Source organism: uncultured Fluviicola sp. (genome assembly GCF_902168135.1).
Taxonomy (GTDB): Bacteria; Bacteroidota; Bacteroidia; order Flavobacteriales_D; family Crocinitomicaceae; genus Fluviicola.
In genome coordinates this window covers 57,672-115,342 of the sequence record NZ_CABHOL010000034.1, presented here as the reverse complement: position 1 = coordinate 115,342, position 57,671 = coordinate 57,672, and the positions used below count along the sequence as shown (strand labels likewise).

Annotated in this window: 52 protein-coding genes (2 of these 52 cut by a window edge); 26 read left to right on the top strand and 26 right to left on the bottom strand. The window is 43.3% G+C overall.

Annotated elements, in window-relative coordinates:
- From QZT69_RS12985 to QZT69_RS12970, 4 genes are all read right to left on the bottom strand, one after another.
- Positions 1–787 carry the beginning of a Gldg family protein gene (locus tag QZT69_RS12985; RefSeq protein WP_294674836.1) on the bottom strand. It extends 1,022 nt beyond the left edge of the window, so only the first 787 of its 1,809 coding nucleotides appear in the window; the start codon lies at positions 785–787; the stop codon falls past the left edge of the window.
- 4 nt (positions 788–791) lie between these two features.
- The gene (locus QZT69_RS12980) at positions 792–1,547 is read right to left on the bottom strand and encodes an ABC transporter permease subunit (protein WP_294674834.1); all 756 of its coding nucleotides are present in this window, start codon (positions 1,545–1,547) and stop codon (positions 792–794) included.
- 105 nt (positions 1,548–1,652) lie between these two features.
- Positions 1,653–1,976 carry a putative quinol monooxygenase gene (locus QZT69_RS12975; RefSeq protein WP_294674832.1) on the bottom strand — a complete coding sequence of 108 codons (324 nt, stop codon included), beginning with the start codon at positions 1,974–1,976 and terminating at the stop codon, positions 1,653–1,655.
- A 110-nt stretch (positions 1,977–2,086) separates the two neighbouring features.
- A complete protein-coding gene (locus QZT69_RS12970; RefSeq protein WP_294674830.1) occupies positions 2,087–2,935 on the bottom strand; it encodes an SAM-dependent chlorinase/fluorinase in 849 nt (282 codons plus the stop codon).
- 101 nt (positions 2,936–3,036) lie between these two features.
- Here QZT69_RS12970 and QZT69_RS12965 point away from each other — a divergent pair, with 101 nt between their 5' ends.
- Positions 3,037–4,047 (top strand): PhoH family protein, encoded by a 1,011-nt coding sequence (locus QZT69_RS12965; RefSeq protein ID WP_294674829.1) that lies wholly within the window; start codon positions 3,037–3,039, stop codon positions 4,045–4,047.
- A gap of 23 nt (positions 4,048–4,070) precedes the next feature.
- Entirely contained in the window at positions 4,071–5,027 is a 957-nt protein-coding gene (locus tag QZT69_RS12960; RefSeq protein WP_294674877.1) for a phosphoribosylaminoimidazolesuccinocarboxamide synthase, read from the top strand.
- Positions 5,028–5,056: 29 nt separating this feature from the next.
- Here the strand turns inward: QZT69_RS12960 and QZT69_RS12955 are convergent, their stop codons facing one another.
- Complete coding sequence (locus QZT69_RS12955; protein WP_294674826.1) at positions 5,057–5,839, bottom strand: SDR family oxidoreductase; 783 nt, start codon at positions 5,837–5,839, stop codon at positions 5,057–5,059.
- Between the two features lie 89 nt (positions 5,840–5,928).
- On the opposite strand from QZT69_RS12955, the gene QZT69_RS12950 reads away from it, so the two are divergent.
- Positions 5,929–7,173, top strand: coding sequence for a histidine kinase dimerization/phosphoacceptor domain -containing protein (locus tag QZT69_RS12950; protein WP_294674824.1), 1,245 nt, complete (start codon positions 5,929–5,931; stop codon positions 7,171–7,173).
- A 49-nt stretch (positions 7,174–7,222) separates the two neighbouring features.
- Here QZT69_RS12950 and QZT69_RS12945 read toward each other — a convergent pair whose 3' ends face one another.
- On the bottom strand, positions 7,223–7,645 hold the full coding sequence (locus QZT69_RS12945) for a hypothetical protein (protein WP_294674821.1): 423 nt from the start codon (positions 7,643–7,645) through the stop codon (positions 7,223–7,225).
- Between the two features lie 115 nt (positions 7,646–7,760).
- Here QZT69_RS12945 and lpcA point away from each other — a divergent pair, with 115 nt between their 5' ends.
- The 3 genes from lpcA (at position 7,761) to QZT69_RS12930 (ending at position 10,696) form a co-directional block, all read left to right on the top strand.
- Positions 7,761–8,330 carry a D-sedoheptulose 7-phosphate isomerase gene (gene lpcA, locus QZT69_RS12940; protein ID WP_294674818.1) on the top strand — a complete coding sequence of 190 codons (570 nt, stop codon included), beginning with the start codon at positions 7,761–7,763 and terminating at the stop codon, positions 8,328–8,330.
- Positions 8,323–10,098, top strand: coding sequence for a hypothetical protein (locus QZT69_RS12935; RefSeq protein ID WP_294674815.1), 1,776 nt, complete (start codon positions 8,323–8,325; stop codon positions 10,096–10,098). The genes lpcA and QZT69_RS12935 overlap by 8 nt, the downstream gene beginning before the upstream one ends.
- A 175-nt stretch (positions 10,099–10,273) precedes the next feature.
- Positions 10,274–10,696 (top strand): TerB family tellurite resistance protein, encoded by a 423-nt coding sequence (locus tag QZT69_RS12930; protein ID WP_294674813.1) that lies wholly within the window; start codon positions 10,274–10,276, stop codon positions 10,694–10,696.
- An 8-nt stretch (positions 10,697–10,704) separates the two neighbouring features.
- Here QZT69_RS12930 and QZT69_RS12925 read toward each other — a convergent pair whose 3' ends face one another.
- The 5 genes from QZT69_RS12925 to QZT69_RS12905 all read right to left on the bottom strand — a co-directional run bounded on the left by QZT69_RS12925 (position 10,705) and on the right by QZT69_RS12905 (position 19,263).
- Complete coding sequence (locus tag QZT69_RS12925; protein WP_294674811.1) at positions 10,705–11,199, bottom strand: hypothetical protein; 495 nt, start codon at positions 11,197–11,199, stop codon at positions 10,705–10,707.
- A gap of 185 nt (positions 11,200–11,384) precedes the next feature.
- A complete protein-coding gene (locus QZT69_RS12920) occupies positions 11,385–13,424 on the bottom strand; it encodes a T9SS type A sorting domain-containing protein (protein WP_294674808.1) in 2,040 nt (679 codons plus the stop codon).
- A 97-nt stretch (positions 13,425–13,521) separates the two neighbouring features.
- Positions 13,522–15,108 carry a T9SS type A sorting domain-containing protein gene (locus QZT69_RS12915; protein ID WP_294674807.1) on the bottom strand — a complete coding sequence of 529 codons (1,587 nt, stop codon included), beginning with the start codon at positions 15,106–15,108 and terminating at the stop codon, positions 13,522–13,524.
- 2 nt (positions 15,109–15,110) lie between these two features.
- Positions 15,111–15,470: a hypothetical protein gene (locus tag QZT69_RS12910; RefSeq protein WP_294674805.1), complete on the bottom strand. Its 360-nt coding sequence runs from the start codon at positions 15,468–15,470 to the stop codon at positions 15,111–15,113.
- A 253-nt stretch (positions 15,471–15,723) separates the two neighbouring features.
- The gene (locus tag QZT69_RS12905) at positions 15,724–19,263 is read right to left on the bottom strand and encodes a T9SS type B sorting domain-containing protein (RefSeq protein WP_294674803.1); all 3,540 of its coding nucleotides are present in this window, start codon (positions 19,261–19,263) and stop codon (positions 15,724–15,726) included.
- A gap of 97 nt (positions 19,264–19,360) precedes the next feature.
- Here QZT69_RS12905 and QZT69_RS12900 point away from each other — a divergent pair, with 97 nt between their 5' ends.
- The 3 genes from QZT69_RS12900 to glyA all read left to right on the top strand — a co-directional run bounded on the left by QZT69_RS12900 (position 19,361) and on the right by glyA (position 22,130).
- Positions 19,361–19,939: a DinB family protein gene (locus tag QZT69_RS12900; protein ID WP_294674801.1), complete on the top strand. Its 579-nt coding sequence runs from the start codon at positions 19,361–19,363 to the stop codon at positions 19,937–19,939.
- Complete coding sequence (locus tag QZT69_RS12895) at positions 19,936–20,691, top strand: NlpC/P60 family protein (protein WP_294674799.1); 756 nt, start codon at positions 19,936–19,938, stop codon at positions 20,689–20,691. The genes QZT69_RS12900 and QZT69_RS12895 overlap by 4 nt, the downstream gene beginning before the upstream one ends.
- Before the next feature lie 164 nt (positions 20,692–20,855).
- A complete protein-coding gene (glyA, locus tag QZT69_RS12890) occupies positions 20,856–22,130 on the top strand; it encodes a serine hydroxymethyltransferase (protein WP_294674797.1) in 1,275 nt (424 codons plus the stop codon).
- A gap of 277 nt (positions 22,131–22,407) precedes the next feature.
- Here the strand turns inward: glyA and QZT69_RS12885 are convergent, their stop codons facing one another.
- From QZT69_RS12885 to QZT69_RS12875, 3 genes are all read right to left on the bottom strand, one after another.
- A complete protein-coding gene (locus QZT69_RS12885) occupies positions 22,408–22,791 on the bottom strand; it encodes a GxxExxY protein (RefSeq protein WP_294674795.1) in 384 nt (127 codons plus the stop codon).
- A gap of 176 nt (positions 22,792–22,967) precedes the next feature.
- Positions 22,968–23,372, bottom strand: a complete 405-nt coding sequence (locus QZT69_RS12880; protein WP_294674793.1) for a hypothetical protein — start codon at positions 23,370–23,372, stop codon at positions 22,968–22,970.
- A 474-nt stretch (positions 23,373–23,846) separates the two neighbouring features.
- Positions 23,847–24,524, bottom strand: a complete 678-nt coding sequence (locus tag QZT69_RS12875; protein ID WP_294674790.1) for a hypothetical protein — start codon at positions 24,522–24,524, stop codon at positions 23,847–23,849.
- Positions 24,525–24,627: 103 nt separating this feature from the next.
- On the opposite strand from QZT69_RS12875, the gene QZT69_RS12870 reads away from it, so the two are divergent.
- Together QZT69_RS12870 and QZT69_RS12865 are read left to right on the top strand one after the other, a co-directional pair.
- A complete protein-coding gene (locus tag QZT69_RS12870) occupies positions 24,628–24,957 on the top strand; it encodes a hypothetical protein (RefSeq protein WP_294674787.1) in 330 nt (109 codons plus the stop codon).
- Positions 24,958–25,225: 268 nt separating this feature from the next.
- Positions 25,226–25,498, top strand: coding sequence for a hypothetical protein (locus QZT69_RS12865; protein ID WP_294674784.1), 273 nt, complete (start codon positions 25,226–25,228; stop codon positions 25,496–25,498).
- Here QZT69_RS12865 and QZT69_RS12860 read toward each other — a convergent pair.
- The 7 genes from QZT69_RS12860 to QZT69_RS12830 all read right to left on the bottom strand — a co-directional run bounded on the left by QZT69_RS12860 (position 25,495) and on the right by QZT69_RS12830 (position 37,659).
- Positions 25,495–26,448, bottom strand: coding sequence for an HNH endonuclease (locus QZT69_RS12860; RefSeq protein WP_294674783.1), 954 nt, complete (start codon positions 26,446–26,448; stop codon positions 25,495–25,497). The two genes, QZT69_RS12865 and QZT69_RS12860, sit on opposite strands and share 4 nt — an antisense overlap.
- Before the next feature lie 57 nt (positions 26,449–26,505).
- Positions 26,506–28,116 carry a hypothetical protein gene (locus QZT69_RS12855; protein ID WP_294674781.1) on the bottom strand — a complete coding sequence of 537 codons (1,611 nt, stop codon included), beginning with the start codon at positions 28,114–28,116 and terminating at the stop codon, positions 26,506–26,508.
- 2 nt (positions 28,117–28,118) lie between these two features.
- Complete coding sequence (locus QZT69_RS12850) at positions 28,119–28,826, bottom strand: hypothetical protein (protein WP_294674779.1); 708 nt, start codon at positions 28,824–28,826, stop codon at positions 28,119–28,121.
- A gap of 115 nt (positions 28,827–28,941) precedes the next feature.
- Entirely contained in the window at positions 28,942–29,952 is a 1,011-nt protein-coding gene (locus QZT69_RS12845; RefSeq protein WP_294674777.1) for a hypothetical protein, read from the bottom strand.
- 388 nt (positions 29,953–30,340) lie between these two features.
- Positions 30,341–30,736 (bottom strand): hypothetical protein, encoded by a 396-nt coding sequence (locus QZT69_RS12840; RefSeq protein WP_294674775.1) that lies wholly within the window; start codon positions 30,734–30,736, stop codon positions 30,341–30,343.
- A 295-nt stretch (positions 30,737–31,031) separates the two neighbouring features.
- Complete coding sequence (locus QZT69_RS12835) at positions 31,032–34,286, bottom strand: fibronectin type III domain-containing protein (protein ID WP_294674772.1); 3,255 nt, start codon at positions 34,284–34,286, stop codon at positions 31,032–31,034.
- Between the two features lie 280 nt (positions 34,287–34,566).
- On the bottom strand, positions 34,567–37,659 hold the full coding sequence (locus QZT69_RS12830) for a PKD domain-containing protein (protein WP_294674769.1): 3,093 nt from the start codon (positions 37,657–37,659) through the stop codon (positions 34,567–34,569).
- Positions 37,660–37,899: 240 nt separating this feature from the next.
- Here QZT69_RS12830 and QZT69_RS12825 point away from each other — a divergent pair, with 240 nt between their 5' ends.
- Together QZT69_RS12825 and QZT69_RS12820 are read left to right on the top strand one after the other, a co-directional pair.
- The gene (locus tag QZT69_RS12825; protein WP_294674766.1) at positions 37,900–38,376 is read left to right on the top strand and encodes a hypothetical protein; all 477 of its coding nucleotides are present in this window, start codon (positions 37,900–37,902) and stop codon (positions 38,374–38,376) included.
- Positions 38,373–39,107, top strand: coding sequence for an aspartyl/asparaginyl beta-hydroxylase domain-containing protein (locus QZT69_RS12820; RefSeq protein WP_294674763.1), 735 nt, complete (start codon positions 38,373–38,375; stop codon positions 39,105–39,107). Before QZT69_RS12825 ends, QZT69_RS12820 begins: the two co-directional genes overlap by 4 nt.
- Before the next feature lie 55 nt (positions 39,108–39,162).
- Here QZT69_RS12820 and QZT69_RS12815 read toward each other — a convergent pair whose 3' ends face one another.
- A complete protein-coding gene (locus QZT69_RS12815) occupies positions 39,163–40,488 on the bottom strand; it encodes a T9SS type A sorting domain-containing protein (RefSeq protein ID WP_294674759.1) in 1,326 nt (441 codons plus the stop codon).
- Between the two features lie 177 nt (positions 40,489–40,665).
- Here QZT69_RS12815 and QZT69_RS12810 point away from each other — a divergent pair, with 177 nt between their 5' ends.
- The 13 genes from QZT69_RS12810 (at position 40,666) to QZT69_RS12750 (ending at position 53,512) form a co-directional block, all read left to right on the top strand.
- Positions 40,666–41,706, top strand: a complete 1,041-nt coding sequence (locus tag QZT69_RS12810) for a DUF4407 domain-containing protein (protein ID WP_294674756.1) — start codon at positions 40,666–40,668, stop codon at positions 41,704–41,706.
- A 128-nt stretch (positions 41,707–41,834) separates the two neighbouring features.
- Complete coding sequence (locus QZT69_RS12805) at positions 41,835–42,611, top strand: dienelactone hydrolase family protein (RefSeq protein ID WP_294674754.1); 777 nt, start codon at positions 41,835–41,837, stop codon at positions 42,609–42,611.
- Positions 42,612–42,711: 100 nt separating this feature from the next.
- Complete coding sequence (locus QZT69_RS12800; RefSeq protein WP_294674751.1) at positions 42,712–43,335, top strand: SGNH/GDSL hydrolase family protein; 624 nt, start codon at positions 42,712–42,714, stop codon at positions 43,333–43,335.
- Positions 43,336–43,451: 116 nt separating this feature from the next.
- Complete coding sequence (gene fahA / locus QZT69_RS12795; protein WP_294674748.1) at positions 43,452–44,732, top strand: fumarylacetoacetase; 1,281 nt, start codon at positions 43,452–43,454, stop codon at positions 44,730–44,732.
- Between the two features lie 129 nt (positions 44,733–44,861).
- Positions 44,862–45,296 carry a hypothetical protein gene (locus tag QZT69_RS12790; protein ID WP_294674745.1) on the top strand — a complete coding sequence of 145 codons (435 nt, stop codon included), beginning with the start codon at positions 44,862–44,864 and terminating at the stop codon, positions 45,294–45,296.
- A 124-nt stretch (positions 45,297–45,420) separates the two neighbouring features.
- Positions 45,421–45,876: a hypothetical protein gene (locus tag QZT69_RS12785; RefSeq protein WP_294674742.1), complete on the top strand. Its 456-nt coding sequence runs from the start codon at positions 45,421–45,423 to the stop codon at positions 45,874–45,876.
- 109 nt (positions 45,877–45,985) lie between these two features.
- The gene (locus QZT69_RS12780; RefSeq protein WP_294674739.1) at positions 45,986–46,417 is read left to right on the top strand and encodes a hypothetical protein; all 432 of its coding nucleotides are present in this window, start codon (positions 45,986–45,988) and stop codon (positions 46,415–46,417) included.
- A 78-nt stretch (positions 46,418–46,495) separates the two neighbouring features.
- On the top strand, positions 46,496–47,227 hold the full coding sequence (locus QZT69_RS12775) for an SIMPL domain-containing protein (RefSeq protein ID WP_294674735.1): 732 nt from the start codon (positions 46,496–46,498) through the stop codon (positions 47,225–47,227).
- 224 nt (positions 47,228–47,451) lie between these two features.
- Positions 47,452–49,662, top strand: coding sequence for a bifunctional (p)ppGpp synthetase/guanosine-3',5'-bis(diphosphate) 3'-pyrophosphohydrolase (locus tag QZT69_RS12770; RefSeq protein ID WP_294674733.1), 2,211 nt, complete (start codon positions 47,452–47,454; stop codon positions 49,660–49,662).
- 165 nt (positions 49,663–49,827) lie between these two features.
- On the top strand, positions 49,828–50,283 hold the full coding sequence (locus tag QZT69_RS12765) for a Fur family transcriptional regulator (protein ID WP_294674730.1): 456 nt from the start codon (positions 49,828–49,830) through the stop codon (positions 50,281–50,283).
- A complete protein-coding gene (locus QZT69_RS12760) occupies positions 50,283–50,636 on the top strand; it encodes an STAS domain-containing protein (RefSeq protein ID WP_294674729.1) in 354 nt (117 codons plus the stop codon). The genes QZT69_RS12765 and QZT69_RS12760 overlap by 1 nt, the downstream gene beginning before the upstream one ends.
- Entirely contained in the window at positions 50,633–51,904 is a 1,272-nt protein-coding gene (locus QZT69_RS12755) for an adenylosuccinate synthase (protein WP_294674728.1), read from the top strand. The genes QZT69_RS12760 and QZT69_RS12755 overlap by 4 nt, the downstream gene beginning before the upstream one ends.
- A gap of 9 nt (positions 51,905–51,913) precedes the next feature.
- A complete protein-coding gene (locus QZT69_RS12750) occupies positions 51,914–53,512 on the top strand; it encodes an OstA-like protein (protein ID WP_294674726.1) in 1,599 nt (532 codons plus the stop codon).
- A 42-nt stretch (positions 53,513–53,554) separates the two neighbouring features.
- Here the strand turns inward: QZT69_RS12750 and QZT69_RS12745 are convergent, their stop codons facing one another.
- The 4 genes from QZT69_RS12745 to QZT69_RS12730 all read right to left on the bottom strand — a co-directional run.
- Positions 53,555–54,751, bottom strand: coding sequence for a WG repeat-containing protein (locus tag QZT69_RS12745; protein WP_294674724.1), 1,197 nt, complete (start codon positions 54,749–54,751; stop codon positions 53,555–53,557).
- Positions 54,748–55,809: an AI-2E family transporter gene (locus tag QZT69_RS12740; RefSeq protein WP_294674722.1), complete on the bottom strand. Its 1,062-nt coding sequence runs from the start codon at positions 55,807–55,809 to the stop codon at positions 54,748–54,750. The genes QZT69_RS12745 and QZT69_RS12740 overlap by 4 nt, the downstream gene beginning before the upstream one ends.
- Positions 55,810–56,055: 246 nt before the next feature.
- Positions 56,056–57,237: an acetyl-CoA C-acyltransferase gene (locus tag QZT69_RS12735; RefSeq protein WP_294674720.1), complete on the bottom strand. Its 1,182-nt coding sequence runs from the start codon at positions 57,235–57,237 to the stop codon at positions 56,056–56,058.
- Positions 57,238–57,266: 29 nt separating this feature from the next.
- Positions 57,267–57,671, bottom strand: the 3' end of a protein-coding gene (locus QZT69_RS12730; protein WP_294674718.1) for a 3-hydroxyacyl-CoA dehydrogenase/enoyl-CoA hydratase family protein. Its footprint extends 2,001 nt past the window's final position; only the last 405 of its 2,406 coding nucleotides appear in the window; the start codon falls outside the window, past its right edge; its stop codon occupies positions 57,267–57,269.

The following is a 57,671-nucleotide window of genomic DNA, read 5'->3' as shown; positions in this document are numbered from 1 at the left end:
TAAATCCGTCCAGGGCTCTCAGTGAATCTTTCATTACGACATCTTCTACTGAGTAGTATGGTTCCAACAATGAACGGACGCGTTGTGTTTCGGCAAAACGAAGCTCTCCATGTCCGCCAATAAAAGCAATTCGCGGTTTTTGTTTCTGAATGGTTCTTCTCAATGCCGAGATCAGCATGTATTCCAGGTTGTTGATGGAGTTCTGGATCGTTGTTTCCGAGAATTCTTTCGACAATTGAGCAGGCTGTCCCTGTGGTGAACCTGGTAATAATTGGATGTAATTTTTGGTAAATCCTTCGTATTCGATTTCTGCTCCCGGCCACAAAGTCATTTGGGTTTGAGAGCCGTCTTTTTGGTAAACGATCTCCAACGGAATGATTCCTTTTCCTTTGCTGTAAAGTATTTGGAACAAACTGTTTTGCTCCGCTTCGGTCCCAACAAGCGGGTCGATAAATTCATATTCGATACGGTCACCGGCAATTTCTTTGAACTCAGCTAATTTATCTTCGACCGCATTTCTAAAGCGTTTGATTTCTGCCGGAAGCTTTCCTTCCAGGTAGATTTTTAAATACAATCGGTTGACCTTGTTGTTATCCTTCCCTGCTTCTTTCATTTTTTCCAGGAACTCGATAGAACCTCCTGAAAGTGAATATCGCTCATCTTCGGTCATATCAATCCGCGAATACAGGAATGTCCCGATAATGTTCAGGAATACAACAACTCCTACAATGATTCCCAATACGATCCAGTTGTAGAACTTTTTTACTTTGTTACTGCTTTCAGCCATCGGGTTAACGTTTCAAAGATTTAACAACTGTAAGGGTTGCAGCCAGGAAGATTGCAATCACCCCGAAAAAATAAATAAGATCGCTGGTGTCAATGACACCTTTTTTGATACTCGTATAATGAGACCAGAGTCCCAAATATTGGAATACAATGTCAAAATCACCCATCAGGTTGAATGATCCGAGCTGATCAAAACCATCGTAGAAAAGCCAGCACAGGAACATGGCAATAATGAAGGACACGATCTGGTTACTTGTAATTGCAGAGGAAAAGATGCCGATCGCGATTAAACAAGAGCCAAGTAGGATAAGTCCCAGGTAAGAAGTGAAAGTTGCTCCTTCATCGATAACTGTTTTTGCAACTCCGTCTTCGTCAAAAGCATCTGCCCCCAGGCTTACCATGCTGTAGTAATAAATCAAAGTCGGAAGAAGTGAGATCAATAATAAAGTAACACCGGCAAGGTATTTTGCGGCAATTATCTGGAAATCGGTAATCGGTCTGGTAAAAAGTAATTCAATGGTCCCGGTTTTTCGTTCTTCCGCGATCATACGCATGGTAATTGCCGGAATCAGTACGCACAATACATAAGGGGCAACATTGAAAAACGGGATCATATCAGCCTCTTCACCCTCCATCAAATTGGAAGGCCCGCTCACAAGCCAAAGCATTATTCCGGTAAACACGAGGAAAATGACAATGAAAATATATCCGATAACTGAGCCTAAAAAACTCCTGATCTCTTTCCAGTAAAGTGCTTTCATATCTAATTAACTTCGGCAAAAATAAGAACAATATTGAGAATCTGTTTAAATTCTATTCACTTCCGTGAATCGTTTTCGGAAGCCATTTAGAGTAGCTATAAACGTTTAATCGGAAAGATGGTTGGGTTCAAACGAACCATCTTCAAAATAAGTGTTTACACTCCATGCTTCGGGTTTTCCGCCAAACCAGGGTTTGATTGTCGACCACACTCCGCCGAATAAATCCGAATCCCGGTAGTTGTTTAACGCAGCTTCATCCTTCCAGTTACTATAAGTGAAAATAATATTCGGATGATGGATATCCTGCATCAAACGCATGCCGTAACAATTTTCGAATGTACTGACACGTGTATTGATGGTGTCAAAAAAGGCCAGGAAATCTGCTGTTTTTTCTTCCCGGAATGTCAGTTTAACAATTCGTGTGAGCATATTATTAAGTTTAAGTAGTTCAAAATGTTCAATAGTTCAAACCGTTCATTTTTACATTTTTATCCATTGAACTCTTTAAACTTTTTCAACCTTTTGAACTTGTTTTGGTATCAAAACAAAGAGTCGATAGTTTTAGCAGATCCCCGAGGGGTGAATTCTACCCGGACCAAATCATGGATCCGTAATCCGAACAAGGAGTCTGCACCGCCGCCATTTCCTGTTGCTCCTTTGTTGATAGCAATCTCGAGTAAACCGTTGTCGTTGAAAAAGGCAAGCCGTTCTCCCGGAGCTACATCGTTATAAGTACTTGAAATCTCATCGATGTAATATTCCCGCTTGCGGAAAAGGATCGTAAACGGAGCATCTTCAAACCGGTCGAATATTTCCCGGGTAATATTGGTAATCGCATTTCCGTAATGGTCGATATGAACAATAGAACCCTTGATGAGGTTTTCTTCAATAACTGCATTCACGGTATGGGCAACACGCCAGGAAGTTTCTTCCGAGCCGATGTTTTCTAATTTTTCGCCGGAGAGTATACGCACAGCTGTCGGTACAAAGATGTTTTTCACCGGGAACCGCAGTCCTTTCGGATTGGAGAGCACATTGTCAATTCTCCAGAAACCGTCCGGCTTTTCATCCCGAAGGATTAAAGCGAAGATTCCGTTATCGTTTGAAATGAAATAATGTCCCTTGAAAAACATGATGCTCGGATAGGCTCCATTGCTGGAATTGATGATCGGTTCGCTGTCAACCCCGATAATGTGAATCGTGCCTTCCGGAAATTCCCGGAAAGAGGCCTGGATGTAATAACTGGCGTCTGCAATGTCGAACGGACGGACCTGGTGGGTAATGTCTACAACGGATACCTGCGGGGCCAATTTGAATAAATTTCCCTTTAGAACCGCTACGTAGTAGTCGGTCAATCCCATATCAGTTGTCAAAGTGATAATTCCCATTTGATAAATCGGTCTGTATCCGTTGAAAAAATAATTAAATTTGTTTTCAAAAATAAGGGTTATAATACAACCGGAACTTACAAACAAAAGAATTATTCAAATTGACAGAGAAGAAAATTGAAATTACCGGCGCTAATGTTGCTGAACTATTTGGAGTTAACAATTCCAACCTGAAGCATATCCGGTCTTTTTTTCCAAAATTAAAGATCAATTCGCGCGGAAATGAACTGACTATTGTCGGTGACCCTGAAGTTATGGAGGAATTCGAACGCAAATTTGAATTGATCCTTGCGCATTTTCACCAGTACAATATTTTAACGGAGAACAATATCGACAACCTGATGCTGGACGATGGTTCTGCCATGCTTTCTTCCGACGGAACGGAAACACTTGTTCACGGGAACGGAGGAGTAAAGATCAAGGCAAAAACGCTCAATCAGCGCAAATTGGTACAGGCAGTCAACAAAAGTGATATGGTTTTTGCCGTTGGTCCGGCTGGAACGGGTAAAACGTATACTGCGGTTGCATTGGCTGTCCGTGCGTTGAAAGCAAAAGAGGTGAAACGCATTGTTTTAACCCGACCTGCAGTGGAAGCCGGCGAAAACCTGGGATTCCTTCCGGGAGATTTAAAAGAGAAGCTGGATCCTTACTTAATGCCGTTGTATGATGCTTTGCGGGATATGATTCCGCCGGAAAAACTGGCAGACATGATCGAATTCGGTATTATTGAGATCGCACCTTTGGCATTCATGCGCGGTAGAACCTTAGATAAAGCTTTTGTTATACTGGATGAAGCTCAAAATGCAACTATGATGCAGATGAAGATGTTCCTGACGCGTATGGGACAGACCGCACAATTTGTGATCACGGGAGATATGTCGCAGGTCGATTTGCCTCACCGTCAGCGCTCCGGATTGGCTTATGCACTGGATATTTTGAACGATGTGGAAGGAATTGAGATCATACGGCTGACACAAAGTGATGTTATCCGCCATTCATTGGTGAAACGGATTATCGATGCATTCGATAAAGCAGAAGCAATTGAGAAGGCTAAGAAATTCGAGAAAGAGTCTGAAGAGGAAGAAGCAAAACCAAAATCAAGAAGAAAATAACAAGTTCCAAATTGTAATTTATGTTGAACGAAACAATAACGAGTACCAATTTTAAATTCCCGAAGCAAACGAATGTTTACAGAGGAAAAGTGCGTGAAGTTTACACCATTGATAACGACATTATGGTCATGGTTGCAACAGATCGTATTTCAGCTTTCGACCACATTCTTCCGAAAGGAATTCCATTCAAAGGCCAGGTGCTGAACCAGGTTGCAACGATGTTCCTGGAGGCTACTCGCGATATCGTTCCAAATTGGTTGATCGGAACACCGGATCCTTCCGTTGCAGTGGGATATGCCTGTGAGCCTGTGCGCGTAGAAATGGTTATCCGGGGTTATTTGGCGGGGCATGCTGCCCGTGAGTACGCTTTGGGCAAAAGAATGCTTTGCGGAGTCGTCCTTCCGGAAGGAATGAAAGAAAATGACCGTTTCCCGGAACCGATTATTACTCCTGCAACAAAGGCAGACGAAGGTCATGACGAAGACATTTCCAGAGAGGACATTCTGAAAAATGGAATCGTTCCGGCCGATATTTACGAAAAAATGGAAGCCTACACACGTGCTTTGTTCCAAAGAGGAACTGAAATGGCTGCGGAAAGAGGTTTAATCCTGGTTGATACGAAGTATGAGTTTGGTATCCGGAACGGGGAAGTGATCCTGATCGATGAGATCCACACACCGGATTCTTCCCGTTATTTCTATGCGGATGGTTATGAAGAACGCCAGGAAAAAGGGGAGAACCAACGCCAGCTTTCTAAAGAATTCGTACGTCAATGGCTGATCGAACACGATTTTCAGGGATTGGAAGGGCAGGTGATGCCGGATATGCCGGATTCATTTGTGGAAACAATTACGGAGCGTTACATTGAACTTTACGAAAAAATCACCGGGAACTCCTTCGAAAAAAGCGATACATCGAATATCAACAAGCGCATTGAAACCAATGTTGCTGTGTTTTTAGCTGAAAAAGGTATTATTTAGCACCGGTAGGTATGCGATTAATCGCGTACCTACGTTGCGCTTTGCTTCGCAATAATCTTCCAGAATAATCGAGGGAAGAAACGTTTCAGTGTCACTGCATTGATTTCTTTATTTCCGATCAGGACTTCTTTTTTCTTCTTTTCAACCGCTTTCAGCAAGATGGAAACACATTCCTCTACAGGCATTCCGGTCTTTTGATTGTGGTCCATTTCTCCGTGAGCTTTTCCGTCTTTTCCGAGTGCGCTCATGGAAATCGGGGTGTTGATCTTTCCGGGGAAAGCAATCGTAACGGAAATATTGTTTTTGGCCTCTTCCAATAAAAGACTTTCAAAAAATCCCTGGATAGCATGTTTGCTGGCGCTGTATGCGGAACGCAGGTAAAAACCGAACTTCCCGGCTATGCTCGAAATAGCAATGATGTGCCCGGATTTTTGTTCCTGCATGTATGGAAGAACCGCCTTTGTTAGTGCAATGGTCCCGAAATAATTGATCTCCATGATCCTGCGGTCTACTTCCAGGGAAGTTTCACTTGCTTCTGCACGCTGACTCAAACCGCCGCAGTTATACAAAAAGTCAATCCGTTTGGTTTCGGAAAGTGTTTGTTTTACGACCTCCGGGAAATCGTCGGAATGCTCCAGGTCCAATGGAACAATGAGGTGTTCGTCTGCATTCGGAAGCGAGTTTTTCAATTCCAAAAGCTTTTCTTCATTTCTGCTCGATAAGATCAGTTTCAATCCCTTTTTTGCCAGTTGTCTGCAAATTTCTTCACCGATTCCCGATGAAGCACCTGTGATCCATGCTACTTGTTTCATTGTAATGCGAAAGTACATATTTAGATTTGAGTTGCAATTTTCTGCGTGAATTGTGAAAATTAACTATATTAGACTCATACTGCTAGCGATTGAAAAAATTAGAATCTGACTCTATTCCCGGTGAAGTCGTAACTTACTTTGAAGAGTTGCGGGTGAAGCTTGCTTTTCGAATGACCATGCTGTTTTTAATCATCTTCAGCATTCTTTCCTATACCCGCTATTTCGAATCGGTTGAAAGCTTCAGCATGATGGCTGTCGCTACAGTTATAAGTGCGGTCTGTATGATCCTCATGCGATCAAATAACAGGAACTATTTACTGGTCTTTTACATCTATTCGATATGCGGCTACATGATTGTGGCCTTTGCCTTGATGTTTTATCACAGCAGGATCCATTTAGTGGATGTTTTGTGGCTGATGACCGTTGTATTCCTGGCATTTTTCACTTTGGGACGCAGGTTGGGGTATGTGTTATTATTTTTGGCTATCGTTGTAATCGGACTGTTTATCTTTCTTCACCTGGATAATCAGATCCTGTCTTTGGGGAAACTGACCTTGTATGAAAAGATCTCGCTGTTAATTGAAATCATAGCAGCATTTATATTAAACTTTTACTTGTTTTATTTATTCCTGGAGCTGAATAGGTATTCCGAGCGAAAATTATTGGAATCGTATGCCCAGGTAATGGCTCAGAATACAAGAATCCTGCAGCAGAATGAAGAAAAAACGACGCTTGTAAAGGAAATCCATCACCGTGTCAAAAATAACCTGCAGATTGTAGTTAGTCTTTTGCGCATGCAAAGCCAGGAAGTAGATAACCTGGAGTTCCGGGTGCTGTTCCAGGAGTCTATCAATCGTATTATGGCCATGTCAGTGATCCATCAAAAATTATATCAAAACGATAATTTATGCAGGATTAAAATCGGCGATTATCTGGATGACCTGATTCGTGAAATTATGAGCTTGAGCTTTTCGGAACAAAGTGTCAGGTATGAAATAAAGACTGAAGTGGGGAACATCGGTTTGAAAACATTAGTTCCTGTAGGACTTTTAGTCAATGAACTTGTTTCCAATTCACTCAAGCATGCTTTTGACGACCTGGATAACGCCCGGATTGAGATTGAGATCCAAAAGGAAGGGGAGAATTGCCTGCGGATAAGGTATTTCGATAACGGGATATGGAAGCACCAGGTCGAAAACTCCACTTTTGGCCTGATCCTGATTGATACATTGATTGAACAGCTGGATGGGAGCAAGGAAATTCAACGGGAAGCAAGTGGAACAACTTACTCCATTGTAGTCCTGAACCTGGAAGAGAAAGATATTTTGGCATAAAAAAAATCCTGACGATAAATGTCAGGATCTTTTCCAATTTCTTATTCGATTATAAATCATCCGGTAAGTTTGCCTGTTTGTATGATTTTACTTTCGGTTTTAATTTATCAATGAATACTACTCTGAATTTTTCACCGTCAACCGTAAAGATCATTTCAGAGATACCGTTTGTTACTACCGGATTTGTCTTTTTTGCGTTGTAAAACTTCTTTTCCAATAAGTAGTAAGTTCCATCTTCGTATTGAAGGAAAACAGAAACAACGCATCCGTTCTCAACGCGTGCTTTACCTGTCAAACATTCAGTGCCCTCAGGAGTAAAGAAACTAACGATAACATTTCTGTGCATATCATCAGCAACTGTGTAGGAACCTCTTTTCGAAAAGGCTTCTTCTAATTTTTTAAAACAGTCATCTTGTGCTGATGCGCTATATCCTAAAGTTAAGGCTAGAATGGCAAGTAGAATATTTTTCATAGTTGTTTTTGTGTTAAGGAGCCAACTCCGATTTTCAAATATAACAAGTTTATCCAAAATGGTAACTGCACTCAATAATTATTTATTTTTGACAAACAATCCCATTTGTAGAGGCATGAAACAAATAGCAGACCATTTTAACGAAGCGCTCGAGATTTTGCAAAAATTTAACACCGAAGCGAATCATCAATTGATCCGGGATGCCGGGAATTTAATGGTTACTGCCATTCAATCAGGTGGGAAAATCATTTCTTGCGGGAACGGTGGTTCTATGTGTGACGCCATGCATTTTGCAGAAGAATTAACAGGAAGATACCGTGATGACAGGAAGGCGATTCCTGCTTTGAGTATTTCAGACCCCTCGCATATCAGCTGTGTGGGAAATGATTACGGGTATGATTTTATTTTCTCGCGGTATGTGGAGGCTTTGGGACAACCTGGAGACGTGCTTTTGGCTATTTCAACCTCCGGGAATTCCAAAAATGTGTTGAAAGCAATTGAGGCGGCAAAAGCAAAAGGAATGAAGATCGTTGGTCTTACCGGGAAAGACGGTGGGAAAATGGCCGGACTTTGCGACGTGGAAATTCGTGCCCCGCATGCAAATTATGCCGACAGGGCGCAGGAAATCCATATTAAAGTAATTCATACGCTGATAGACTTTATTGAACGTCAACTGAATGCGTGAGTTTCTGAGAGGAAATATTCGACGGATTACGCTCCTGGTCATTATTAGCGCATTTTCACTTTCGTTTTCCGGGAAAATAAAGGATGTCGTAGAGGGAGAATCTACCTGCGTGTGCGCTTATGACGGATACGGATATTACATGTACCTGACCCAATTCTTCCAGTACCGGAATCTGAATTTCAAACAGAACGAACTTCAGGCTGTACAGGATAAGCACTGCGAGGGTGCTCTAATTTATCAGCTTCACACGGTAGAAAACGGGAATGCGCTGAATATTTACCACATGGGGCAGGCCTACCTGGAATTGCCGGCTTATACCGTTGGTCATTTGTTTGCCAAGATCGGCGGTTATCCAAAGGATGGTTTTAGTAAGCCCTATCACATTGCTTTTTTGCTGAATGCCCTGCTCTTTATTCTATTGGGAATTTACTTCCTGAATAAAATACTGCGTTTATTCTTTGTCGAGCATATTAGTGCCCTGGTTCTTCTGATTGTTTATTTCGGGACCAATTTTTGGGTAACAGCAGTTCATGGTTACCAGTTGCAGCATATTTACCTGTTCACTTTGATCGCGGCACTTTTTTATTACTTACTCAAGGTCCGGGAAACGAAAAAGAATAAGCATTTGATTTTTGCGGCGTTGGTTTTAGGAATTATTTCTTCCGTTCGCCCCACTCATGCTTTATTGGGGATTCTGCCGCTGCTAATGCTTCGGAAGGTTTACCCGACGAATTGGGCTTATTGGAAAGCAATCCTGTTGTTTCCTCTGGCTGGCTTGTTATTCAATCTTCCGCAAATGATCTACTGGAAGGTAATGGGAGGGAACTGGTTCATTTTGAACATGCACGTGGAAGAAGTGATTGTTGTGGATCCGCATATTTTCGATTTCTTGTTTAGTTATAAGAAAGGCTGGCTGCTTTATAGTCCGGTGTTTTTACTGCTGATTCCCGGCTTTGTAATGCTTTACAGGCAGCGAAAAGCATTGTTTTGGCCGGTTTTTGGTTCGGTGCTTTTATTGATCTGGATTTTTGCTTCCTGGGAATGCTGGTGGTTTGCAGCTTCATTCGGTTCGCGCGCAATGGTGGATTTGTATCCATTATTGGTCTTGCCTTTGGGATTCGGTTTGGTTTATTTGACAAAAGCAAGAATGAGAAAAGCTGCTACAATCGTTTTTGTGGTTTGTACCCTGGCTTTATCGGTTTTTCAATCTGAACAGTTTTCAATAGGTTACTTACATCCGGACCGTATGACCAAAGCACATTATTGGTACATTTTCGGGAAATTATCCATGCCTGATTACCAGGTAAACCGGTTGGAGATTGATCGTTCCAATACAACCTGGCCGGAAAAGATTCAGCCTGAAAAATTGGGATTCGGGAAGATGGAACAACTCATTTTCTGTGAAGTGAATAACCGGAAAGCACTGGCGGGAACAAGTACCTTGTTGGTGAAGAAACCCTATTTTCCAACACTGAAAACAGATGAAACACGATTTGAGGCAGAGATTATTTATCAGAATCAGGACAGCTTGCTTCCGGGTACTATTAAGTTCGAAGCATTTAGCAAGTACAATACCTATGACTGGAAGTTTTATTCGCTGCCAACACAGAAAAGAGCAGGTGAAACAGATACACTGCTTGTGAGGTTCAATCTTCCGAGAATCAATCATGCAAAAGACAAGATCCAGGTTTATATTGAAAATCCGGGTAAAAAAGACATCATTGTTCGTAAATTAAAAATAAAGGCATTAAGTTTGATCAGAAACTAAACAAGTTCAAATCTTCTTCGCTCTTCGAGCTCCGAAGGTTCAAAAGAGTATAAAAGTTCAATTGGGTTCAAGGGAATAATAATTTTATTTGAACATTTGAACATTTGAACATTTGAACATTTGAACATTTGAACATTTGAACATTTGAACATTTTTAACTGTTAAATAAACTACCATGAGCTCATTTTCGCATTTTTTTGATTCGGGAGAACAAGCACGTCAGAAAGGACATTTCAGGAATCTCATTATGCTGGCACGTATCGACGGGAACGTCAGTTTTGCAGAGAACCAATTACTGAAAAAAATTGCTACCAAACTTTCATTGACAGAAGAACAAGTTGCTGAAATTTGCGAAAATCCGGATGACTATCCATTCATTCCGCCGGTTACCAGGGAAGAACGTTACGAGCGGTTTATTCAACTGATCCAGCTTTTGGGAGCAGATGGGAATATGGATACCAATGAGACCAGGCTGGTAAGAAGATTGGGGCTTGAACTCGGATTTACACCGGAACGCATCGATGAGAAATTTCCAATTATTTTGGAACACTTAAGAAAAGGAATGAATCGGGAAGAGGTATTGCGGATTGTGATCTGATCCGGTAATTATTTCTTTTTCTTCAATTGGTCTTCCAAACGTTTCGTTAAAAGCTGGAAAAGCAGTTTTGAATCCTGCGGGTTCAATTTTCTCCCGAAACGGATAGTCTTTCCTAAATAATCAAACTCAATGCGTTCTCCTCCGCGAATCCACGGGGAATTTTCCCAGGCTGCCTGGAAAGAATTTGCTTTCGGAACGGAAACACGTACTTTTTTGATGTTTTCCAAATAGTATTCTTTGGCTTTTCCGTAGGTCCCGATACTGGTTTTAATAGTCATGGAAATTTTATCGACTTTGATATACTCACGGCCGTACATGATCCAGAGAAAAGTTCTGCCGACACGAATAAAATAATAGGCCCAAAACGACAGGAAAATGATGGTGATGATCAGCAATTGCTGGCGTTCTTTCACATCCAGGGATTTACGGCTGACTTCATCAAATCCATAGATGTTCCCGGATAACCAGGCCCAAATAATAGTTGCCCCGATTGCAAGCCACATAAAACACACCAGGCACCCATCAGCGCTTTTATAAATCCAACCTGCTCCGGAGTAATAATAACTGTTGTTTTATTCTGATCGTCGAGATAACTAATTCGGTTTCCAATCCATTTCATGAAACAAAATTACCGAAAAAAGTAGGGGCGCGATTAATCGCGCCCCTACTTTTTTTATGTTCAATCTAATTATTGAATAATTACTTTTTTCTGTGTCACCGCATTGTTCATTTTCACATTCACAAAGTAAACTCCCGCAGGGGTGTTGCTTGTGTTGATCGTAATCACAGAAGCTCCGTTTAGCTGCCCGTAATTTTTGCTGGAAATCTCTTTTCCTGCGATATCTGTAACTGAAACGGATACTTCGCTTTGCTCCTTGATCTGCAGGCTAACTGAAACAGTTGTGGTAGCAGGGTTCGGATAAACCTGTACCAGGTCATCGATTTGATCCAGATCATTCAAGCCTGCTGTTACGTCTGTTCCTGCTACAAATCCGTTTGTTACAGCTTCTGTAATCGTTGCTTTTCCGGCATTGTCAATTTTTCCCTGAGGATTGAACAACAACCCGACGATGTGGATTTTCGTTTCATCCCACGATGCGGGAATGATAAACGTAGCTGTAATAGTATGTGTTTCTCCTGTATTTACGGTTGCAGGGAAACTGTTTGCAGCACCTGTAAAGCTAGGTGCAATAGCTCTTGCAACATGATCGTAAACCATTTGCGCAGCAGGCACCGGGTTCGGCAGGGATTCAAATCCGCCCATTGGTCCGGCAGCGTTATTAGCGTATGCATTGGATTGACTATACCCGCTTCCGGTTCCGGTTACCTCATCTTCTGTCAGAACGATTCCTAATTTGTAAGAATTAGTTGCGGAAGACAGGAACGTTGCGGATGTAGATACTTTTAATTCACGTGTAGTTGCATTCCATGTTGCACCGTTTTCGATGGATGCTTTCGGAGCTACCTGAACACGTGTTAAGAAATCTGCTTCCATTTCGGAAGGATCAATAACACTCATGCGGTCAACCAAAGCAGACGGATAACCTGAAACCAATCCTCCGATTCCGTCATCATAAGTTGTTACAACCATGGGGTCACCGTTATGAACTGCAATTCCTGCCCAGTAATTGCTGTATTTTTCTTCCATCATGTCCATGAAAACAGCACCTCGCGGACACCATTGGCACCAGGTTCCTGTTCCTTCTTCTCCAACTACCATTTTACCGGCAGCAGGCGTTAACGGACTCAGATCGATAGAAAGTTCATCGTCATTTGCATCCATATCAGCTCCGGCATTATTTACATTGCTTACAGTTGCAACCATCGGCATGCTTGTGCCAGTTAATGTCAGGGTTCCGGTCATGGTAACGGTAGTCGTTGCAAGAGATGCCAGGTTTAATCCTGTAACGCTCTGATGAATATTATTTCCATTGTAGTCAACATCCAATTCGAAAGAAGTGATCGGAGTTGTTCCCAGGTTTCTGACAACTACTTTCGGAGTTACAGCGTTACCTGCCAGCATTCCCTGGTCGAACGATAAACCGTTGACAGCGGCATTTACCGAAGGAAGGGTGTATGGTGTAATTACTGTGTGAAAGTCATCGATGAAATAACCGCAACTGTACGGAGCATTTTGGTCCGTAGGGAAGATGTCAATGGATGCGATCTGGTTGATCGGGTTCGAGAATGAACCTACGGAAACATTGTCAATAAACACTTCCCAGTTGTTCGTGTTGAAATTGATGGCAATGTGGAAATTGAACCAGGTATTTTGCGGGTAAGATGCCCCGGTAAAGTTCAATCCGTTTTGATTGTTGATCGTAATGGTTCCGTTGTCATTGAAGAAGCAGTCCATTGCCCAAACCTGGCCAATCGTTGCATTGCGCTGAAAATTGAAATATCCGGCTTTGCCTGTTTCAACTTTGATATTGAAGTCCATATCAAACTGTCCGGTATTTAAAACCCCGAAGTTGCGCACCAGGTCCACAGGTCCGCCGTTTTGTGAAGAAGTAGAGAAATACAACGAGTTGCTTCCGGATACTGCATCCGCACCGGAAACCAGGACGTCCTCATTTCCCCCGGGAGCATTGCTCCAGGTTGTCCATGCGCCGCCACTTTGCGGGCATAATTTTTGTCCTGCGGTATAAGAGTCAAAATTATCGGTGAAAGTCTGACCAAATGCTGCAATACTTGATAAGAAACCAAGAGTGAGTAATTGTTTTTTCATAAAGTAAGAGTATAGAATATGTCTAAATATACTAAATGAAAAACAGACAGTAGTTTCCTTAATCTCTTTTATTATTGAAATCTTATAAAGGATTTATTTATTTCTTAACAAACTGGATAGTAGAGGATTCGTTCCCTAAATCCAGGACAAAGCGGTAAACACCATTTTGAAGGTTGGAAACATCGATCGGTTTTAAAACAATTTTACTTTTCGTATTCTCCAAAGGTATTTGTTCAATAAGTCTTCCTACTGCGTCAAAAATATGCAATGTTCCCGGCTGTTTTGAATAATACGTTAGGTTTGTTAATTCTGATGAAGGGTTTGGAGATAAGGTATTTGGACTAATGCCCGATTTGCAGGTCACTGATTTTAACTCGGAATAATCAGATATACCGTAGGAATGAATTTCTTTTAGTCGGTAGAAAACCATTTTGTCTTTTTCGAGATCGTCTCTGAATACGAACTGTTTAGAATCGGAAGAACCGGACGGTTCTGTTACACTTCCTATAATATCCCAGAATTCGCCGGTATAGCTCCTTTGTACTTCATAGGTACTGTTGCTTTCCAACGGAGCATCCCAGGAGATAAATGCCAGGCTTGTCTCACAATCTGTTTGGACACTGAAATTATTCATGTTTGCACTCAATGCCGAGCAGCCTACGGTTGCTGTGCCGCCAAAAACCATTGGTACCGTTGTAGCTACTGAACTATAATTGGAGAAGCAGATGATGTATTGTGTATTAGCTGTTACTGCTAAAGGCGGTTCATAATTTCCCCAGCTTCCCCCGGCAGGTAAAGTGGATGCCAACCCGGTTCCACCAGTGTTTGTCTCATTCCAGTTACACCTCACCGGTGCAAGCGTGTTGCCGGAAATAGCTGCACAGGTCCCTGTGCCGGTATAAGGATACATGATCCAGTCATAAAAGCCAGCCTGGGCACCTCCCGCTCCGAATGAAAATTCTAAATTCCCGGCTGTATAAACATTGATAACCATCCAGGTACTGTTATTTTCCCCTGATTGCAGACAGCCCATATTTCCTCCGCCCCAGGGACTCACCGGTCCAAAATAAGGATCATAATAGGGATTTCCCAGTGACCCTGAAACTGGTATTTCATCAATAGCACCGTATCCGTTCGGATCAATCTGGAAGCCTGCGTTGCTGCAAATGTTTACGTGGTTTGCACATTCCGAAGCAACTACAGGACCCGAATAAGTACTTTGTACGGCGCAAATCGTTCCATTGGTTGCCTGACTCGGAGGTCCCGTATTTGCAGCATTTGTAGCAAAAATAACGGCAAAGTAGGTTTGACCCACTACCGTAGCAAAGCTCACGCTTTCATCAACACCGTTTCCGGTTTGTGAGCAGCCAAGTGGGGTAAAGGTTCCTCCGCAGGTTCCCGATACGATCATCAACCCGGGATCGGGCCCGTTCGCAGTGGCGTCTGTAACGGTTACGGTTGTGTAGGTTGAAGTTGCTGTAAACTGAAAAAATCCATCTACGTCATCCCATCCGCAAGACGGTTCGGTGCTGAAATTGTCAAAATAGGATGTCGGAATGGAATAATTTGTTGGTGTACAAGCTGCTCCTACAGTTAATGTGGGGACTGTTCCGGTACAATTGTCTGATTGTCCGAAAACAGATGTAATTTGACAAAGAATAAGCAGTAATAGTAAATTTTTCATGATCAGCGGCAGTTGTTTTTTGATAATTCAATCATCTTGCCGCCATTTGTATAAGCGGCATCATAATAACATTTCACAGTATATCCATGATTTTCAAACCAATTCAAAAAAGTTTGGTCTGAAAGATTTTCATTCGGTGCATAAATACCCAGATAAATTCCGGTAGAATTGTCCATTCTGGAAGTCCTGACCCCCGGAATTTGTTTAAATGCTTGAGAAATTTCTGATTGAGCTTCCTGAGTAATCTCGGAATCAAGAATGATTTTGATATATCTTTCGGAATCTTCCAGATCACTCTGTTGGGAAAAAGCAGTAAAATGAAGCGCAAAGAACGCAAGAGTAATAGATAGAATTTTGACCATTAGTTATAGTAAGTTGTAATGAGTTGTGCGCTAAATTTAAAACTAATTTTTATATAGATTGCTAGAAACGAGCATTTTAACGTTTTGAGTATACAAAACAATACTTTGAGTTAATAAATCGGTGATGTTAACGAAACACGCTTTTCGCCCCGCTTTCGGATTGATTAAATGTTCAAATGTTCAAATGTTCAAATGTTCAAATGTTCAAATGTTCAAATGTTCAAATGAAACTGTTTAAACATTTTCACCTCTCTTAGCGTATCAGCGTCACGTTTCCTTTAATGATTTTTTGCTCTCCCTGCACGCAGGTAGCTTCCAGGTAGTAATCATAGGTGTCCGGCTTCAGGAGTTTGTCTCTGAATGTTCCGTCCCAGCCAATGTTTTGATCCGTTGTTTCAAAGACCATTTCGCCCCAGCGGTCAAAAATCCGGAAAAGGATCTTGGTGGCAATGGCGCTTCTGACATAAAGTACGTCGTTTTCCAAATCTCCGTTCGGAGAGAAAGCATTCGGAACGTATACATAAGTACGGTCGCAGACTACTTCGAGCACGTTTACTTTTACGGAAGCGGATTTGGTGCAGATTCCGTCTGTGATGCTCACCGTATAAAGGGTTGTTTGCTCCGGACTTGCCTGTGTGATCTGGCTGTACGGACTGGACAAACCTGCCTGCGGGAACCAAACGTAAGAATATCCTGAAGGAGATGCTGTTAAGGTGCTGCTGCCTCCGGGAACCACGTATTCCGGGTTGGCCTGTGCGCTGACCGTTCCGGATAAAGTTCCTACGGTGACATAAATCGAATCACGGTCAAAGCAACCGTTTGATCCGTTCGCATCCACATACACCCATTGACTGACCGGCGGATTGGCAATCACCACGTTTTGCTGCGGAGTAGCTGTTAAAATATTCGTCGGGCTCCAAACATAACTGAATGTTACATTGGGAACGTTGATGTTTGCTGTCAATGTAGTCGGTTCATTGAGACAAATCGAATCGCTGCCGGTAATGGTCAGACTTCCGCCTATAAAGAAAACGGTGACACTGTCTATTTTCGAACAATAGGCATTTCCGGCCCTCACATAGTAAGTGGTTGTTCCTCCGGGAGTAATATTTAGCACAGAATCTGCCACAGAAGGATTTAAAGTGTCTGAAAACAGGATGTCTGACGACCAGATAAAATAATCTGCACTGCCGGATGAATTGGCTGTAAATGTCAACGGCAGGGGAGAACACAAAATGGTGTCGTTGGAAACAGCCAGCTGGATATCCGGAAGAACATTGATAGTAATTTCATTCGTATCTGTCAGCAAACAAACCGAATCCGTTACCCGCAGTTGAACAGTGTAAGTTCCAGGCTCGGTGTAAGTCACCGTTGGCGAGAATACGGTTGAAGTTGTTCCGTTCCCCAAATCCCATTCATAAGAATCCGAAGGGGAACTGGTATTGGTAAATGTAACCGTGAAATCTTCGCAACCACCTAAGCTGCTTGGAGTAAACTCTGCTTTCGGTAATAGCTGGAAATCGAATTTGAAGACGACATTGTTGCAGTTTGTGCTTAGGTTGGTGTTTGACCACGCGTTGGGGGTAGTCGGAAAATCACTGCTGCCTCCGCAACCGCCACATACAGATTGATAAACGACTCCGTTTTTATCGAAACGCGAAGTTCCGCCGTCTACGTGTTCCTGGGCCTCGTCCCCTCCCAGGTAGCTTCCGTAAAGCAGACCGGAAAAATCACGCTTGTAAACGAATAAATAGAAGTTGAACCCGTCGCCCGAGCTGGATTGATACGCGTCCGGACTGATAGGCATTCCGCTTAGCGGTGTAGTCTGTAAAATACTTGCACCCCAGCCTGAAACGTACATGTTTCCGCAAATATCAACCAGGAATGCTGCCGGAGAAATGTTGATATTCGGGCTTCCGTTACCAAAAACAGTGCTGTTTAAGATGGACGTAAGGGATGGATTTAATTTTGCGATAAACTGGCTGCTGTTCGGGTAGCTTTGCGAATTGATTACCGGGAAATTTCCGCCTGCCGATTGCCCCAGTACAAAAATTTCGTCATTCCGGTTGATTTCCACAAAGAAAGCCTGGTCATACTGATTTGCGCCGATGTAAGTACTTTGTGTCAGTATTTGACCGTTTGGAGTCAGTTTTCCTACAAAACCATCTGCTTTCCCACCCAGGTAGTTCGGATTCAATCCGCCTGTTGTACCGGGAATATCGGTACTGGAAGTTCCTCCTGAAAAAACAACATTGTAGCTGGAATCGATCTTTACGGAATAACACGCATCGTTGTTTGTTCCTCCGAAATAGCTCGACCACATCATCGTGCTCAAGTCACTGCTCAGTTTGAAAATAACGCCGTCCTGCTGACCGGATTTGGTGGGCTGAAAGGCATTCATTACCGGGAAATCTGTTGAGCGTGTAGATGATGCAACCAGGCAATTTCCTAAGGAATCAAGCATGATCTCGCCCCGGAAGTTATCTCCGTAGTTGGTCGTTAAAGAATCATAGGAAAGAACACCGCTTTTCATATTCACCCCGTCATTCTGAGATCCTCCCACATAGGTGGAGGCCAGTAAATTGTGCCCGTTTGCACTGATCTTTGAGACGTAGATATCTGTTCCCTGCGTATTGAAATATACTCCGTTACTGTTGAAGTTTGCCCCGCTAACACCCCCGGCATGAGCAGCCTGATAAGCATTTACAGTTGGGAAATCGGTGCTTGAAGTGGCTCCGTAGATGTATAAATTGTTGTTTAGGTCACAGATTAAACTATGTGCAGTTTCACTTCCGTCTGTGGTGTTTCCACCTCCCAGGAAGGTTGTCCAAAGCATGTTTTCTCCGTCCGGTGAATATTTGGATACAAACACATCCGTTATTCCGTATGTAGGATTCGTTGTTTGGGTAAAATTAGAAGTAATATCGTATGCAGCATTATCCGGTGTCGGGTAGGCATTTCCGAATACGGTTCCGGCAGAATAAGCGGAGCCATCGTAGCCATAAGTAGCTGTCATTCCGAAATTATCCGAGGGTGATCCGGAATAGGTCGCGAATACTAAAACCGGGTCAATAATGACGCTTGCGAGCGGATTGTACTTTCCAAGCTTAAATGTCAAAATGGTTCCGTTCAGTTTAAACGCACATGGAATCTCGGTGAGTTTTCCATTCAGAAGTTGGTATGCAACGGGCTTTTGTTCGATGATTTTTCCCAAACTCGTTTCAAGCACCAGGTCACCGTTCTTAGCGATGGAAATTTGCCGGAAATTTTTCAGGTCGACCTGGATATTCCCCATCGGGCTTCCCGGCGAACACCACAATTCGTATTTGAATTTTTCCGGGGTGTCAAAGATTTTCAGATCGATGCCGTTGTAGAAATTCTTGAGCGTTACTTCCCGGAAACTTCTTACTTCAGAAGTCCATCTGGAGGAATCATTTCCTAAAAAGTAATTGTAATAATAAGGAAGCGGCTGTTCTTTGACAATTTCGTAAACTTCATTGGAACCAATGAAATGAGCTGCGGATAAAGCGCTTTTAATCGTTGTGGAAGTGTCCGGATTATTTACCGCATGGGCACGTTTCATCGGCGAATAATCCCGGAGGTCATACAAGAAACCGTGCTGCTGCACCCAGATGTTGTTTCCCTGTGACCTGGATTGGAACAAGACTTTCTCGTCCCACTGTCCTTTGTTTTCAACCAATGCGTAATGCGACGGGTGCTCATGGTTAATTTCCTGGGCATAAGACTGCACGTAAAAAACGAGGGCACAAAAGATTCCAAAAATCGGCTTCATAACTGAAAGATAGGAAAATGTTTAAAAAGGTTGCTTTTTTAAGCGTAACTTTTGTCAATCAAATTGCTGTGGTTATATTTGATATAAATTCGAGCATATGACAACTCAATGGGTCTTCAACGAAGTTGCAACAATTACTGAAAGAAATATCCAACAATTAAAATCGAAATTTTCAACTTATTCTGAGAATCAATTAGCGTGGAAACCCAATCCTGCGACCTGGAGTTTAGCCGAAATTTTTGCCCACCTGAATGCTTACGCGAAGTTTTACCATTCCACTTTAAATGACCGCATCGACCGGACCCGTTTCCGTGTTCCGCGTATCAATTATACTTCATCGCCTTTGGGGAAATCTGCCTGGATGTCGATGAAACTGGGGAATGCCCGCAATGTGAAGCGAAAGTTCAATGCACCGGGCGAGTACAATCCTTTGGTGAACAAGGCTTTGGTGACCGGCGAAGAAATCAAGACTTTGCTGCAGGGACAAAACGATTTCCTGGCAATTATTGAAAAATCGGTGGCGGTGAACCTGAAAAAAGTGAAAGTTCCGATCTCGATTTCCAAACTGGTACGCCTGCGTTTGGGAGATGCGCTGTTGTTTGTGGCTTATCACAACGACCGGCACATGGAACAGGCACTCAAGCTGACGAAAAATCCTCAATTCCCTAAAAAGTGAGCAGAATACACGCCTTTTGCAAAGCAAGCATTGCTCCCGTTCGCGGAGATGCAAGCGACCGAGCTGAAATAGTGACACAACTTCTTTTCGGAGAAGTAGTCGAGATATTAGAAGTGAAGGAACAATGGCTTTATATCCGTTCGTTTATGGATGGTTATGAAGGCTGGATCGATTCCAAACAGGTGCAGGACTTACGGGAGAAAGAAGTTTCCCGCTGGCTCGACGGATTGGTGGTAGAACATTCGGAATTTCGCATCGTGGAAGGACCGGAAGGAAAACAAATTCTGCCTAAGGGATTCTTTCGTCCGGGAGACGACCAGGAAACTTTTAGTATCGGCAAATACGAATACCGCTTTTTGAACGGAGATGATCCGGATCCGTATTCTGTGATCGACTTTGCGCAGACTTATTTGAATGCACCTTATTTATGGGGTGGAAAAACCATGTTCGGGATCGATTGTTCCGGGTTCATGCAGCAGATCCACCGTGTTTTCAATTACCAGCTTCCACGCAATGCCTCCCAGCAGCAGGAAGTGGGACAGGAAATTGACTTTGAGGACCGCGAACCGGGAGATTTGGCTTTCTTCGTTTCCGATGCCGGAAAGATTCACCATGTAGGTTTGCTGATCAACAAAGACGAGATCATTCATGCCCACGGATACGTGCGGATCGACGACTTTAGTTCCAAAGGAATTACGCGCAAGATCGACGAAGTGCATTCGCACAAACTGCATTCTATCAAAAGGCTCTAAAAGCAATGATAGTTTATAGAATCAGATTATATTTGTCACCGAAATCATTGGGTTTAAAAGTTCAATCGTTCAAAAGTTCAATTTTGATTCGTCTAAACTTTTTGAACCCTTTGATCCCGATATCTATCGGGACTTTAAACTTTTGAACTAAATAAAGAATAAGCATGAAACGCGATCAGGAAGTATTTGACTTAATTGCTGCAGAAAGACAGCGTCAGGAACATGGAATCGAATTAATTGCCTCTGAGAACTTTGTCTCCGATGAGGTGATGGAAGCAATGGGTTCCGTATTGACTAATAAATATGCAGAAGGACTTCCCGGGAAGCGTTACTACGGTGGTTGTGAAGTAGTGGACAAAGTAGAACAGTTGGCTATCGACCGTTTGTGCAAATTATTCGGGGCAACCTGGGCAAACGTGCAGCCGCATTCCGGTGCACAGGCAAATGCAGCTGTTTTCCTGGCTTGTTTGAAACCGGGAGATAAGATCCTTGGTTTTGATTTGTCTCACGGTGGACACTTAACACACGGTTCTTCGGTGAACTTCTCCGGGAAATTATACGAACCGCATTTCTACGGTGTGAGCCAGGAAACAGGTTTGGTAGATTACGACATGATGGAAGAAGTTGCCAAGCGCGAAAAACCGAAAATGATCATTTGTGGTGCATCCGCTTATTCCAGAGATTGGGATTACGCACGCATCCGCAAAATTGCTGACGAAGTAGGTGCTTTGATCCTGGCAGATATTTCACACCCGGCAGGTTTGATCGCAGCAGGTTTGCTGAACGATCCGCTGGACCATTGCCACATCGTTACAACAACAACACACAAAACATTGCGCGGACCACGCGGAGGGGTGATCATGATGCGTCATAACTTCGACAATCCATTCGGACTGAAGTGGAACAACGGAAATCCAAAATCCATGGGAGCATTGCTGGATGCAGCCGTATTCCCGGGAATCCAGGGCGGACCGCTGGAGCACGTGATCGCAGCGAAAGCAGTGGCATTCGGTGAGGCATTGTCTGACAACTACAAAACATACATGGGCCAGGTGAAGAAGAACGCTGCTTTGATGGCGGAAGAATTCACGAAACTGGGCTACAAGATTATTTCCGGCGGAACGGACAATCACAGCATGCTGATCGATTTACGCTCCAAAGGAGTAACGGGTAAAGATGCTGAGAACAACCTGGTATTGGCAGATATTACGGTAAACAAGAACATGGTACCGTTTGATACGGAATCGCCGTTCGTTACTTCCGGAATCCGCGTAGGAACTTCTGCAATTACATCCCGCGGAATTAAAGAAACAGAGATCCCTGCAATCGTGAAACTGATTGACCGCGTGTTGATGAACATCGGTGACGAAGAAACGATCAAATCCGTACGTTCGGAGGTGAATGCTTTGATGAGCGCACGCCCGTTGTTTACATGGTGATCTTCATAGATATTAAATGGGAGGGTGTCCACGGCTTTGCCGGGACACCCTTTCCTTTTTGCCATAGCTTTTCTTCTTTTCCCACAGATGCACAGATATTATGCGCGCCTACCGGTCGCGCTGATTTTGTTATTAATATTCCTTTATCGGCACCCGCGGTGCTTTGTCCTTTTGCCACAGCTTTTCTTTTCCCACAGATGCACAGATGTTAAGCACGCTTACCCCCGAATATGTCGGGACAGGCAGTCGCGCTAATGTTCTATTCAGAATAGTATTATTATACTTCTGTAAGGATGATCCTTTTATATTGCAGCTTGGGTTTCCGGAAATTTACCAGTAAACCAACTTCATTGCCGGATACAGCCAAATAATTGATTGTTTGTTCGAAATGTTGGTCTATCAGATCAGATACAGTCTTCACTTCTAAGATAATTGAACCAAAGACTACAAAGTCTGCAAAGAATTGGTGTGGTAGAATAATGTTTTTATATTTTACCCGGTATTTAACCTCGCGTTCAAATAAAATTCCATGCTTTCTAAACTCGTACTCTAAAGCATCTTTGTAAACAATTTCAGAGAATCCTGATCCTAATTTGTTATGAACTTCCATACAACGACCGATGATTTCATAGGTCTCTTTTTCCAATAAATAGTTTTCCATTCTCTTTAATTTAAGAAAAAAGATCGTTTATCCAACTATCAATTATGTCTTAATCAAAGAAAAAGAGGCGACCGGTAGGCGCCTCCGTTTATCTGTGCATCTGTGGTAAAAAAGAAAGGGGCCGCAACTGCGGACCCCTGATTATTTTATTTCCTGTGAAATCTATGATAAACGGATTAACCTCTTGAGCAGAATGCATCCCAGGTTGTCCAGAAATGCGCGTTGATTGCTCCTAACGGCGGGTTGGTGCTGTCTGCCACAATTCCTACCATGGATGCGCAATTGCTGTTGCAGCCAATTTCGTTCGTACTTCCTTGTTGTGGTGGAATCTGGCGCCATGAATTGGTAGATCCGCTCCACATTTCTACCTTGATATCAAAAATACCGGAAAGGTTCGGAGTTTGAAGTTGTTGTGTAGGGTTTTCGCTGGAAATCATTCCGGTCCAGTTTCCCTGGGAGAACGTAACCTGCCATTTTGTGATCATTTTAGAAGTGTCGTTTTGTGGGGATAAATACACCCAGAATTGTGCGCCGTTACCCACTGTAAGAGTTCCGGACGAATTTGCAATACCTGCTGACATAGTGAATAGTTTTAATGTGTCGTTCCTACTCTTAGGCTTTTCGGAAACCGCCCCACCATCCGATCATTTTTTCGTCAGGACCGGCCGCATCCTTCAGAAAAGTTTTTAGTGAATTGTGTAAAGCGAATGTAACTAATTTTTGGTGCTGCGGATTGCTTTTTGTCACGAGACGGGAAATTGGTGTCATGAACCCAAAGATTGATTACATAAACTTCGGGCACCTGCGGTGCTTTTTCTTTTACCGCAGATGCACAGATGTTCAACGGCGCCTACCGGTCGCCTTATTTTATGCTGCTAGGAGGATGCTTATTACCCAGATGTTCTTATTGGTAGTTGAGTCGTTCTTATATTATGAAAGTGAGCATGGCACAAAAAAGAAGAGGCGACCGGTAGGCGCCTCCCATTTATCTGTGCATCTGTGGTAAAAAGGAAAGGTGTGGCTGTCGAAGACGGCACGCACCCTGTAACACTGTGTTATGCGGTAGTTCCATTGTCCCGATCCCTGGAGGAATGCGGCAGTACTGTCCGCGCATGCTGGTAGATCAGCACAAAATCCGGGTGGTCTTTCCGGAAGATCTTAATGAGCCGGTCCATGCGGTCGCGGAGGATCTCCGTGATTTTCGACTGTACCTCGTTAATGGCCTTCGTGATTCCCTTCCTTCGGAGCAATGCCATGCGGGTAGATTCAATCATGTCGGGCAGCTGGTCGATTTTTGCGATCAACGCACTGACAAACGCCGGGGTGATTCCGTAAGCATCCAGTGCCGGGCCTTGAGCCAGCAAATCGTTCTTCAGGTCGTTTGCATGCACTTTTGCCTTCCCAATGGTGAGGCGGTTCAGTTTGGATCTGCTAACCTTATTCCGTTCCCGCAAAGCGGTATTTTCACTGTCTTTTCCAAACAGGTAGAGCGCCTGGTGTGCCAGGACCATTTCGTCGAACAACTCCCGGATCAGGGCTTGTTTTTCCAGTGTTACCCCGGTGGTTGCCGTAGATTGTTCGCTTAGTTTCGTATCCAGGATCGTGAGTTTGTTTTCGAATTGCGCAACAGCCGTTGCAAAAGCCGGCACGTTGATCCAGATTGGTTGGTTTTCTTCCAGCACGGTATGTACACTCCCGAACATACTGCGCTTGTTTAAGGTGCTTTTTTTCATGACTTTCCGTATTAAAAGTTATGAAAGAGGCTTTGAAAAATGCGTGCCAAACTGCTGAAAATGAATTGTTAAGAGCTGTTAATCAGCCGTTTCATTGATTGAAATGTCCTTCTGCACTTTTTTTCGCCGGGTTTGGATTATCCAACCGCCGCCTTTGATCGACCTTCCTGCGCGTTTGTTTCACCTTCACGCGCCTTTGCGCTCCGTTCACACGCTTTCGCTAAACGATCACATGCCTTTGCTTCACCTTCACGCGCTTTTGATCGAAGTTTCCGCGTCTTTGTTTGAGCTTCACACTCCTTTGCTCGAGCTGCCGCTTGTTTTGCGAGACAGTTCTGCGCCTTTGCTTCCCGTGCACACGCTTTTGATTCAAGTTCACATGCCTTTGATTGACAGGTACGGGCTTTTGATTGGGGTTGCGGGAGTGTTGTAAGTGCGCCGGGCACCTGCACCTGCGGTGCTTTTCTTTGCCACAGATGCACAGATGTTTAACGGCGCCTACCGGTCGCCTTGTTATCTACATATATACCAAGCGCTAAGCGTTGATAGTTGTGTATATCTATTAAAGATGGAAGGTTGATCAATATACTTTATAAAAGAAGGGGAAAATCGGAGTATTGAAAATTGTTAGGTGTTGTATTCAGTTGAATACAGATTAAATATTGCTGCTTTCCTATCATTGCATGAAGCAATTCCTTCTTATGAAAACAAACATCCTCAGCTTGATACAAGACGACATCAAAATTTCCCGCCTGATCGGAGTATTGGAAAACCTGGATATTTCAGCCGGCAGCTATTATTTGGGAAATGTAACGGTGATCTTCTCGCTGATGGGAATCAGCAACACCGAGCAGAACCAGGAGTTTTATCAACTTTTGCTCGAGCAGGCAGATGATTTGGAGAAATACCGGACACCAGAAGCCTTAAGCAAACTTGCGGAGGAGGTTTATGGGAGGCTGGGGGAGAGGGTTTAGGAAGCCACAAAACACTCGCGGTGGTGCCAGCGCAGGTTTTCAATGGCGGGATAGTAATCGGGGTTGCGCGGCAATAAAATTTCTTTTCCGTCAAATTGTCCCAGGGAATAGGGCGAATGGTTTTCCGAGATGGCTTTCGATATTTTCACCCGGTAATCTTCCGTAATGGTGATCAGTCCGCGGTCGTAAGCCCGGTGCAGATTGGGAGAAAGAGCAATGCCGTTGGTGATCGTATCGTCTTTTGAAATAGCGAACGGAATGAGATGACAGGCATCCACCATTTGCGCGTTGGTAGAAGATTCGATCCGCATTTCCGAAATGGCGCATTGGTAGCCGTAGATTTTTGGCACTTCACGCTTGAACACGCCACCGCGAACAAAGACTTCTTCTTCAAATTCTTCCTTCGAAAGCGTTTCTTTCAATTCATCGATCCGTTTGCGGTATAAAACCGCGTCTTCCCGCAGGATCTCTGCTTCCAGTTGGGTAAACAGATCGGCCTCGTGAACATGGAACCGGCTTTTGGTTTCCGGGAAATATTGGTCCAATAGGGCTTCTTCCATAACCGCCAGCTGAATCGGGTCCTGCATGAGGGCGAATACCTGTGCGTCTAATTCTGCAAAAGCCACGGTTTCCTTCAATGCATTCAAACTGCGGATGCTGTTGGAAGAGGTAACGGGGATTTCCATGCCGCCATAAGTAACCAGTTTCCAAAACGGCTCCGACTTCATGTGATAAAACGGCAAAGCAAAGTTCGGGATGTGTGGCGTAACCACCAGCCTGCTCCAAATGGATTTGAATTCGAGTACCAGCTCCGGGGTAATTGCAATGCGGTTATTGCTGATTTCTCCTTTACGCACGAGTTCCAGGATTGCGAGAAGTAACACCGGCTTGTGCGGCGCTCCGCCATATTTGGAATCGCGTCGGAGGCGGGAGAAGAAATGGAGGGGCATTAATTAAATTATTTTTTTCTTTTAAAGCAAAATCCTATTTCTAGGAGGAGGATTATTTTATCCTGAGATATATTCTAGTAGTTCTGCATAGGCAGCATTTTTCATTTGTCTTGATCTTTTCACTCCAACTTGTTCTAGTTTGTTGATTAAATCTTGTTCACTTGTATTGATAAGGTCATTTATGGTTAAAAGGCCTGCATCATTAATTAATTTGTTTTTTTGCCAGTCAGACAAGTCGAGATTAGAAATGGATTTATCCAAAATGTTATTTATTGATGCAACCAGCATCTCATCATTTTCTAGAATGATATTTTTGTCGATTAGGTCACTATAAATAGCATGATTTTGTCCGTACTCTGAAAAATTATTAATTTGAAGTTTTGCAATTAATTCTCTTGAGTTCCTTGTGGGATTGTTTACTTGCGATAAAAATACACCATAGTTTACCTCATAACGAGTTCCAATTAATGATCTAGTACCCTTTACACCGTCATCAATTTTCCTAATTATACCTGTATAAGTTAAAAGTCTAAGAGCCTCACGAATTTGTATAGGGGAATCTTTGTGAATCCAAAAATATATGCTTGTTTCAGTCCTAATCGTTCCGTCTTCATTGAAATTTTTCTTTATTAAGCTTGGTATTACAGTATCTTCTAGAAATTTCCTGCCCCAATCAATAAGTACTTTGTGTCCTTTAAATTTATCGCCTAGTAAAGTATGTTCAGCCCAAATTTCATTACGATAAAAATTACGAATTAATGTGTCTATTTCAGAACTACTAATTCTTTGAAGCCCTTGAGTCGTTTTTAATAAAATTCTCGGGTTACCATTTGAACAAAAGATAGCGGTATTGTAGAGTTCTTTATTTTGGTTTATCATTGTCAATTTCCCTTGGTCAACTTGCTTTTCAACCATTTCTGTCATGAAGCTTAAGTATCCGGGGTCTAGAATATTCCTATCTAATTTTTTAAAGACTGAATCGTGAATTCCTTCAAAGGTATCGCCAAAATGAGTTACACCAGGATAAACAGCTGCTTTAGATGAAACATATGGTGAGCGAAAGTCACGAAATAGAGTAAAAAATTGTCTTTGTTGTTCTGGTCGGAAAATATGAGCCGCTTCATCAAAGAAAAAGTATATACCCTTGATTTGATTTTGTTCACATATGTCATTTAATGCGTCAATTATATCATTTAGTTCAGGAAGTGATGTCGCATCTATCACTGTGCCTGGATTCTTATATGAATCTTCATATGCTTTTATTATATTATCAAGCGAACTGGTTTCAGAATTGGTTTCTGTGTTCAATAACGTTGATGCATAATTAGAGAACACCAAACCTCTTTTGAGACTACTTTTTATTAGCTCACGTAAAGAACGAGCTATCATCCAATTTCTAAATTGAAATGTATCAGTAGTGTGGATTAAAGTACTAGCCATAAACGTAATGTATACCGGTAGTATTTTTTCTGTCTCAAAGTTTTGCTCTAATTGATAACAGGCATATTTCATTAAGAATGATTTACCTGTTCCTCTACTGCCTTCGAGTATTAAATTGGCGTTTGATTTTAGCGATTCAATTATTTCATTTTCTAATTGTGATTTTACAATTATATTGGGTAACTCGTCTGGACGAATATTTTCAGTTCTATAATATATCTCTGCCATTTTTATTTAGATGAAGTTAGATGCTGAAGAATTGGTTCAACATGATTTAATGTTTGCATAACGATTGGTTCGACCTGTTCTAATTGACTTTGTTTTAGGGTTTTCAAATATCTTAAACAAAGTACAAAATTTGCAATTTCGAAAAATGATTTTAATGATTTATTGAATAAGATGATTTCTTTTTCTTCAATTTTCAAGGCTTCACTTTCCGTAATCCATGTGTGATGGTTACCATGCACATATTCTGATAAATCTCTATACAATTCTTTTGCTTTTGTATAGTATTCCTCGTTTTTATCTTTAAGTTCTAAAAAAAAAGCGTTGCAAAAACGATGTGAAAGCACTCCATTGTTTAGATCGTTAATTGTACTCCAATTTAAGTCTCTTGATGATTTTGTCCACTCAATAAAGTCAAGTGTTGCAGTGCTAAAAAACACACCTCCAAATAACATTTCCATAGAAAGTCTTAAAGAACTAAAAGCATTTCTATATAAACAATAAGTTTGAGAAATTATTGAAAGTTCCAAAGATTGAATACTGTTTGTTAGAAGAATTTTATAATTGTCTTCAGGTATTATTTCTAACCATGTTTGAAGCGATTTGGAAAAATCAATTCCATTATTAATTACATCTTTGTTTTGATCCAAAGAAGAATCAAAAATACCCTGAATCTGCTCGTTTATTTTTTTAATATATTCCTCTGCTGTCATTTTCTTGTTATTAATATTGCCGGTAGTTATGTTAATATAAATACTTAGCTAATTATTTAAATTGTACCGTTATCATTTCTTTTCAAATTCTAATCTTTTAGCAATTAATCTATTTCTATTTCAAATAAGCCTCCCTGCGCTCACCCACCCTCGGCACTTGAACCGATCTATTTCCCCATTGTTCATTTACAACAATGGCAGTCACTTTCACCAAAACCATTACCCCGGTTACTGCATTGTCATTCGATAAACAAACATGGAAGTTGTCATTTGATACCTGTTCCATTCTGTTGAAAGCATTAATTACTTTTCCCATTTTCAGGTAATAGAATCGTTGACCGGAACTAAATAGATTTACATTTTCATTGGTTACGATGTAGTAATCGATATCTTCACCTCTTTGAGCTACAACTAAGTAGTTTGGTAATCCAAGAGCCAGGCTTGCAAGCGGATTTCCTTTGGATAGAACTTTTACAATGGGTGAAGCTAATTCGCTTAGATCATTCACTGCATCCTGGTAAGCTTGCTGCCCTTCCTGATTCACCCCAATGTAGTAACTCCAGGCTTTTGTGTTTTTAGGCAGCGTGAAGTTAAGAGTCGTTTTATTTCCATTCGCGTTCCCAAAGGAATGCACTTTAGCTGTTTGATCCATTACATTCACAATGGTAGTATCTCTTCTGATCAAATAGTTCTCATTTTTAGAGTAGTATGTGGTATCATACAAAGTTCTCCAATAAACTTCCGAATTAAAGTTTTTGGTGTATTCATTCAACGGAATGCGCTGAATGTGGATCTTGCAAATCTTTCCGGATAAGCCTTTGTTTTTGATGCGGAATTTATAAATTCCATCCTTGGAAACGGGAAGTTTTTTATTGGTTATTCCACTGGTCTCGTAATCGGTGAATTTGGTGAAGCTGGGATATTCTGTCACTTCCACTTCTCCGATGGATTTTCCCTTGATGACCTCAAAATTCAACACAATCTGATCCCCTTCCGCAAAGCCGAAATAGAATTCTTTTTCTTCCGAAATGCCGAGTTTTAATGTGGATTCGATGAGGTCTATGGCTTCCTGGGAATGGGCCAAACAGGAACCGAATAGCAGCAGCGCAAGAGTGATCAATTTCATTGTAACAAAAAGGTTTCGCTACGAATCTAAGAAAAGAACTGTTAGTTGATCCGTTTGGATTGATTTTCAGTATTTACCACATGGGGGAAATGTGGTTTTCCGAAAGTTGATGCCTGCTAATATTTCCCACAGATGCACAGATGTCCTGCGGCGCCTACCGGTCGCCTTATTTTCCTGCTATTTGCAGAATGCTTGTTTCCTAAACATCTGTATAAGTATTCGATTGGCTCTCTACTATTAAAGATAACTATCACACCAAAAAAGAAGAGGCGACCGGTAGGCGCCTCCATTTATCTGTGCATCTGTGGAAAGAGAAAAGGTGCAGCTGTCGAAGACGACTCGCGCCCTGTAGTGCTGTACAATGCGGTTGTTTTGTGGTGGACGGTGATTATTCCCCCTTCATCTGCCTCGCCAACAGCTTCGGGGAAACTTTAAGGCTTGCTGTAAATGTCATTCCCGGCTGGCGGGTTGAAAAGGTCATCAATGCTTTTTTGTACCAGGCAGCATCGGTGGCTTTCTTGCGGACCGGTTCGTGGTGGGCTGTGTCATACAGCACGCCTTCGTGCCACGCCTGGATCTCGTAGATGGAAAGCCCGTAGTATTCCGCGCGGTCCAGTACAATGGCGAAATCCCACTCGTTGAAATGGAGGTTTTCCTTTTTGTCGAACCCGTCGTTCAGGTTTTTCAAATCGGTAAATACGTTTTTTTCTAAGAATTCGGCCTGCTCCATATTGTTTGTAAAATTTCGGCTAAGGTACGCAGAAAATCCGCTTGGTGCGTTCACCGCGGGATAATACTTCTAGATGTCTACTTGTTTACCACAGATGCACAGATGTTAAGCGCGCTTACCAGTCGCGCTGATTTTTGTTTAACTATTTTATGTTTGTGCTGGTTTCGGAACGTGTCATCATTTCGCCCCCTTCAAATCAAATTAACATAAAAAGAGGCGACCGGTAGGCGCCTCCAATTATCTGTGCAATTTGTCCCGACAATGATTTCGTCGGGATCTGTGGTAAAGAAAAAGGGCGAGTCCGTCGACTGACGGCCCGCCCATAGATATTTTAGCGAGCAGAAGCTCCTTACTCTTTAATCACGGTCACATTTGCGGTTCCTTTTTCAGAAACGTATTTGATGAAATAAACCCCGCTTTCGTACCCGGAAAGGTCCAGTTTGTTTTGTTTTTCAAGGTCGATGGTTGTCAATACCTGTCCTTTTACGGTGATCAGGGTTGCAGTTCCTTCGGTTTGTCCTGCAATAGTTACAAGATCATGAGCCGGATTCGGGTATACCGAGAGGCTGATGATTTCTTGTTCGTTCAATCCCACGGTAGATGCGGTGGTGAAGGAAACGGTGCTCCAGTCGGAGAAATTCCCGTTGCCACAGTCTGTGCGTACATGGAAGTAGTAGGTGCTGGAACTGTTTAAAGTAGCTGCCGCGAATGTGTTGTTGGAAGTCACGGTTCCACCTGCATTCGGGTTTGTAGATGTTTGGTCGAGAACGTACTGGAAGGTGTTCCCGGCTTGTGCGGTCCAGTTCAGGTTTGCAGAGCTGCTTGTAATGTTGGACACGGTCAGTCCGGCCGGAGCAATACACGGTGCGTCATCGGTTGTGAAAGAAACGGTTGTCCAGTCGGAGAAGTTTCCGTTGCCGCAGTTGGTGCGCACGTGGAAGTAGTAAGTCGTAGAAGCATTCAGTCCTGTGGCGCTGTAACTGTTGGCTGTTGCAGGTGTTCCGGAAGCCGGGTTGGATGCCGTTTGGTTCAGTACGTATTCAAAGCTGTTTCCTCCCTGAACGTTCCACGAAAGATCGGAAGTGTTTTGGGTGGTGTTTGCAATCGTTAACCACGTTGGCGCATCGCATGGTTCCGGCAAAGTGGTAAACGGAATGGTGGTCCATCCGGATGTGTTTCCCTGTGCACAATGGGTGCGTACGTGCACGTAGTAAGTCGTTGCAGCGTCCAATCCGGATGCGTTGTAGAAAGTATCTGTGGTAGCTGTTCCGGAAGCCGGATCTGTGGAAATTTGATCTACCACGTATTCGTAGGTGCTTCCCGGTTGGGTGTTCCAGCTAAGTTCTGCCGTATTTTGAGTGATGTTTGCTGCGGTTAACCCGGTCGGTGCATCACATGGCGCAATGGAAGTGGTGAACGAAATGGTTGTCCACGGAGAGAAATTTGCTCCGCTGCAATCGGTGCGAACGTGCAGGTAATAGGTCGTAGACGCACTCAGCGTTGTTGGATTGTAAGTGGTCAAAGTAGTGGGCATTCCCAGGATCAGCGGATCGCTGGCAGTTTGGTCCAGTACGTATTCAAAAGTGTTGCTTCCCTGCGCATTCCAGGATAGATTTGCGGAGTTGTGGGTAACGTTTGCAGCAGCCAATCCGGTTGGTGCCATGCAGGGCGTAAGTGTGGTGGTAAAAGAAATGGTTGTCCATGCAGAAGTATTCCCCTGAACACAATTCGTGCGAACGTGCAGGTAATAAGTGGTCAATTGATTCAATCCGGCTGCATGGTAAGTTGTTCCTGCCGTTAAAGTTCCGGAAGCCGGATCTGTGGAAACCTGGTCAACTACATATTCATAGGTACTCACGTTTTGTGTATCCCAGCTTAAATCTGCGGAGTTGTGTGTCACGTTTGCTGCAGCCAATCCGGTTGGAGCGTTGCATGGTTCGATTGCTGTTGTGAAAGAAATGGTTGTCCACGCGGAAGTATTTCCCTGAACGCAGTTGGTGCGGACGTGTAAGTAATAGGTCGTTAACGGATTCAATCCCGTTGGGTTAAAAGTAGTTCCTGTTGTTGAAGTTCCGGAAGCCGGGTCTGTGGAGATTTGGTCCACTACGTATTCGTAAGTGCTAGCACCTTGCGTATCCCAGCTTAAATCAGCTGAGTTGTGTGTCACGTTTGCAGCAGTCAATCCGTTTGGAGCGTTGCATGGTTCGATTAGGGTTGTAAAAGAAATAGTGGTCCATGCGGAAGTATTTCCCTGAACGCAGTTGGTGCGTACGTGTAAGTAATAGGTCGTTAACGGATTCAATCCCGTTGGGTTAAAAGTAGTTCCTGTTGTCGATGTTCCGGAAGCCGGATCTGTGGAGATTTGGTCCACTACGTATTCGTAAGTGCTTGCGCCTTGCGTATCCCAGCTTAAATCTGCGGAGTTGTGTGTCACGTTTGCAGCAGCCAATCCGGTTGGTGCGTCGCATGGTTCGATCAGGGTGGTAAATGGAACGGCAGTCCACGGAGAGAAATTTCCGCTTCCGCAGTCGGTACGCACATGCAGGTAATAAGTCGTAGAAGGATTCAATCCGGTTGCGTTGAAGGTAGTTCCTGCTGTGGGAGTTCCTGCCCCGGTTGGATCTGCAGCTACTTGGTCTACTACATATTCAAAGCTGTTGCTTCCCTGTGTATCCCAGCTTAGGTCTGAGGAGTTGTGGGTGGTGTTTGCGGCAGCCAATCCCGTTGGCGCGTTGCATGGTGCTGCCGGAGTAGTGAAGTTGACGTAGACCCAGTTTGAGAAACTTCCGTTTCCACAATTCCGGCGGAGGTGGAAATAGTAAGTGGTTGAAGGTGATAAAGCAGCAGTACTGGTTGTTAATCCATTGATAGGAGTTCCCGCACCGGCAGGATCTGTTGCAAGTTGATCCAATACATATTCAAAGTCGTTTGAACCGGCAGCGTCCCAGTTAAAATCGGCACTTGTTGCTGTTACGTTGTTTTCCGCAAGGTTGGTCGGATCGGTACAAATAGTAGCTATGGATCTTACTTTAACATTGTTCAACCCGATCAATGGAGAAGAACCTGAGCCCGAACCGCGGTTTGATGCAAATGTAAGTGTGAAAGTGGCATTGTTGGCCAGGTTAAGCCCATTGATCGTAATAGTGAGGTGATCAGGATTCCCCGGACTGGTGGTATTGTCAAAAGTCCAGTTTAGTCCCGAAACACTTCCCAGTGAAGAAGTTACTGTCCAGTTTGGAAGTCTTGAAACGCGGTTTACAATCTGGAAAGCATCGTAACTGATTTCTAACGAAGTAATTGTTGACCCGGTGGTGTTTTGGAAGGTCCCTGTAAGGGAACAGCTTGCAACGGAAGAACTTGGCTGATATCCGAAACCTGCTCCGGAGATGGCATAAACACCGCCGGTAGTAGAGGCGCTTGTACTCTGGTAATTCCCGCCCGATCTTGTAAATCCGCCGGGAAGTGTTCCGTTCCAGCCGTTGAAGTTGGTGTTGAAATCGGTGTTGTGAGCGGTAATACTCACTTGTGAAAATCCGTTCTGCCAGCCTCCAAGTGCCAGGAAGAGCATACAGATGCGGATTGTTGAAATGAATTGTTTTTTCATGGTAAACATTATTGATTGTTCGTTAAGGTGTATTGCAGTGCGATTCTTTGATGCCGCACTTGTTGTAGATTTCAATTTGCTAAAGTTTAGTACAAAGGTAGACCGGGTGTTTTCGGGGAGGGTTAAGTTCGTGTCAAATAAGTATTAAATCGCGTTTATTGAGTTAAAAATCAGTTTGTTAAATCGATTTAGCTTTTAAGAATCAATGCTTTGTGTTAGTCAAAAAAAAGGGACACAAATCCTGCGTCCCTTTGAAAAAATGAATCGGTTGTTTTTTGGATTACCTCACCAATGAAACGTGTCCCGAAAATGTTTCGAAAGCATCGCTGTGAAGTTGTTTTACCCGTATGTTCCAGATATAAGTTCCTTCTGGCACCATCGTTCCGTGGTAAGTTCCGTCCCAGCCCGTTTCTGAATCGTGCGATTCGAAGATCGTTTCGCCCCATCTGTTGAACAGGAGCAGGGTGTAGTTCTGGGGATCAAATCCGCTGGAAAAAATGGGTTTGAATGTTTGGTTGAACTCGTCGCCGTCCGGTGTAAATGCATTGGGAATGTAATAAGTCATTTCATCCTGAACAGTAATCACTTTCGTAATGCTGTCGATACATCCGTCGTCATTGGTGGCAATTAATTCCACCGCATAAGAACCCGGTTGTGCCGGGAAAGTAAAATTCGGAGATGTTTCTGTGGATTGGGCGGAGTCAACCCCGAAATTCCAGGTGTAAGTTACTGCGTTGGTACTGGAATTTACAAAATGTACGGTGGGATCCAGTGCAGAAATCGTTGATGGGGAAAAGTAAAAATTGGCGTCAATACCCGGTTTCACTTCCACATCCTTGGAAACAGTAGTAATGCAATTGGAGTTGGTTGTCACTTTTAGCAATACGGAATGCGTGCCTGTGGTTTGGAAAACATGTTTCGGGTGTTCTTCCGAAGAAGTGAACCCGTCGTTGAAATCCCAGTGCCAGTTGGTAATAATCTCCGGTGAAGGCACGGAGCATGCGGATGTAAACACCATGCTGTCGTTCATACAGGGTGCCGAAGAAACAAAAGAAGCGGAAGGATTGGGTTTCACAACAACCTGCGTGGAAGCACTGTTGCTGCAATTGCCCTCCTGAACGGTCAGGGTATAGGTTCCTGCTTCGGTGATATCCGCCGGATTTTGCACCTGGGAAGTGTACCCGTTCGGTCCGTTCCACAAATAACTGATAGTTCCGGAAGCGGTTGTAAATCCGGTAAGCTGGATCACTGTGCCTTCACAATATGGTCCGGCATTGGATGCAGACACAAATGGCACTTGTGAAATCACGTTTACAGTTGCGGGCGGGCTTGTGCATCCGTTCTCGGTAACAAGCAATGTGTAAGTTCCCGCTTCTGTTCCGTCTGCCGGGTTTTGAAGCGTGGATGTGTACCCGTTGGGTCCGCTCCAGGAATAAGTTACGGCGCCCGATGAGGTCGTTGATCCGTTTAGCTGAAGCATTGTTCCGGTACAGAAAGGTGCGGTATAATCTGCTTGTGCTGTCGGTATTGGGTTAATTACGACTGTTGTATTTGCAGAAGTACTTTGACATCCGTTGGAGCTGATTACCAGTTCGTACATTCCGGCTTCAAGGGCATCCGAAGGATTTACAGCGGTAGATGTGTAGCCGTTGGGCCCGGTCCAGGAATAAGTAATTGTTCCTGTTGAATTGGTGTTGCTGTTTAAGCTGATCGGCGAACCGGTGCAGTAAGGTCCGGTATTGGAAACACTGACGGTCGGTACCGCATTGACACTAACGGTAGTGGTTGCCGGTGTGCTCTGACATCCGTTTACCGCAACGGTTAATTGGTAAGTATGTGTTCCGGTTTGAGCGGTAAATGTTGGATTTTGCAGGGAAGAAGTGAAACCGTTTGGACCTGTCCAGGAATAAGTGGTTGTTCCGCTAAAAGGAGTTGATCCGTTCAAAACAACGTTCCCGCCTTCGCAGTAAGGCCCGGTATTGGACGCGGTTGCTGTAACCTGTGCGGGTTCGGTGAACGTTACGGGAGCTAAGGTTGTGGAACATCCGTTTACGAAACGCACCTGAACGGTATATGTTCCGGGAGTAAGGTTACTGAAAACGTTTGAAGCTTGCCAGTTGGTTCCGTCCAGTGAGTATTCCAATCCGGAATCTGTAGAGGAAATGGTAAGCACCCCGTCGTTAGCACCAAAACAGCTGATTGGGGTCGGAGTTACGGATTGAACAGCAGGAACCGGATTAAGTGTTACGGTGTGAGTGGCAGAAATAGTTCCGCAGGAAGTAGCTGTTGAAACAGTGTAGGTTCCCGGTGCTGTGACCGAAATGGATGGGGTCGTTTCTCCGTTTGGAGACCAGGTGTTCCCGGATGCATAACTGGAAGTAAGCGTGATGGTTTCTCCGGGACACATAGAAGCAGGTCCTGAAATCGTAACCGGAACGGAAGGTGCCGTGATGGTAATTACAATGGTTTGAGGGCTTCCCGTTCCGCCTCCGCAGCCGGTGGAGCTTGGTGTCACTGAAAGAGTGTATGTGCCTGGTGCTGCAGTTCCCCAGTTGATGGTCATATTGGCGGATGCTGTTGTTCCGTTAGGAGTGGTGAAAGAGGCCCCGGCAGGTAATCCGTCCCAGGTGTAAGAAACTCCGGTTTCAGGCGTAACGCTGTAGTTTTCGGTACTTCCCTGGCAAACGGTTGTATTTCCCGAGATCGGACTTACGGTTAGAGGTCCGTTTAACTGGGGTGCTGTCAAAAGAACATTGTCGATGAACAACAATTCATCTGCGCGATTGGTGGTAACGCTTACCACGAAGTAGAATTCGGAAACACAAGCGGGGATCGTCCAGCTGTAACTGTGTGTTGAGATGCTGAATTGTGCGTTGTTGTTTCCGGTTGCCAGTGTAATTAAAGTTTGCGGAACACCGTCGTGGTAGGCTCTGAATGTTAGGTTCTCTCCCGAATCCCAGCCGGTACCGTTACAGGATGGAAAACGGTTTCCCCAGTTGAAGGTCAAAGTGCGCACGGAGGAGTTGCTGGTAGAAATGTCCAGGGAATTAAAGGTAAAAGTACGTGCGGTATTCGGTCCGTTTCCTGATCCGGTGGCAAAGCAGTTTCCTCCGCCCGTGTTTCCTCCCACTACGAGCGAAGTAGTTCCGGTTACCTTGTTCGGTGATTGCGTTGCTTCGGATATGGACAGCGCACTTGCTCCCGTGGAAGTGTATCCCCAGGGATCTCCCGGTTCACCGCCTTGAAATCCAACAGTTACCTGTGCGCATACTGTGCTGCTGAAAACCAGTGAAGCGCTGAAAAGCAACTGTTTGGTGTATGCTTTGAACAGTCGGAAGCTTGAAAAGTGGAAGGCGGAATAAACAAAGCTCATAACGCAGTGATAATTATTTTTTTTGCAAAGGTACTCCGGGAATACGCTTCGCAGATTAAATTCATGTCAAATAAGCATTAAATTCCCATTTAAATAGTTTGTAAATCAATCGCTTAAACGATTTAGTAAATAGCTCTTCTGTAGTTTAGTTAACCGGAAATACAGATCATTTCAGGGAATTCCAAACCGGATTCACGGACATTTAGTATTTTCACCCCAATCAAACAAACTATTCACTTCATGGAACGCGAAAAGATCATTTGTTTTTTAGAAGAAATCGGGATTCCGGTCATAGAAACCGAATTGCCGGACGATTGTTTTTTGCCCGGATTAGCCATTGAGAAAAATACCATTTTAATGGATCCGGCAAAAATGAAATACCCGGGAGATTTGCTGCATGAGGCCGGACACATAGCGGTAACAGAAGAAGCATTGCGTCCGCTGATCGGCACTGCAGATATGGACCCCGAATGGCCGACTCCCGGCGATGAAATAGCCTCCATTTTGTGGTCTTATGCCGCGCTTAGGCATATCGGAATATCTCCCGAGGTTGTTTTTCACGCGCATGGGTACAAGGAACAATCCGAATGGTTTATCGAACAATTCGGGAATCAAAATTACATCGGCCTTCCGCTGCTGGAGTGGATGGGATTTTGCAGCCAAACAGAAAAAGAAGGTATAAAACCTTTTCCACACATGATCAAATGGTTGAGATGAGCACAAAAGAGATCACGAAATACTTAAAATTTCCCATGCAGTTCGACGAACAGCGTTTGGTGAAAGACCTTTCGCGGGCCATGGAATCCCAATGGGTACCGCATTTCAATACGGGTGGCTATACCGGGAATTGGAACGTAGTATCGCTGTATGCGAAAGACGGTAATGCACAGCATATTTTTGCGCTTTCCACAGATAATTCCGCCGTTTCCGAAACTCCTTTGATGAAGGAATGCACGTATTTCAGAGAGGTTCTGGATTCGTTCAGCTTTCCCATTCTTTCGGTCCGTTTATTGCGGCTGGAAGTGGGAGCGGAGATCAAACCGCATACCGATCACGAATTGGGGTATGAGGACGGGCAGTTCCGGCTGCACATTCCCATTGTTACCAACCCGGATGTAGCATTTATCCTGGATGGCGAGCGCCTGACCATGCTCCCCGGCGAATGCTGGTACACCAATGTAAATTTCGTGCATTCGGTAGCGAATCGCGGAACGGTTGACCGGGTGCACCTGGTTATTGACGGAGAGCGGAATGCCTGGACAGACGAACTTTTTTTCGCCCAGGCCCCTGAATCGAGCTTTGAAGCAGACCGGGAGGAAAACCTTTCTCCGGAGACGATCAGACGCATGCTGGAAGAACTTAGAAGCAACCCGCAAATGGCCGGCCACCCGATTGTTTCCGAACTGGAAGACAAATTGAAAAACCAGAGCAATGCGCTCGATTCATAAATAATAAGCCCGGATATATTGCATAACCGGGCTGAGAAATAAATTAAGCGGAGAATTAATATTTTACAATGCGGTAACTGGATTTATCGACAACAAGCAGATAAGTTCCGGCTGGCACCTGACTGATGTCGATGCTGTTTTCTCCGGCTCCTAAATAAAATGTGTTTAACGTTTCGCCTGCTAAATTTGTTAAGCGAGCCTGCATATTTTCTGTTACCGAAATTGAAACCTGTCCTTTCGTAGGGTTTGGAGTGATGGAAATCAAATCCTGGTTGTTGTCCGTCAAGCTTAAATCAGAAAGCGTGATACAGTTGCTGGTGTCTGAGCATGTTCCGTTGCTTACAATCACAGCGTAACTTCCATTTTGAGTGGCTGTAAAAGATTGGCCTTGTGCCCCCTGAATTGCAGAGTTGTCCGAACAGTTAATCCACTGATAAGTTAAACCGGACGCAGTAGCGGTAAAAGTAGCTCCTGAGCTGGTAATGGCATTGTCCGGCAATGGATTAATGGTTAAATTCAATGTTACAATCGAATCACACCCGTTAGCTGCTGTGTAGATGTGTTCATAGTAATCCGATGTGGTGTAATCTTGTCCCTCCCAAAAGTAAGATCCGCAGGCAGAAGCGCTTATTGTGTCCTGAATCAGATCAGGTTCTGTAACGTTTGCGGTGATCTGGATGGTGCAATTGTTTGCATCGTATATGTCCAGGGTGTAAGTTCCCGCCGCTAAGTCAGAAATGTCCTGGGTTGTTGCAGAATTAGACCAGATATAGGAATACGGAGCAGTGCCACCTGAGGCTTGAGCTGTAATTGCACCGTCGCTCGAGCCATAACAACTTACCGGTGTAGAGCTGGATGTAGCAGAAATTTGACCTGGTTGTGTGATAGTTACCATTATTTGCTTGGCACAAGCGGCTGCATCTGTAACAGTAACGCTGTAAGATCCTGCCACGGCATTTGTGATCCCTGAAGCTGTCATGCTGTTACTCCATAAGTAAGTGTAAGGAGCTGTTCCGCCTGTTGAAGATACGGATGCACTACCGGTCGCATTTCCGAAACAGTCCACATTTGTGAGGGAACTAATGGTTACAGAAGGTGCATTGGGATTATCAACAGTTACTGTATTGCTTCCGGTGCAACCGTTGGCATCGGTAATTGTTACGGTGTAAATTCCGACAGAAATGTTAGTAATGGTTTGAGTGGTCCCCCCGTTACTCCACAAGTAAGTATAGGGTGGTGTGCCATTGAAAGGCATAGCTGATGCAGAGCCTGTTGCTGCGCCGCATGCCGAGTTCGTTGAATTGGTACTCGAGCCCACGGTACACTGAGCATAAGAAAAGTATCCGAAGATACACGCAAGAGAAGTTAGAATAAATTTCATAAAGTTGTTTTTAATGCCGCTAAAATACTGTTTTAAGGTTAAATTTTTCGTGTCTCCCCTGAAATGGTTTTCTTAAGGAATCAATTTGGAACAGTGAATTCCCAAAATTCCATAAAATAATTCTTCGCTTTTGTAACTGAACTATGTTTACTGACTTTATTCGGAATAAACGGCGGTATGGCAGAAAATACAATCGAAACAAAACAACAAAAAGGAACGGAACCTGAAAAAGATCAACTATCCGAAGTGCTTTGGTGGTTTTCTACGGCAATCAAGGAATTGATCGCAGATTGTACTGTAGACCGAAACCGCTACAAGATCCTTGGATCTGCAATGCTCTTCACCTGGCTTTATGCCACTCTGGCATGGGGATATTTCTGGAGCACCAACTCCGATTCTCCTTTCTTATTCGTTACACTGGGAATTTTTATGGGCGGATTTGTCCTTTCCATTGACCGTGTTTTGGTTTCTTCTATTAATAAGAAACGCACCAATATAGTGGCAATCGGGCTGCGGGTGATTATGGCTTTGTGTATCGGGGCATTTTTGGCCCAGCCTATCATCCTGTTCATTTTCAGCTCCGATGTTGACCGCGAAATTCCGATCTTACTGGATAAAAAGCTGGCAGAGAAAAAGATCGAAGTAGAACAGGTGTACCAATCCCGGAAAGATGAATTGTTGGCCAATAAAAAGAAACTGGAAGAAGATTTGAAGGAAAAGAGTGACCTGGCGATCGAAAAACAGAACGAATACCTCAAAGAGATCGATGGCACGGGAGGTTCCGGTAAATTCGGAATTGCAGGAATTGCGAAAGCCAAGCAGAACGGTTACCAGATAGCCAGAGATGCATCGGATAAAGCGCAAAAGGATTCCAAAAACGAATTGGAAAAAATCACCAAAGAACTCGACGAGATCAATACCAAAGTGACCAAAAGCGTGGCGGATTTTGAGAAAACACTAGATGGAAAAGGATTCCTGATCAAGAAAGAAGCCCTGCAATCCTTGTTCGACAAAGACAAAACACACGGACTCCAAAACCAGTATTACCTGTTGATGGTGATTTTGACCCTGTTCGAATTGATCCCGATCATCAGTAAATTGTTTATGACGTCCGGAGCCTACGATACGAAAGTAGCGCTGCGGGAGGATTTTGAAACGAAAACCGCAACATTGGAGTCTGAGAAAGAGTTTCGGGAGAGGGAGCGTGAATTGATTTGATTAGCAATGGAGTAATTATCAATTATCAAGTGGATTAGAGTAGTATAAGTGACCCACTTGATAATTAAATCATTGAAAATTGATAATTGGATTTGAAGTATCTTTATGATGAACAAACAATTTTCGTCATGAGATCAATTTTTACTTTCGTATTTCTATTTGCAATCGGATCGGGCTTTTCACAAGTATTGGATTCTGTTAACTATTCCATCAACGGACAGCAATTCACGGCATTTTATGCCAAGCCCCTGGAAATTACCAAAAAAACAAAGACCGTTTTGATCGTCCACGAATGGTGGGGATTGAACGAATATCCCAAAGAAAGAGCGCTTCAGATCGCCAAAGAAGGGAATATCGGTTTTTGCATCGATATGTATGGCAAGGGGAAAATTGCAAAAATACCGCAAGACGCCCAGGCACTTGCTATGCCGTTTTACCGCGATCCGGAATTTTCCTACGCGAGATTTATGGCCGGTTACAACGAAGCCTTGAAAATCCAGGGAGTAAATCCGGCTAAAATGACCGCAATCGGTTACTGCTTTGGCGGATCTGTAGTCTTGAATGCGGCTAAAAAAGGAGCGCCTGTAGATGCGGTAGTGAGTTTTCACGGGAACCTGGACGGAATTCCGGTAGATAAAAGCAAATTGACAGCTGCAATCCTGGTTTGCAATGGGGCCGCAGATTCATTTGTGTCTGCTGAAAGTATCCAGGCATTCAAAAAACAAATGACGGAAGCCGGTGCAGATCTGAAATTCATCGACTACCCGGAAGCAACTCATGCGTTTACCAATCCGCATTCAACGGAGGTAGGAAAGAAATTTTCCATGCCGATTTCTTACAACGAAGCGGCAGATAAACAAAGCTGGATCGATTTTAATAAATTCATGAAGTCAAAGGTGAAATAATTTCAGTAGGGGCAAAATTTTCCGACCCTACTGAAATCCTAAAATCATCATAAGCCGTAAATGAACCATGAAATGGACCAGAAATACTATTGGATTCGCTATGGTTTTATCGTTAGCTGCCTGCTCAAGTTCGAAAGAAAGCATGTCTTACCTGGCTTTGGGAGATTCCTATACGATCGGGGAAAGTGTTCCCACAACCACCAATTTTCCTTATCAACTAGCGGATTCAATCAGTAAAAGCGGGAAAGAATATGTAAGCCCTGTGATTATTGCGCGTACCGGCTGGAGAACTGATCAACTCATCGAGGCCATCGAATCGGCTCATCTGAAAAATGAATACGACCTGGTGACCTTACTGATTGGTGTGAACAATGAATTCCAGGGAAGATCAATCGGCGAATACGAAAACGATTTTAAGCTGCTGTGTAGAAAGTCCATTGAACTCGCAGGAAATAAAAAGAAACGGGTTATTGTTCTTTCCATTCCGGATTACGGCTTTACACCTTACGGAAAACCGAACCAAAAACGCATTTCGGAACGGATCGATTTGTTCAATGTATCCAATAAGCGCATTGCCGATTCATTGGGATTGAAGTACGTGAATGTAACGGAAATCTCTCGTAGAGGATTGAACGAGCCTGATTTGGTAGCAGAAGACGGGCTGCATCCCGGTGTGAAAATGTATGCGCTTTGGGTGAAGGAAATTTTGAAAAAGTTGAAATAGAAATGATTCGGATGTAGGGAGGAAAAATTTTTCATCCCTACATGATCCACCAAAAACAAATCTTGTTATTCATTTAATCATTACCGTTATCTTTGTTTCCAATAAAAAGCAAAGAAATGTCACAAATACCTGCAAATAATCCCGCTTTGAAATCCTGGATAGAAGTTCCTTCCAATTCGGATTTCCCGATTCAAAACCTGCCTTTTGGTGTTGTTAGAAATGAAAACCTGAAGCCGCATGTGGCTTCCCGGATCGGAGATAAAGTGATCGATCTGAAAACATTGCACGTATTGGGTTATTTGGAGAACCTGCCTTTCGAGTTGAGTGATTTTGATACGGATTCACTCAATCCGATGATGAAGAAAGGGAAAAAAGCAGTTCGTGATCTAAGAAACCGCTTGTCTAAACTGTTTGATGCAAATCAGCCGGATTTACAAAAGAACGAGCAGCATGTAGAGCAGGTGCTCATGCCTGTTGAAAGCGTGAAGATGTGTATGCCGGTTCAGATCGGTGATTACACGGATTTTTACTCGAGCCGCGAGCATGCTACAAACGTCGGAATGATGTTCCGCGATCCTGCAAATGCTTTGCTGCCGAACTGGTTGTGGCTTCCTGTTGGTTATCACGGAAGAGCGAGTTCCATCATTATATCCGGAGAACCGGTAACGCGACCGAAAGGCCAAATCAAACCGAATCCGGAAGAACCGCCGATTTTTGCACCTTGCCGCAACCTGGATTTCGAGTTGGAAACGGCATTCATTACTTTCGACGGGAAGCCGCTGGGTGAATCCATTTCTACCGAAGAAGCAGAAGATTATATTTTCGGTATGGTGTTGTTTAACGATTGGTCGGCACGCGATATCCAAACCTGGGAATACGTTCCGCTCGGACCATTCCTGGCTAAGAATTTCGCATCGTCGATTTCACCATGGATTGTTACTTTGGACGCATTGCAGCCATTTAAAACGGACGGACCGAAACAAGATCCGGAAGTGCTTTCCTATTTGAAATACGAAGGACAATTATCCTATGACATTCAATTAGAGGTATTCATCGAACCTGAAAACGGGGAAGAAACGAAGATCTGTACTTCCAACTTCAAATACATGTATTGGAACATGGCGCAGCAGCTGGCGCATCATACGGTAAACGGGTGCAATATCCGCTGCGGAGATTTGTTGGGCTCAGGAACCATTTCAGGGCCAACACCTGATTCTTACGGTTCTATGCTGGAACTGGCATGGAAAGGTACCAAGCCTTTGAAAATGAATGACGGAACGGAGCGTAAATTCATCCAGGACGGCGATAACGTGATTATGCGCGGATTCTCTTCCAAAGACGGTGTTCGCATTGGTTTCGGTGAAGTTTCCGGGAAAATCCTTCCGGCTAAAAACTGATAATTAATAAAATATTGGGAACCGCCGGCTGTTGAGCTGGCGGTTTTTTTGTGCCTGATATCAACCGAAAGGTTGATTTTTTGATGGGGGCGATGTGCTACTTTTGTACCAAATTTAATCCACAGTTCCATGAAAATGCACGTTAAAATTCTTTCTCTGTTCGTTATTCTCTTAATCGGTTTCAGTTCTTGTTCGAAAGAGAAGCGTATTGAAAAACAGTTGATCAAAAAAGACGGTAAATGGAAAATCACTTCCGTCGACTACAAATATTACTTAAATAATGAATTAAACTATTCGGAAAATTATCCGAATGCGGGGACAATCGAATTTGACAAGAAGGGGACATGCATTCTTACCATTACATTGAGCGGATCACCGGAAGTAAGTGCAGGAACCTGGACGAATTCGGAAGATAATATTACCATCACTGCAGATGGTGAAACGACTGTTATGAAAATCACAGACGGTCCGAAAAAAGGAAAAATGACCCTGGAAGAAACGGATTATTATAACGATACTGCAGAAAAAGAGACGTATACCTATTACCTCGAAAGAGCGGATTGAAATTCTTAACTGCCAAATAGATTCACTCAAAAGCTGTTCCTGGAGGAATGGCTTTTTTGTCGTGAACTTTTATTTGAATTGATGGGTATAAGTCTTAATTTTAGCAGGAATTAAATCATCCTAAATGAAAAGTGTCATCAAATTGCTGTTCTTATTTGTGGTTTTCACCTCGGTGTTAACAGCTTGTTCCAAAGAACAGAAGATTGAAAATAAATTAGTCCGGGGTTCCGGTAAGTGGAACATTAGAAAATTGAATAAATCTTCAAATTCCAATTATATCGGGGAATATCTGGATGCAGGAAGTTTTGAGTTTCACAAAGACAAGACGATTGTCAAAATTCTTAATTTTTGGCCGAAAACAACTACAGAAACAGGTACCTGGATAAATGATGAAGACAAAATCACAGTTACCTGGTCAGATGGAAAAACGACTGTCTTTTATATTACAAGAGACCCCAAAAAGGATAAAATGACTTTGTACGAGACTTATACCGTAACCACCTTCACGGGTTGGGGAGGTCCGGGATCTCATACTACTACAAAATATGTGTACGATTACTATTTGGAAAGAGCTCATTGAAGATACTGCAATGAATGTGAATTGAAAAGTATTCATTTTGAGACTTAAAACAATGGCTTTTTGTTTATTCGATTTTTAGCGTAGATTTGGCAAAAAATAAGATCGATTTATGAAAAACGTAACCAAATTACTGCTTGTATTGACTGTTTTTGCTGTTGGTTTCAGCAGTTGTTCGAAAGAGAAAAGAATTGAAAAACATTTGTATTCAAAAAGCGGAAAGTGGAACAATACCCTTTACGAATATAAGTATTATCAGGATGGATCTTTGGAAGATGCAACAACCTATACCAATGCCGGATTTATTGAGTTCAAGGAAAACGGTACATACGTATGGACATTCGCTGTAAACGGTAATACAGATGTTTCAAGCGGAACATGGACGAATACAGATACCCAGTTGTCAATGACAGAGGGAGGTACAACGGTCTGGCAGATTTTAGAAGAGTCAAAAAAGACTTTGAAGATCGAATATACCGAGATCAATACCCAATTTGGTGAGGAAAAAGAAGTGTATACACTGACCTTTGAAAAGTCGAAATAGTATTTTGCTTTGTATAATCAGGAAGTCCGGTTTTTGCCGGACTTTTTTTATATTAGTCGAAATCAAAACCAGGTAGTTATGAAACAGCATTTGAATACGATTATTATTGCTTTGGCAGTTATTATTGCCGGATTTCTATTGGCAAATGGATATAAGAACCGTTCCAAAACTGCTGATGCAATTAGTGTGACGGGTTCCGGAGAGGAAAATTTCACCAGTGATCTGATCGTGTGGAGAGGAAGTTTTTCCAAAAAGAATTACGACCTGAAAATGGCTTATAGCGAATTAAACAAGGACCAGCAGGCAATCCGCAAATACCTCACTTCAAAAGGAATCAAATCGGATGAGCTGATCTTTGAAGCGGTCGATATTCAAAAGGATTTCTTCTATGACTACGATCAGAACGGCCAATTGCGAAATACGGTTTTCAACGGGTACCAATTGACCCAAAACCTGAAAGTCCAGTCTAAAAATGTAGACCTGGTTGAGAATGTGTCGCGCGAAGTAACAGAGTTGATCGATGCGGGAGTGGAGCTGAATTCCTTTCCACCGGAATACTATTATACCAAACTGGCGCAGCTGAAAGTGAAGATGATAGAATCTGCAACAAAAGATGCCAGGAACCGCGCGGAAAAGATTGCCCTGAACGCCGGCGGAAGTTTGGGTAAATTAAAAACTGCTGATATGGGTGTGTTCCAGATCACAGGAGAGAATTCTTCCGAGCAATTTTCCTGGGGCGGGAATTTCAATACCAGCTCCAAGAAGAAAACGGCCAATATTACCATTCGCTTGAAGTACGAAGTAAACTAGCGTTTAAAGCGTTTAAAAGGTTCAAAAAAGGTTCAACGAGTTTCCTGTGCGGGATTTCTTAAATTTGGATACTTTGAACCATTGAACTTTTTGATTCCGATAGCTATCGGAATTTGAACCTTCATGGGAATTAACGCAACACTGTTAACACTTCCTAAAACCAATTGAAAAGACTGGTTATTTTGGGCTAAATTTGTATCTTAAAGATTGATTCCGCTAAGAGTATGGAAGCTCAGATAGATTTAGAAAAAGAACGATTAGAAATATTAAGCGCTTTTAAAGGACTTTTAAGAGCTACAAAGAACAGGACCCGCCAGGATACTGCCTACATTCGAAAAGCCTTTGATGTTGCCGTTGAGGCGCATAAAGACATGCGCAGAAAATCCGGTGAGCCTTATATTTATCACCCGATAGCCGTGGCGCGCATCTGCGTTGAAGAAATGGGATTGGGAGCAACTTCCATTGCCTGTGCGCTTTTGCATGATACCGTTGAAGATACGCACATCACTTTGCAGGATGTGGAAGATCTCTTCGGAGAAAAAGCCCGGAGAATTATTGACGGATTGACCAAAATTCCGGATGTTTTTGATCAGAATACCTCTATCCAGGCTGAGAACTTTCGTAAAATGATCCTGACCATTTCGGATGATTTGCGGGTTGTCCTGATCAAATTGGCGGATCGTCTGCACAATATGCGCACACTGGAAAGCATGTCGCCCGATAAGCAGATCAAAATTGCTTCTGAGACCAAATTCCTGTATGCTCCCTTGGCGCACCGTTTGGGTCTTTATTCCATCAAAACGGAATTGGAAGATCTTGCAATGAAGTATACGGAAACCGAGATTTACCGGGATATTCAGCTGAAATTGAAATCTACCGAAGACGTCCGTAACCGTTTTATTCGCCGTTTTGTGAACCCGATCCGTGAAGCTTTGAATAAAGAAGGATATCATTTCGATATTAAAGCACGTACCAAATCCATTTCTTCCATTTGGAGAAAAATGCAGAGCAAGGACCTTCCTTTTGAAGAGGTGTTTGATTTGTTTGCTGTCCGGATTATTTTGGACACGCCGATTGAAATGGAAAAGGCAGATTGCTGGCGGGTGTATTCCATTGTGACGGATTTCTATCAGCCGAGCCCGGATCGTTTGAGGGACTGGATTTCCACTCCGCGGGCAAACGGATACGAATCTTTGCATACAACCGTTATGTCGCCGCAGGGTAAATGGGTAGAAGTGCAAATCCGTACCAAGCGCATGGATGAAATTGCAGAGAAGGGACTGGCAGCTCACTATCGCTATAAGGAAAACCAGAAAGATGACAGTAAATTCGACCGCTGGATTTCTGAAATCCGGGACTTGTTGGAAAATCCGGATGTGAATGCGATGGATTTCGTGGAAGAGTTTAAGATGAACCTGTTCCACGATGAGATTTATGTGTTTACCCCGAAAGGAGATTTGCGTGTACTTCCTGTCGGAGCAACTATATTGGACTTTGCGTACGATATCCACAGCGATATCGGGAATAAATGTATCGGAGCGAAGGTAAATAACCGCCTCGTACCGTTGAGCTATCAGCTGCAAAATGGCGATCAACTGGAAATCATTACATCCTCTAAACAAAAACCTTCCGAGGACTGGCTGCGCCTGGCGGGAACGGCAAGGGCCCGTCAGAAGATCAAATCTGCACTGAACGAAGAACGCAAAGAGATTGCTGCCGACGGTCGTGAAATACTGGAACGCAAGTTCAAGCAGCTGCATATCCAGTTTAAATCGGAGAATATTACAGTACTGGAGCGTTTTTACGGATTCTCTTCCGCAACGGATTTATATATCCGGATCGCAAAAGGAAAAGTGGATCTTTCCAGGCTGCGGGAATTGGAAAATATGAACGGTTTGCTTCAGCCCGAGAAGAAAGCGCCGGTAAATAAGGATAAGCACGAGTTGGATGTCTATCCGAAGATCAATAAGAAAGATGACACCATCATTATCGGGGAAGATTTTAAGAACATCCAATACCAGATGGCCCGCTGCTGTAATCCGATTCCGGGAGATCCGATCTTTGGGTTCATTACTATTTCGGAAGGGATTAAGATTCACCGCAACAGCTGCCCGAATGCAGAACACCTGCAGTCTAAAATGGCATACCGCTGCATCAAGGCCCGTTGGAGAAGCCAGGATTTGGTAGCGCGTGTTGCAGCTATTCGTTTGATCGGTATTGACGATGTGGGGATCGTGAACAAGATCACGGAAGTTATTTCTAAGGAATTGAATGTAAATATGAAATCCATTTCGTTTGAGGCGAATGACGGATTGTTTGAAGGTAAGATTCACGTATTGGTCTACGATACGGAGCATTTGGACACCTTGATGCGTAAATTCGAACAGGTAGAAGGAGTTAAAAGAGTAGAGCGTTACGATACGAGGGAGGATTAATCCATAAAAGACACTTAGCCATCTGTCTATTTGCCCGGTGACAGTAAGCTTTTTGGCAGAACTGTTAAAAAGCATCCTCTTTCGTTGAAAACTTCTCTTTCCGCACCGGTTCGATCGTGCTTGAATCGAAAAAAATAACTACTTTTGCCCTTTCAACTTTGTCAGATGCAACAACAAGATCTGCAGTTAACAGTAAGGAACATTTTTTCAGCATACCTGGAGCAGAACGGGCACCGGAAAACTCCTGAGCGCTTCGCAATCCTGGCTGAAATCTATAATTATCAGGGGCATTTTGATATCGAATCTTTGTACATCAAGATGAAGAATCAAAATTACCGTGTTTCCAGGGCTACGCTCTACAATACGATCGAATTATTACTGGCCTGCAACCTTGTTAGAAAGCATCAGTTCGGTAAAAATCTGGCACAATTTGAAAAATCTCACGGATCGAAACAGCATGACCATGTTATCATTACCGATACCGGTGAGGTAATCGAGTTTTGTGATCCGCGTATTCAAAGTATCAAAGCAACCATCGAAGAAATCTTCGGGGTTAAAATTCAACACCATTCCCTTTATTTCTATGGAGTTAGAAACGAAGAGAATGAACAAAATCAATAATGAGCGCTCAGTTTGAAATAACGAAGTCATCGAATTTTGTATTGGTCAAAATTTCAGGAAGAATTGTTTCCGATGAAGGTTTGGCAGATGCACTTGATACCATCGATAAATCGTTAGCAGCTGATTTGAAAGCCGTTCTGTGCGATTGTTCCAGGTTGGAATACTGCAACAGTACCGGGTTGAATTTCTTTGTGCGTATTTTGACCAGATCACGGAAAGTTGGATTGGATTGTGTGTTGGTAAACCTGCAGCCATCCGTCAAAAAGCTTTTCGAGATATCCAAGTTAGACGAAATTTTTAGCTGCTTCAATTCCACAGATGAGGTTGAAGCAAAATTTAATAAAGTGAAATGAAAGTAGATGTTCTTTTAGGATTACAATGGGGAGATGAAGGAAAAGGAAAAATTGTAGATGTTCTTACTCCGCAATATGATATTATTGCTCGTTTCCAGGGAGGGCCGAATGCAGGTCATACCTTGGAGTTTGAAGGTGTAAAACACGTTCTTCATACTATTCCTTCCGGGATTTTTCATGAAAATGTGATTAACCTGATCGGAAACGGGGTGGTCATTGATCCGGTTGTGTTCCAAAAAGAACTGGAAAAACTGGCACCTTTCAATATTGACATCAAGAAGCGTTTGATCGTTTCAAGAAAGGCGCATTTGATCCTGCCGACGCATAAATTATTGGATGCAGCTTCGGAAGCTTCCAAAGGAAAAAACAAAATCGGAAGTACACTGAAAGGAATCGGACCTACGTACATGGATAAAACCGGTAGAAACGGGTTGCGTGTAGGAGATATTTTCCTTCCTTCTTTCAAAGATAAATACAATGCATTGGTTGAAAAGCATTTGAATATGCTGAAGCATTACGAAGACTTCGAATACAATTTAGCAGAGTTGGAAGGTCCGTGGATGGAAGGCATTGAAATTCTGAAGGAACTGACTGCTGTTGACAGTGAGCAATACCTGAATGAAGCCATGAAATCCGGAAAGAAAATCCTTGCTGAAGGAGCTCAGGGAACCATGCTGGATATCGATTTCGGGACTTATCCGTTTGTGACTTCGTCCAATACTGTTACGGCTGGAACCTGTACCGGATTGGGGATTGCACCTTCAAAGATCGGTGATGTAATCGGTATTTTTAAAGCATACTGCACACGTGTTGGTTCAGGACCTTTCCCTACGGAATTGGAAGACGAAGTAGGAGAGAAGATTCGCCAGGAAGGCAGGGAATTCGGTTCTACGACCGGAAGACCGCGCCGCTGCGGATGGATTGATCTTCCGGCAATGAAATATGCGATCATGATCAACGGTGTTACGGAATTGGCTATGATGAAAGCAGATGTACTGGATACTTTTGACACAATCCGTGCATGTACGAAATACAAAGTGGATGGAGTAGAGCAGGATTACATGCCGTATGATATCGACGGAGTAACCATCGAGCCGGTTTACGAAGATATCCCGGGATGGAATAAAGACCTGACTGGTTTGTCTTCTTTCGCAGATGCACCGGAAGCGTTGAAAAATTATGTCAACTATTTGGAACAACATTTGCAGGTTCCCGTAACAACTGTTTCGGTTGGTCCGGATCGTAAGCAAACATTGGCAACAAGATAATTGAAGTTATTGAACACATATCTTTATCGAATTGCGCTTTTTTTAAGCGCAATTTTTGTGTGTGCGCAATTTTCTTACAGCCAGGGTTCATGGCTGGAACTATTGCCCGGTGCCAAGAAGCTTTCTTATGACGAAAGGACCGGAAAACAGCGTCTGACGGGTTTTCTGAACTTCAAATACCAGGGGAATGTGATGTTCTGTGATTCGGCACATTATAAGGAGCGTACCGGGGAAGTTTGGGCTTACGGAAAAGTACAGATCAATAAAGCAGATACGCTCAATTTGTTTTGTGACTCCATGTATTACAACGGGAAAACCCGCCTGGCTAAACTTTGGGGACATGTCCGGATCCGCGATCGGGAATACAAATTGACAACTGATTCGCTGGATTATGATGCGAGGAGTTCAAAAGCTATTTACCGCAACAAAGGGCGCATTGAGAACATCACCACCAATGAAGTATTGACCAGTCAATTCGGTTATTTCTACCCGGATACGGAAGAGAGCTTTTTCAAAGGGAATGTAGTGTATAAAAGCGACGATTTGAAACTCACTACAGATACGATGCACTACAATTACCTTGTGCATAAGGTCTTTTTCTATGGTCCGACGGTGGGAACGACGAAAGATTCCAAATTCTATTGCGATAAAGGCTGGTACCACGTTCAAACGGAGGAAGGCCTGTTGACGAAAAATGCGAAAATTGAACAGGCACCAAGAGTTATAACCGGAGATAGTTTGTTTTATGCTCCGAAAAAGAAATATGCGGAAGGTCTTGGAAATGTGCAGATGGTCGATACAGCTCAGCAGGTACAGTTCAATGCCGGACATTTTGTGTCTGATGGTAAAACCCTAACAGATGTGCTGACAGATTATCCCCTGATCCGGATGATGAAGTCGAAAGATACGCTTTTCCTGAGAGCAGATACACTTATTCATGTACGCGACAGCCTGGAGAAGTCATTGAGGATCCGTGGCGGGAGGGATGTGCGCATTTTCCAGAATAAGATCCAGGGAGTTGCTGACTCGTTGGATTATCGCAAGCAGGACAGTATCATGGATTTATGGGGGAATGCCCATTTTTGGAGTTATAATTCAGAATTGATCGGTGATACGATCCGGGTATTTATTAAGAACGATACCCTGATCGATAAAGCACATTTGTTCCCACATGCTTTTGCCGCCAATGAGTTGGATTCGGGAAGGTATTACAACCAGCTTGCCGGCAAGGAGATTTGGTCTTATTTCAAGAACAATGAATTGGTCCGCTCGGATGTCAAAGGTCAGGCAAAAACCATTTTTTACCCGGAAGAAGAAGAGAAAACGGATACAGCCGTCATTGTGAAACGGATGGGATTAAACCGGATTTATTCGTCAGACCTGAGAGTTTACATGGATAGCGGGGAAGTGGTTGGTATTACCTATATCAATCAACCTGACGGAAAGTTTTACCCGATCGACAAGATAGATCCGGAAGAGCAGTTTTTGAAGGAATTTAAATGGAACCCGGCGCTTCGTCCGAAAACCTGGCAGGAATTGCTTAGGCCTCGGAAAATCCCTGAAGAAGCTCTGGAAGAGAAGAAGGAGTCGGGCGGAAGAAATAAGTGATTAAAAAATTCAAAATCCGGAAAAATTAAAAGCAGAAAATAGTTAGTCTTCCACTTTGGTTAATTTTCCGGTCGGATCAACGTGATAGCTGATAAATCCTTTTTCCGTTTCTTCTATAACAATCTTTTCATCCGGCTTTACTTCAAAGAAACGATATTCGCTCAGCATTCTCCCGTTTCCGTCCATTAAAGCAAAATTGTAATTGCTGTCTGCATTTTCATCATCGGATTTCTTTTGGACCGCATATAATTGATCTGTTCCTTCCGAGTGCAGATGCACCACTTGCTTGAATTCATTTCCGCCAATCAACTGCCCGATCGCATTCATTACGCCCATGAATTTCTCTTCCAAAATTTCAGAGTCAATTTCAGAATCCATGGAAGTGATAATAGAGTCATACTGTGAAAGTTCATCCGGTTTTTGCGCGATATCCAATAAAGGAAGTGTGGTTGCTAAAGTATTCCGAAGGTTTTCGCTTGCCTCAAATACAAATTGGCCGTTTCCTGCCGAATGAATGCTTTTAAAAATAAAAGGAAACAAAATCTCTCCGGCCGGATTTACAACACTGGTTTGATTGTAGAAAAAAACTTGCGCATAACCGTAAGCAAAATCATCGGCTGAAGTAAACCGTTCCTTAATCTCAAAATCTCCCTTGCGGTTGATAAAACCGATTAATTTGGATTTACTGGCAGCAGCCAGCCCTTCCGAAAATGGACTTGCATAAGCAAATTCGTGGTCGATAACCGTGCTATTCTTTTTATTAATGAACCCGTATTTTTCGCCTACTTTGGTTAAGAATAACCCTTCGGTTGGTGCGGCCATTTCATCGTATTCAAAAGGAATGATGATTCGCCCGATGGTATCGATCAATCCGAATTTCCTGTCCGAATTCTGTGAAGCAATAATGAATCCGTCGTCTAAAGCCAATAAGCTGTTATACTGACATGGAAGAACCTGCTTGAATCGCCGGTTGTAATAACCCAGAGAATAGGAACGTTCGTACCCGTTGGATTTATTGACCTTAAAAACAAATAGTCCGAGGTGGTTCTCGATGATCTTGTTGTAAACAAATGGAACGATCTCCTTTCCGTCTTTCGATTTTATTCCGACCTGTCCGGCTGCATTTTTTGCAATGACATTTGTACCGCCAAAAACAGTTTTGTTCTCTGTTTCATCCTCAAATTGGGCAGTCGAAAACAAAGAAAGTAATAAAAAATATGTAAAAAGAGATGTTTTCATTCATGTTCAATTTCCCCTCTTTCCGAAAGGATAATCGCTATTCCGCGAGTTGATTTAAATTTCGAGAAAACAATCACCATAATCACGGTAATGGGAACGCTGAGGAACATTCCCGGGAGCCCCCAGATAAATCCCCAGAAACCTAAAGCCAGGATTACCACAAGCGGACTTACGTTCATGGTGTTCCCCATGATTTTTGGTTCGATGATATTTCCTGCAAGGAACTGGATTGATCCGACGCTGAATAAAATAATCAATGATTCACTGTATCCTGCAAACTGTACGATTGCAAAAATTGCCGGTAAGAAAGAGCTGATCAATACTCCGAAAAACGGAATGAAGCTGAACATAAATACCAATAATGCCCAAAAGAATGGGGCGTTTAAACCTGCAAGGGTAAAGATTGAGTAAGCAATGGTTGAAGAAATCAAGGCAATGAGTGATTTGATCCCCAGGTAATTGGTGATTGCTTTTTCAATTCTTCGGATGACTAAAAGACGTTCGTCATATGCTGCACGGTCCGGGAATAAAGCTCTGATCTTAAATTTGAAAGACGATTCTTCCATAATGATAAAGAGCATATAGATCAAAACAATGATGACATTGGAAATAATGGCTTGCAGGGAAGTGATCACCGATGTCATGTAGGTGTTGATCAGGTCATTGGAATTGAAACTTTTTACAAGATCCTCGACTTTATAAGAAGAAAAGCTGTCGAAATCCTGTAGAATGCGTGTCAGGTTTCTTCCGTATGCATCCGAATAGCGGATCAATTCCTGGATGTTGCGTTCGAAGATCAGTCCAATGCCCCAGACTGTTGAAAAAAGGATAGCAGAGCTAAGTAATGTTTTCAACCATTTTGGAAACCATTTATCGCTCAGTCCGATCATGTAAAAAAGCGAACGGACTTTCCGCATCAAAAGCCAAAGGATAATTCCGAAGATCAAAGGGATAATCAGGCTTCGGCCCAGGTAAAGGATTACGACCAGGATGGAAGCGATGATCAACGCGTGACTTGTCGTTTGTACTTTCGCTATTTTCTTAGACGTATTTTCCATATTTCTTTCGAAATTAAGAAAAAGCTAGCTGGATTTGCGTTTTTAGAAAATTATAACAGGAAAAACGCCATTAATCGGGACGCTTACGCTGAAGCTCTTGCCTTTGTGTAGCCACTGTGCCTTCGCTGACCGCATGTCGCCAAAGCTTTAGCGGCGGTACAAGCTACAGCATAATCGTTTCGGCAGAGCAAGGTCAGCGCAGGCGCAAGAAAAATGGCGTTTTAAGTTTTTATGAAGTTGGAGTACTTACTTCAGCAATTCGATCACACCTGCGGCACCTTGTCCGGTTCCTACACACATGGTTACCACTCCGTACTTTTCTTTTCTGCGACGTAGTTCGTTGATGATTTGTACAGTCAATTTGGCTCCGGTACATCCAAGCGGGTGTCCCAACGCGATTGCTCCGCCGTTGACGTTCACGATATCCGGGTTTAGACCAACTTCGCGTATCACCGCCAAAGACTGGGAAGCGAATGCTTCGTTTAATTCGAATAAGTTAATGTCGTTCAGGTTCATTCCCGCTTGTTTCAATGCTTTTGGGATTGCGTCTACCGGCCCGATTCCCATGATGCGCGGTTCTACACCAACTACGGCATAACTGTGCAGGCGTGCAATCGGTTCGATATTCAACTCTTTCATCATTTTCTCAGACATGACCATTACGAAAGCAGCTCCGTCGGAAGTTTGTGAAGAGTTTCCGGCAGTTACACTTCCCATAGCATCGAAAACTGGTTTCAATTTTGCTAGCCCTTCAATGGTAGAAGCACGCGGTCCTTCATCGGTATCGACAATGAATTTCTTCGTTTGTCTTTTTTCATTTTCGTCCAAAAAGATGTGTTCTACTTCAATAGGAACGATATCTTCTTTGAATCTCCCTTCAGCAATAGCTTTTAGTGCCTTTTCATGGGATTTCAAAGAAAATAAATCCTGATCTTCCCGGCTTACTTTGAACTGTTCTGCAACAGCTTCGGCAGTCAATCCCATTCCCCAATACCAGGTCGGATTTTCCTTTCCCACTTTCGGGTTCGGGACAATTCTCCAGCCTCCCATTGCCATAACCGACATGGATTCCACGCCGCCAGCAATAATACAATCTGCCATTCCGGCTTCAATTTTTGCCTGCGCCAGGGCGATCGTCTCCAGTCCGGAAGAACAGTAGCGATTGACAGTCATTCCCGGAACTTTATCGGTTTTTAATCCCATCAGGGAAATCAAACGACCCACGTTCAATCCTTGTTCTGCTTCCGGAGTTGCATTCCCCACGATTACGTCGTCGATGCGTGTTTTTTCTACTTGTGGAACGCTTGCAACGAGGTGTTCGATTACACGTGCTGCCAAGTCATCAGGGCGGTAGAACCGAAATCCTCCTTTTCCTGCTTTTCCAACTGCTGAGCGGAATCCCGCTACGATATATGCTTTTTGTGACATGATTTTCTTTTTTTGATTAATCTAAACGATTAGTTTCTCAAAATTTTACCTGATTTTACTAAGCTCTCCAATCGCTCCAAAGTTTTGCGCTGCTGACACAATTCTACGAATGCTTTTCGCTCCAGGTCCAATAAGTATTGTTCGGAAACGACTGTGTTTTCGCTCAAATCACCACCGCACATGACCCAGCCTAATTTCTCGGAAATAACCTGGTCGTGCTCAGACATGTAGTGTCCGGATTTCATAGAATTAGCACCGACGTAAATGATTCCGAGTCCTTCCTGGCCAAGAACAGTGATGTTTTTTTCTCTTTTCGGAGCAATGTATCCTTTGTCGGCTAATTCCAATGCAGCGGCTTTTGCCCGGGTTAATTGGTATTCGCGAGAAACGATCACTTCATCTGTTCCCGGTCTTAAGTAGCCCAGGTCGAATGC

Coding starts and splice junctions, on each gene's coding strand:
- QZT69_RS12980 (WP_294674834.1), bottom strand. CDS start 1,547: ATGAAAGCACTTTACTGGAAAGAGATCAGGAGTTTTTTAGGCTCAGTT.
- QZT69_RS12975 (WP_294674832.1), bottom strand. CDS start 1,976: ATGCTCACACGAATTGTTAAACTGACATTCCGGGAAGAAAAAACAGCA.
- QZT69_RS12970 (WP_294674830.1), bottom strand. CDS start 2,935: ATGGGAATTATCACTTTGACAACTGATATGGGATTGACCGACTACTAC.
- QZT69_RS12955 (WP_294674826.1), bottom strand. CDS start 5,839: ATGAAACAAGTAGCATGGATCACAGGTGCTTCATCGGGAATCGGTGAA.
- QZT69_RS12945 (WP_294674821.1), bottom strand. CDS start 7,645: ATGAAAAATATTCTACTTGCCATTCTAGCCTTAACTTTAGGATATAGC.
- lpcA (WP_294674818.1), top strand. CDS start 7,761: ATGAAACAAATAGCAGACCATTTTAACGAAGCGCTCGAGATTTTGCAA.
- QZT69_RS12935 (WP_294674815.1), top strand. CDS start 8,323: ATGCGTGAGTTTCTGAGAGGAAATATTCGACGGATTACGCTCCTGGTC.
- QZT69_RS12930 (WP_294674813.1), top strand. CDS start 10,274: ATGAGCTCATTTTCGCATTTTTTTGATTCGGGAGAACAAGCACGTCAG.
- QZT69_RS12925 (WP_294674811.1), bottom strand. CDS start 11,199: ATGTGGCTTGCAATCGGGGCAACTATTATTTGGGCCTGGTTATCCGGG.
- QZT69_RS12920 (WP_294674808.1), bottom strand. CDS start 13,424: ATGAAAAAACAATTACTCACTCTTGGTTTCTTATCAAGTATTGCAGCA.
- QZT69_RS12915 (WP_294674807.1), bottom strand. CDS start 15,108: ATGAAAAATTTACTATTACTGCTTATTCTTTGTCAAATTACATCTGTT.
- QZT69_RS12910 (WP_294674805.1), bottom strand. CDS start 15,470: ATGGTCAAAATTCTATCTATTACTCTTGCGTTCTTTGCGCTTCATTTT.
- QZT69_RS12905 (WP_294674803.1), bottom strand. CDS start 19,263: ATGAAGCCGATTTTTGGAATCTTTTGTGCCCTCGTTTTTTACGTGCAG.
- QZT69_RS12900 (WP_294674801.1), top strand. CDS start 19,361: ATGACAACTCAATGGGTCTTCAACGAAGTTGCAACAATTACTGAAAGA.
- glyA (WP_294674797.1), top strand. CDS start 20,856: ATGAAACGCGATCAGGAAGTATTTGACTTAATTGCTGCAGAAAGACAG.
- QZT69_RS12885 (WP_294674795.1), bottom strand. CDS start 22,791: ATGGAAAACTATTTATTGGAAAAAGAGACCTATGAAATCATCGGTCGT.
- QZT69_RS12880 (WP_294674793.1), bottom strand. CDS start 23,372: ATGTCAGCAGGTATTGCAAATTCGTCCGGAACTCTTACAGTGGGTAAC.
- QZT69_RS12875 (WP_294674790.1), bottom strand. CDS start 24,524: ATGAAAAAAAGCACCTTAAACAAGCGCAGTATGTTCGGGAGTGTACAT.
- QZT69_RS12870 (WP_294674787.1), top strand. CDS start 24,628: ATGTCCTTCTGCACTTTTTTTCGCCGGGTTTGGATTATCCAACCGCCG.
- QZT69_RS12865 (WP_294674784.1), top strand. CDS start 25,226: ATGAAAACAAACATCCTCAGCTTGATACAAGACGACATCAAAATTTCC.
- QZT69_RS12860 (WP_294674783.1), bottom strand. CDS start 26,448: ATGCCCCTCCATTTCTTCTCCCGCCTCCGACGCGATTCCAAATATGGC.
- QZT69_RS12855 (WP_294674781.1), bottom strand. CDS start 28,116: ATGGCAGAGATATATTATAGAACTGAAAATATTCGTCCAGACGAGTTA.
- QZT69_RS12850 (WP_294674779.1), bottom strand. CDS start 28,826: ATGACAGCAGAGGAATATATTAAAAAAATAAACGAGCAGATTCAGGGT.
- QZT69_RS12845 (WP_294674777.1), bottom strand. CDS start 29,952: ATGAAATTGATCACTCTTGCGCTGCTGCTATTCGGTTCCTGTTTGGCC.
- QZT69_RS12835 (WP_294674772.1), bottom strand. CDS start 34,286: ATGAAAAAACAATTCATTTCAACAATCCGCATCTGTATGCTCTTCCTG.
- QZT69_RS12830 (WP_294674769.1), bottom strand. CDS start 37,659: ATGAGCTTTGTTTATTCCGCCTTCCACTTTTCAAGCTTCCGACTGTTC.
- QZT69_RS12825 (WP_294674766.1), top strand. CDS start 37,900: ATGGAACGCGAAAAGATCATTTGTTTTTTAGAAGAAATCGGGATTCCG.
- QZT69_RS12820 (WP_294674763.1), top strand. CDS start 38,373: ATGAGCACAAAAGAGATCACGAAATACTTAAAATTTCCCATGCAGTTC.
- QZT69_RS12815 (WP_294674759.1), bottom strand. CDS start 40,488: ATGAAATTTATTCTAACTTCTCTTGCGTGTATCTTCGGATACTTTTCT.
- QZT69_RS12810 (WP_294674756.1), top strand. CDS start 40,666: ATGGCAGAAAATACAATCGAAACAAAACAACAAAAAGGAACGGAACCT.
- QZT69_RS12805 (WP_294674754.1), top strand. CDS start 41,835: ATGAGATCAATTTTTACTTTCGTATTTCTATTTGCAATCGGATCGGGC.
- QZT69_RS12800 (WP_294674751.1), top strand. CDS start 42,712: ATGGTTTTATCGTTAGCTGCCTGCTCAAGTTCGAAAGAAAGCATGTCT.
- fahA (WP_294674748.1), top strand. CDS start 43,452: ATGTCACAAATACCTGCAAATAATCCCGCTTTGAAATCCTGGATAGAA.
- QZT69_RS12790 (WP_294674745.1), top strand. CDS start 44,862: ATGAAAATGCACGTTAAAATTCTTTCTCTGTTCGTTATTCTCTTAATC.
- QZT69_RS12785 (WP_294674742.1), top strand. CDS start 45,421: ATGAAAAGTGTCATCAAATTGCTGTTCTTATTTGTGGTTTTCACCTCG.
- QZT69_RS12780 (WP_294674739.1), top strand. CDS start 45,986: ATGAAAAACGTAACCAAATTACTGCTTGTATTGACTGTTTTTGCTGTT.
- QZT69_RS12775 (WP_294674735.1), top strand. CDS start 46,496: ATGAAACAGCATTTGAATACGATTATTATTGCTTTGGCAGTTATTATT.
- QZT69_RS12770 (WP_294674733.1), top strand. CDS start 47,452: ATGGAAGCTCAGATAGATTTAGAAAAAGAACGATTAGAAATATTAAGC.
- QZT69_RS12765 (WP_294674730.1), top strand. CDS start 49,828: ATGCAACAACAAGATCTGCAGTTAACAGTAAGGAACATTTTTTCAGCA.
- QZT69_RS12760 (WP_294674729.1), top strand. CDS start 50,283: ATGAGCGCTCAGTTTGAAATAACGAAGTCATCGAATTTTGTATTGGTC.
- QZT69_RS12755 (WP_294674728.1), top strand. CDS start 50,633: ATGAAAGTAGATGTTCTTTTAGGATTACAATGGGGAGATGAAGGAAAA.
- QZT69_RS12745 (WP_294674724.1), bottom strand. CDS start 54,751: ATGAAAACATCTCTTTTTACATATTTTTTATTACTTTCTTTGTTTTCG.
- QZT69_RS12740 (WP_294674722.1), bottom strand. CDS start 55,809: ATGGAAAATACGTCTAAGAAAATAGCGAAAGTACAAACGACAAGTCAC.
- QZT69_RS12735 (WP_294674720.1), bottom strand. CDS start 57,237: ATGTCACAAAAAGCATATATCGTAGCGGGATTCCGCTCAGCAGTTGGA.